The sequence below is a fragment of the Serratia montpellierensis genome (genome assembly GCF_020858655.1).
GTDB lineage: Bacteria > Pseudomonadota > Gammaproteobacteria > Enterobacterales > Enterobacteriaceae > Serratia > Serratia montpellierensis.
The window spans coordinates 409,046-461,391 of the sequence record NZ_VOSN01000013.1 but is presented as its reverse complement, the minus strand read 5'-3'; the positions used below and the strand labels follow the sequence as shown (position 1 = coordinate 461,391).

The 52,346-nt window shown below is 57.3% G+C and carries 54 protein-coding genes and 1 other RNA gene; 29 read left to right on the top strand and 26 right to left on the bottom strand.

Features of this window, described 5'->3' with window-relative positions:
- The 3 genes from eda to mdtI all read left to right on the top strand — a co-directional run.
- Positions 1-430: bifunctional 4-hydroxy-2-oxoglutarate aldolase/2-dehydro-3-deoxy-phosphogluconate aldolase (eda, locus tag FUU19_RS13950; protein WP_230507145.1), on the top strand; the 430-nt coding region annotated here is incomplete at its 5' end.
- A 551-nt stretch (positions 431-981) separates the two neighbouring features.
- Entirely contained in the window at positions 982-1,350 is a 369-nt protein-coding gene (gene mdtJ / locus FUU19_RS13945) for a multidrug/spermidine efflux SMR transporter subunit MdtJ (protein ID WP_004932327.1), read from the top strand.
- Positions 1,337-1,666: a multidrug/spermidine efflux SMR transporter subunit MdtI gene (gene mdtI / locus FUU19_RS13940; protein WP_016927446.1), complete on the top strand. Its 330-nt coding sequence runs from the start codon at positions 1,337-1,339 to the stop codon at positions 1,664-1,666. Before mdtJ ends, mdtI begins: the two co-directional genes overlap by 14 nt.
- 66 nt (positions 1,667-1,732) lie before the next feature.
- On the opposite strand, the gene FUU19_RS13935 is transcribed toward mdtI, so the two are convergent.
- Positions 1,733-2,077 (bottom strand): RidA family protein, encoded by a 345-nt coding sequence (locus tag FUU19_RS13935; RefSeq protein WP_230490897.1) that lies wholly within the window; start codon positions 2,075-2,077, stop codon positions 1,733-1,735.
- A gap of 133 nt (positions 2,078-2,210) precedes the next feature.
- On the opposite strand from FUU19_RS13935, the gene yoaA reads away from it, so the two are divergent.
- The 5 genes from yoaA to rnd all read left to right on the top strand — a co-directional run bounded on the left by yoaA (position 2,211) and on the right by rnd (position 8,702).
- The gene (gene yoaA / locus FUU19_RS13930; protein WP_202669612.1) at positions 2,211-4,127 is read left to right on the top strand and encodes a DNA repair helicase YoaA; all 1,917 of its coding nucleotides are present in this window, start codon (positions 2,211-2,213) and stop codon (positions 4,125-4,127) included.
- Between the two features lie 79 nt (positions 4,128-4,206).
- Positions 4,207-4,908 carry a tRNA (adenosine(37)-N6)-threonylcarbamoyltransferase complex dimerization subunit type 1 TsaB gene (tsaB, locus tag FUU19_RS13925; RefSeq protein ID WP_141968376.1) on the top strand — a complete coding sequence of 234 codons (702 nt, stop codon included), beginning with the start codon at positions 4,207-4,209 and terminating at the stop codon, positions 4,906-4,908.
- Between the two features lie 100 nt (positions 4,909-5,008).
- A complete protein-coding gene (locus FUU19_RS13920; RefSeq protein ID WP_202669611.1) occupies positions 5,009-5,599 on the top strand; it encodes a Slp family lipoprotein in 591 nt (196 codons plus the stop codon).
- 211 nt (positions 5,600-5,810) lie between these two features.
- Complete coding sequence (gene fadD / locus FUU19_RS13915; protein WP_141968380.1) at positions 5,811-7,499, top strand: long-chain-fatty-acid--CoA ligase FadD; 1,689 nt, start codon at positions 5,811-5,813, stop codon at positions 7,497-7,499.
- Positions 7,500-7,580: 81 nt separating this feature from the next.
- Positions 7,581-8,702, top strand: a complete 1,122-nt coding sequence (rnd, locus tag FUU19_RS13910) for a ribonuclease D (RefSeq protein WP_141968382.1) — start codon at positions 7,581-7,583, stop codon at positions 8,700-8,702.
- A 237-nt stretch (positions 8,703-8,939) separates the two neighbouring features.
- Here the strand turns inward: rnd and minE are convergent, their stop codons facing one another.
- From minE to minC, 3 genes are read right to left on the bottom strand one after another with little or no spacing between them, the layout of a single operon-like run.
- Positions 8,940-9,209 carry a cell division topological specificity factor MinE gene (gene minE, locus FUU19_RS13905; RefSeq protein WP_230490898.1) on the bottom strand — a complete coding sequence of 90 codons (270 nt, stop codon included), beginning with the start codon at positions 9,207-9,209 and terminating at the stop codon, positions 8,940-8,942.
- Positions 9,210-9,212: 3 nt separating this feature from the next.
- Positions 9,213-10,025 (bottom strand): septum site-determining protein MinD, encoded by an 813-nt coding sequence (minD, locus tag FUU19_RS13900; protein WP_016927452.1) that lies wholly within the window; start codon positions 10,023-10,025, stop codon positions 9,213-9,215.
- Positions 10,026-10,050: 25 nt separating this feature from the next.
- Positions 10,051-10,746 carry a septum site-determining protein MinC gene (gene minC, locus FUU19_RS13895; protein ID WP_025303113.1) on the bottom strand — a complete coding sequence of 232 codons (696 nt, stop codon included), beginning with the start codon at positions 10,744-10,746 and terminating at the stop codon, positions 10,051-10,053.
- 136 nt (positions 10,747-10,882) lie between these two features.
- Here minC and FUU19_RS13890 point away from each other — a divergent pair, with 136 nt between their 5' ends.
- From FUU19_RS13890 to ycgN, 4 genes are all read left to right on the top strand, one after another.
- Complete coding sequence (locus FUU19_RS13890) at positions 10,883-11,155, top strand: YcgL domain-containing protein (protein WP_141968384.1); 273 nt, start codon at positions 10,883-10,885, stop codon at positions 11,153-11,155.
- A 28-nt stretch (positions 11,156-11,183) separates the two neighbouring features.
- Positions 11,184-12,206, top strand: a complete 1,023-nt coding sequence (locus FUU19_RS13885) for a lytic murein transglycosylase (RefSeq protein ID WP_430726446.1) — start codon at positions 11,184-11,186, stop codon at positions 12,204-12,206.
- 58 nt (positions 12,207-12,264) lie between these two features.
- Positions 12,265-12,921: a fumarylacetoacetate hydrolase family protein gene (locus FUU19_RS13880; protein WP_141968388.1), complete on the top strand. Its 657-nt coding sequence runs from the start codon at positions 12,265-12,267 to the stop codon at positions 12,919-12,921.
- Between the two features lie 122 nt (positions 12,922-13,043).
- Positions 13,044-13,490, top strand: a complete 447-nt coding sequence (gene ycgN / locus FUU19_RS13875; protein ID WP_025303110.1) for a cysteine cluster protein YcgN — start codon at positions 13,044-13,046, stop codon at positions 13,488-13,490.
- A 122-nt stretch (positions 13,491-13,612) separates the two neighbouring features.
- Here the strand turns inward: ycgN and FUU19_RS13870 are convergent, their stop codons facing one another.
- The 3 genes from FUU19_RS13870 to nhaB form a co-directional block, all read right to left on the bottom strand.
- Positions 13,613-14,374, bottom strand: a complete 762-nt coding sequence (locus FUU19_RS13870) for an aspartyl/asparaginyl beta-hydroxylase domain-containing protein (protein ID WP_230490899.1) — start codon at positions 14,372-14,374, stop codon at positions 13,613-13,615.
- Positions 14,375-15,050: 676 nt separating this feature from the next.
- Complete coding sequence (dsbB, locus tag FUU19_RS13865; RefSeq protein WP_141968392.1) at positions 15,051-15,581, bottom strand: disulfide bond formation protein DsbB; 531 nt, start codon at positions 15,579-15,581, stop codon at positions 15,051-15,053.
- Positions 15,582-15,701: 120 nt separating this feature from the next.
- Positions 15,702-17,267 (bottom strand): sodium/proton antiporter NhaB, encoded by a 1,566-nt coding sequence (nhaB, locus tag FUU19_RS13860; protein ID WP_141968394.1) that lies wholly within the window; start codon positions 17,265-17,267, stop codon positions 15,702-15,704.
- Between the two features lie 243 nt (positions 17,268-17,510).
- Here nhaB and fadR point away from each other — a divergent pair, with 243 nt between their 5' ends.
- Positions 17,511-18,230, top strand: a complete 720-nt coding sequence (fadR, locus tag FUU19_RS13855; RefSeq protein WP_141968396.1) for a fatty acid metabolism transcriptional regulator FadR — start codon at positions 17,511-17,513, stop codon at positions 18,228-18,230.
- A 57-nt stretch (positions 18,231-18,287) separates the two neighbouring features.
- Here the strand turns inward: fadR and FUU19_RS13850 are convergent, their stop codons facing one another.
- A complete protein-coding gene (locus FUU19_RS13850) occupies positions 18,288-19,823 on the bottom strand; it encodes a SpoVR family protein (RefSeq protein WP_141968398.1) in 1,536 nt (511 codons plus the stop codon).
- A 312-nt stretch (positions 19,824-20,135) separates the two neighbouring features.
- Between FUU19_RS13850 and zinT the strand changes: the two genes are divergently transcribed.
- Positions 20,136-20,786: a metal-binding protein ZinT gene (gene zinT, locus FUU19_RS13845; RefSeq protein WP_141968400.1), complete on the top strand. Its 651-nt coding sequence runs from the start codon at positions 20,136-20,138 to the stop codon at positions 20,784-20,786.
- Between the two features lie 45 nt (positions 20,787-20,831).
- Here zinT and FUU19_RS13840 read toward each other — a convergent pair whose 3' ends face one another.
- On the bottom strand, positions 20,832-21,149 hold the full coding sequence (locus FUU19_RS13840) for an antibiotic biosynthesis monooxygenase family protein (RefSeq protein ID WP_141968402.1): 318 nt from the start codon (positions 21,147-21,149) through the stop codon (positions 20,832-20,834).
- 542 nt (positions 21,150-21,691) lie between these two features.
- On the opposite strand from FUU19_RS13840, the gene FUU19_RS13835 reads away from it, so the two are divergent.
- Together FUU19_RS13835 and dadX are read left to right on the top strand one after the other, a co-directional pair.
- Positions 21,692-22,996: a D-amino acid dehydrogenase gene (locus FUU19_RS13835; protein ID WP_060423866.1), complete on the top strand. Its 1,305-nt coding sequence runs from the start codon at positions 21,692-21,694 to the stop codon at positions 22,994-22,996.
- Between the two features lie 76 nt (positions 22,997-23,072).
- Positions 23,073-24,146: a catabolic alanine racemase DadX gene (dadX, locus tag FUU19_RS13830; RefSeq protein WP_141968406.1), complete on the top strand. Its 1,074-nt coding sequence runs from the start codon at positions 23,073-23,075 to the stop codon at positions 24,144-24,146.
- Between the two features lie 8 nt (positions 24,147-24,154).
- On the opposite strand, the gene FUU19_RS13825 is transcribed toward dadX, so the two are convergent.
- The 3 genes from FUU19_RS13825 to FUU19_RS13815 form a co-directional block, all read right to left on the bottom strand.
- Entirely contained in the window at positions 24,155-25,348 is a 1,194-nt protein-coding gene (locus tag FUU19_RS13825) for a multidrug effflux MFS transporter (protein WP_230490900.1), read from the bottom strand.
- Between the two features lie 77 nt (positions 25,349-25,425).
- Positions 25,426-25,986: a 3'-5' exonuclease gene (locus FUU19_RS13820; RefSeq protein WP_230490901.1), complete on the bottom strand. Its 561-nt coding sequence runs from the start codon at positions 25,984-25,986 to the stop codon at positions 25,426-25,428.
- A gap of 306 nt (positions 25,987-26,292) precedes the next feature.
- Entirely contained in the window at positions 26,293-26,775 is a 483-nt protein-coding gene (locus tag FUU19_RS13815) for a hypothetical protein (protein WP_141968410.1), read from the bottom strand.
- Positions 26,776-27,000: 225 nt separating this feature from the next.
- Between FUU19_RS13815 and FUU19_RS13810 the strand changes: the two genes are divergently transcribed.
- Positions 27,001-27,294 (top strand): hypothetical protein, encoded by a 294-nt coding sequence (locus FUU19_RS13810; RefSeq protein WP_230490902.1) that lies wholly within the window; start codon positions 27,001-27,003, stop codon positions 27,292-27,294.
- Positions 27,295-27,568: 274 nt separating this feature from the next.
- On the opposite strand, the gene FUU19_RS13805 is transcribed toward FUU19_RS13810, so the two are convergent.
- The gene (locus FUU19_RS13805) at positions 27,569-27,745 is read right to left on the bottom strand and encodes a GhoT/OrtT family toxin (RefSeq protein ID WP_025159799.1); all 177 of its coding nucleotides are present in this window, start codon (positions 27,743-27,745) and stop codon (positions 27,569-27,571) included.
- A gap of 828 nt (positions 27,746-28,573) precedes the next feature.
- On the opposite strand from FUU19_RS13805, the gene FUU19_RS13800 reads away from it, so the two are divergent.
- Positions 28,574-29,263, top strand: a complete 690-nt coding sequence (locus tag FUU19_RS13800; RefSeq protein WP_197834373.1) for an alpha/beta hydrolase — start codon at positions 28,574-28,576, stop codon at positions 29,261-29,263.
- A gap of 208 nt (positions 29,264-29,471) precedes the next feature.
- Here FUU19_RS13800 and FUU19_RS13795 read toward each other — a convergent pair whose 3' ends face one another.
- The gene (locus tag FUU19_RS13795; RefSeq protein ID WP_084827704.1) at positions 29,472-29,702 is read right to left on the bottom strand and encodes a biofilm development regulator YmgB/AriR family protein; all 231 of its coding nucleotides are present in this window, start codon (positions 29,700-29,702) and stop codon (positions 29,472-29,474) included.
- 352 nt (positions 29,703-30,054) lie between these two features.
- On the opposite strand from FUU19_RS13795, the gene FUU19_RS13790 reads away from it, so the two are divergent.
- Genes FUU19_RS13790 through FUU19_RS13780 form a run of 3 tightly spaced genes read left to right on the top strand, consistent with a single transcriptional unit; the run spans position 30,055 to position 31,859 of the window.
- Entirely contained in the window at positions 30,055-30,618 is a 564-nt protein-coding gene (locus tag FUU19_RS13790; protein WP_141959428.1) for a fasciclin domain-containing protein, read from the top strand.
- 45 nt (positions 30,619-30,663) lie between these two features.
- Positions 30,664-31,212, top strand: a complete 549-nt coding sequence (locus FUU19_RS13785) for an RNA polymerase sigma factor (RefSeq protein ID WP_141968416.1) — start codon at positions 30,664-30,666, stop codon at positions 31,210-31,212.
- Positions 31,209-31,859 carry an anti-sigma factor gene (locus FUU19_RS13780; RefSeq protein ID WP_141968418.1) on the top strand — a complete coding sequence of 217 codons (651 nt, stop codon included), beginning with the start codon at positions 31,209-31,211 and terminating at the stop codon, positions 31,857-31,859. The genes FUU19_RS13785 and FUU19_RS13780 overlap by 4 nt, the downstream gene beginning before the upstream one ends.
- Before the next feature lie 94 nt (positions 31,860-31,953).
- Here the strand turns inward: FUU19_RS13780 and FUU19_RS13775 are convergent, their stop codons facing one another.
- Positions 31,954-33,222: a YeaH/YhbH family protein gene (locus tag FUU19_RS13775; RefSeq protein WP_038877203.1), complete on the bottom strand. Its 1,269-nt coding sequence runs from the start codon at positions 33,220-33,222 to the stop codon at positions 31,954-31,956.
- 131 nt (positions 33,223-33,353) lie between these two features.
- A complete protein-coding gene (gene yeaG / locus FUU19_RS13770) occupies positions 33,354-35,288 on the bottom strand; it encodes a protein kinase YeaG (RefSeq protein ID WP_141968420.1) in 1,935 nt (644 codons plus the stop codon).
- A 426-nt stretch (positions 35,289-35,714) separates the two neighbouring features.
- On the opposite strand from yeaG, the gene FUU19_RS13765 reads away from it, so the two are divergent.
- The gene (locus FUU19_RS13765) at positions 35,715-36,479 is read left to right on the top strand and encodes a MipA/OmpV family protein (RefSeq protein ID WP_025303095.1); all 765 of its coding nucleotides are present in this window, start codon (positions 35,715-35,717) and stop codon (positions 36,477-36,479) included.
- A gap of 94 nt (positions 36,480-36,573) precedes the next feature.
- Here the strand turns inward: FUU19_RS13765 and FUU19_RS13760 are convergent, their stop codons facing one another.
- Positions 36,574-37,449, bottom strand: a complete 876-nt coding sequence (locus tag FUU19_RS13760) for a D-hexose-6-phosphate mutarotase (RefSeq protein WP_197834374.1) — start codon at positions 37,447-37,449, stop codon at positions 36,574-36,576.
- An 84-nt stretch (positions 37,450-37,533) separates the two neighbouring features.
- Positions 37,534-38,529, bottom strand: coding sequence for a glyceraldehyde-3-phosphate dehydrogenase (gapA, locus tag FUU19_RS13755; RefSeq protein ID WP_004932222.1), 996 nt, complete (start codon positions 38,527-38,529; stop codon positions 37,534-37,536).
- A gap of 348 nt (positions 38,530-38,877) precedes the next feature.
- Here gapA and msrB point away from each other — a divergent pair, with 348 nt between their 5' ends.
- Positions 38,878-39,291 (top strand): peptide-methionine (R)-S-oxide reductase MsrB, encoded by a 414-nt coding sequence (gene msrB, locus FUU19_RS13750; protein WP_063990126.1) that lies wholly within the window; start codon positions 38,878-38,880, stop codon positions 39,289-39,291.
- A gap of 63 nt (positions 39,292-39,354) precedes the next feature.
- Positions 39,355-39,627 carry a YeaC family protein gene (locus FUU19_RS13745; RefSeq protein WP_033634809.1) on the top strand — a complete coding sequence of 91 codons (273 nt, stop codon included), beginning with the start codon at positions 39,355-39,357 and terminating at the stop codon, positions 39,625-39,627.
- A 42-nt stretch (positions 39,628-39,669) separates the two neighbouring features.
- On the opposite strand, the gene chiD is transcribed toward FUU19_RS13745, so the two are convergent.
- From chiD to sppA, 4 genes are all read right to left on the bottom strand, one after another.
- Positions 39,670-40,947 (bottom strand): chitinase ChiD, encoded by a 1,278-nt coding sequence (chiD, locus tag FUU19_RS13740; protein WP_230490903.1) that lies wholly within the window; start codon positions 40,945-40,947, stop codon positions 39,670-39,672.
- A 232-nt stretch (positions 40,948-41,179) separates the two neighbouring features.
- Positions 41,180-41,812, bottom strand: a complete 633-nt coding sequence (gene pncA, locus FUU19_RS13735; protein WP_141968428.1) for a bifunctional nicotinamidase/pyrazinamidase — start codon at positions 41,810-41,812, stop codon at positions 41,180-41,182.
- Between the two features lie 22 nt (positions 41,813-41,834).
- Positions 41,835-42,851, bottom strand: coding sequence for an asparaginase (gene ansA, locus FUU19_RS13730; RefSeq protein WP_099817283.1), 1,017 nt, complete (start codon positions 42,849-42,851; stop codon positions 41,835-41,837).
- Positions 42,852-42,944: 93 nt separating this feature from the next.
- The gene (gene sppA / locus FUU19_RS13725; protein ID WP_230490904.1) at positions 42,945-44,801 is read right to left on the bottom strand and encodes a signal peptide peptidase SppA; all 1,857 of its coding nucleotides are present in this window, start codon (positions 44,799-44,801) and stop codon (positions 42,945-42,947) included.
- A 160-nt stretch (positions 44,802-44,961) separates the two neighbouring features.
- On the opposite strand from sppA, the gene FUU19_RS13720 reads away from it, so the two are divergent.
- The 5 genes from FUU19_RS13720 to FUU19_RS13700 all read left to right on the top strand — a co-directional run bounded on the left by FUU19_RS13720 (position 44,962) and on the right by FUU19_RS13700 (position 50,050).
- On the top strand, positions 44,962-45,513 hold the full coding sequence (locus tag FUU19_RS13720) for an NAD(P)H nitroreductase (RefSeq protein ID WP_103686627.1): 552 nt from the start codon (positions 44,962-44,964) through the stop codon (positions 45,511-45,513).
- Between the two features lie 157 nt (positions 45,514-45,670).
- Positions 45,671-46,714 carry a selenide, water dikinase SelD gene (gene selD, locus FUU19_RS13715; RefSeq protein ID WP_141968430.1) on the top strand — a complete coding sequence of 348 codons (1,044 nt, stop codon included), beginning with the start codon at positions 45,671-45,673 and terminating at the stop codon, positions 46,712-46,714.
- An 8-nt stretch (positions 46,715-46,722) separates the two neighbouring features.
- Positions 46,723-47,832, top strand: a complete 1,110-nt coding sequence (gene mnmH / locus FUU19_RS13710; RefSeq protein WP_202669601.1) for a tRNA 2-selenouridine(34) synthase MnmH — start codon at positions 46,723-46,725, stop codon at positions 47,830-47,832.
- Positions 47,832-49,757, top strand: coding sequence for a DNA topoisomerase III (locus FUU19_RS13705; protein ID WP_043142985.1), 1,926 nt, complete (start codon positions 47,832-47,834; stop codon positions 49,755-49,757). The genes mnmH and FUU19_RS13705 overlap by 1 nt, the downstream gene beginning before the upstream one ends.
- Positions 49,754-50,050: a YnjH family protein gene (locus FUU19_RS13700; protein WP_230490905.1), complete on the top strand. Its 297-nt coding sequence runs from the start codon at positions 49,754-49,756 to the stop codon at positions 50,048-50,050. Before FUU19_RS13705 ends, FUU19_RS13700 begins: the two co-directional genes overlap by 4 nt.
- Positions 50,051-50,071: 21 nt before the next feature.
- On the opposite strand, the gene FUU19_RS13695 is transcribed toward FUU19_RS13700, so the two are convergent.
- From FUU19_RS13695 to FUU19_RS13680, 4 genes are all read right to left on the bottom strand, one after another.
- The gene (locus tag FUU19_RS13695; protein ID WP_230490906.1) at positions 50,072-50,473 is read right to left on the bottom strand and encodes a pyrimidine (deoxy)nucleoside triphosphate diphosphatase; all 402 of its coding nucleotides are present in this window, start codon (positions 50,471-50,473) and stop codon (positions 50,072-50,074) included.
- 44 nt (positions 50,474-50,517) lie between these two features.
- Positions 50,518-51,324 carry an exodeoxyribonuclease III gene (gene xthA / locus FUU19_RS13690; RefSeq protein WP_033634797.1) on the bottom strand — a complete coding sequence of 269 codons (807 nt, stop codon included), beginning with the start codon at positions 51,322-51,324 and terminating at the stop codon, positions 50,518-50,520.
- A 101-nt stretch (positions 51,325-51,425) separates the two neighbouring features.
- Entirely contained in the window at positions 51,426-51,998 is a 573-nt protein-coding gene (locus FUU19_RS13685; protein ID WP_004932190.1) for an LOG family protein, read from the bottom strand.
- Positions 51,999-52,192: 194 nt separating this feature from the next.
- Positions 52,193-52,301, bottom strand: a non-coding RNA gene (locus FUU19_RS13680) — RtT sRNA.
- Positions 52,302-52,346 lie beyond the last annotated feature (45 nt).

Here is a 52,346-nt window from a genome sequence, read left to right as displayed (position 1 = left end):
CGGTACGGTGATCAATCCGCAGCAGCTGCGGGAGGTGACCGAGGCGGGGGCGCAGTTCGCCATCAGCCCGGGGCTGACCGAAGCCTTGCTGCAGGCGGCGACGGCGGGGCCTATCCCGCTGATCCCGGGTATCAGCACCGTTTCCGAGCTGATGCAGGGTATGGATCACGGCCTGCGCGAATTCAAATTCTTCCCGGCGGAAGCCAACGGCGGCGTGAAGGCGCTGCAGGCGATCGGCGGCCCGTTCCCGCAGGTGCGTTTTTGCCCGACCGGCGGCATTACGCCGAGTAACTACCGCGATTATCTGGCGCTGAAAAGCGTGCTTTGCATCGGCGGTTCCTGGCTGGTGCCGGCGGATGCGCTCGAAAGCGGCGACTACGCGCGCATCACTGAACTGGCGCGCAGCGCCGTCAGCGGCGCCGCGTTGTAACCCGTGCCGCGCCTGGGGTTGGCGCTTATTTGCGCACCCGCGATTATCGCAAGGCTCAACGTTCCGTTGGGCCTTTTTTAATTTTTATCGTGATTAACTTTCTTATTTTTAACCCGTTTTTTTCCGCTTTTTATGAAAACGGCAGTTTGCTTTCTTATTTTGGCTGTGGTAAAAATATCTCAGTTGAAAATTTTACTTTTATGAGGATATTGGGCAAATCGCACGGTGTGCGGCTGATAATAGAGAACTATTATGATGACTATTAACGGAACTACCCTCAGAACCTCTACTTGCCAACTCTTCCTGTCTGCGATCCTTGCCAGTGAGCATCACTGGTGCAGCGAGCTATAGCGTCTTTCTCCCTTAACCGGCGCGGGTGGCGGGCTTAGGCCTTCACGCTACCGTTCAGCCGGGCAAACATTCTTTTTGCGTTCGGGTCAGTTTATCCCCAGGGATCTCTGCGTCTTGCGCGCCGCAATACGGCCGTTCGACGAGATAAATCGGGATAAATATGCCTTGGCGCGCGTTATTCGCCGTTTGGGAGAAAAATTATGATTTATTGGATCTTTTTAGGTTTGGCCATCATGACCGAAATCATCGGCACTTTGTCGATGAAATACGCCAGCGTCAATGGCGGTATGATCGGGCACATCGTGATGTACGTGATGATCACCGCGTCTTATGTGTTGCTGTCGGTGGCGGTAAAACGCGTGGCGCTGGGCGTGGCCTATGCGCTGTGGGAAGGCATCGGCATTCTGTTCATTACCCTGTTCAGCGTGCTGTGGTTCGACGAGCCGATCTCGGCGCTGAAGGTGCTGGGCCTGGCTACGCTGATCGCCGGCATCATGCTGGTGAAATCCGGCACCCGCAAAGAGCGAAAACAGGTCAGCCCGCGAGGTGACAACCATGCAACAGTTTGAGTTGTACCACATTGGGTTCCTGGGGCTGGCGATCGTGCTGGAAATCATCGCCAACATCTTCCTGAAGATGTCGGACGGCTTCCGTAAAATTTGGCTGGGGCTGTTGTCGCTGCTGTCGGTACTTGGCGCATTCAGCGCTCTGGCGCAGGCGGTGAAGGGCATCGATCTGTCGATCGCTTATGCGCTGTGGGGCGGTTTCGGTATCGCCGCCACCATCGCCGCAGGCTGGATCATGTTCGGCCAGCGGTTGAACGCCAAAGGCTGGATTGGCCTGGCGCTGCTGCTGACGGGGATGGTGATCCTCAAACTGTCCTGATAGCGGGCAATAAAAAACCGCAGGCGTCGCCGTCTGCGGTTTTTTTTCGTCTGCGCTCAGGCAGGCTTACAGTGCGGCGATGATTTTGATTTCCACCTTGTACTTCGGATTCATCAGCTGCGCCTGCACGGTGCAGCGCACCGGTGCGCTGCCGGCGACCACCCAGGCGTCCCAGGCGGCGTTCATCGCGGCGAAGTCGGCGGTGTTCGCCAGGAAAATGGTGGCATCCAGAATACGGCTTTTATCCGAACCGACGCGCGCCAGCAGCACGTCGATGGCGGCGAGGGCGTTGGCGGTCTGCGCGGTCGCGTCGTCATCCAGGTTTTCCGGCACGCTGGTGTAGTAAATAGTCTCGTTGTGCACTACGGCTTCGGACCAGCGCTGATCGGGATCAATTCTTTCGATATTCATTTGCTTATCTCCATATCATAGTCCCGCTAAGGGTAGCACAGCCGGTCATGAAAATGCGCGGCGATAAAGTGGGTGGTAGCCGGGCGGCAGGCTTGGCATAATCACCGCTGAATGACACCGGCAGAGAGACAGCGTGACAGACGATTTTGCAACAGACGGCGCATTGGCGCAGGCTATCAAGGGATTCAAACCGCGTGAACCGCAGCGGCAGATGGCGCAAGCCGTTACCGAGGCGATCAATTTCAAGCAGGAGCTGGTGGTGGAAGCCGGCACCGGCACCGGCAAGACCTTCGCTTATCTGGCGCCGGCGCTGCGCGCCGACCGCAAAGTGATCATTTCGACCGGTTCGAAAGCGTTGCAGGATCAGCTGTATGCGCGAGATCTGCCTACCGTCGCCAAGGCGTTGAAGTACAAAGGCAAGCTGGCGCTGCTCAAGGGGCGCTCCAATTACCTGTGTCTGGAACGGCTGGAACAGCAGTCGATGGCCGGGGGCGAACTGGCGGGGCAGACGCTGATCGATCTGGTGCAGCTGCGCAAGTGGTCGTCACAGACCAAAGAGGGCGACATCAGCACCTGCAGCGAAGTGGCGGAAGACAGTTTCGTCTGGCCATTGGTGACCAGCACCAATGACAACTGTTTGGGCAGCGACTGCCCGCTGTATCAGGATTGCTTCGTGGTCAAGGCGCGCCGCCGCGCGATGGATGCGGATGTGGTGGTGGTGAACCATCACCTGTTCCTGGCAGATATGGTGGTGAAAGAGGGCGGTTTCGCCGAGCTGATCCCGGAAGCCGAGGTGATGATTTTCGACGAGGCGCACCAAATCCCCGACATCGCCAGCCAGTATTTCGGCCAGCAGCTCACCAGCCGTCAGCTGTTGGATCTGGCGAAGGACATCACCATCGCCTACCGCACCGAAGTGCGCGACGCCGCTCAACTGCAAAAAAGCGCCGACCGTCTCAGCCTGAGCACGCAAGATTTTCGCCTGAACCTGGGCGAGCCGGGGTTCCGCGGCAATCTGCGCGATGTGCTCGGCGAACCCAACGTGCAGCGCGCTCTGTTGCTGCTCGATGATGCGCTGGAGCTGTGTTATGACGTGATGAAGCTGTCGCTGGGGCGTTCGGCGCTGCTGGACGCCGCCTTTGAGCGCGCCACGCTGTACCGCGCACGGCTCAAACGGCTGAAGGCGGTGACGGAGCCGGGCTACAGCTATTGGTATGAGTGCAATTCGCGCCACTTCGTGCTGGCGCTGACGCCGCTGACGGTGGCCGATCGGTTCCGCGAAATGCTGGACGACAAGCCGGGCAGCTGGATCTTTACCTCGGCCACGCTGTCGGTCAATGACCAGTTGGGTCATTTCACCGAACGGCTGGGGCTGACCAAGGCCAAAACGCTGCTGTTGCCGAGCCCGTTCGACTATGCCAAACAGGCGTTGCTGTGCGTGCCGCGCTTTTTGCCTTCGCCGAACCAGCGCGGCGGGGCGCGCCAGCTGGCGCGTATGCTGCGGCCACTCATCGAAGCCAACAACGGCCGCTGCTTCTTTTTATGCACCTCACACCAGATGATGCGCGAGTTGGCGGAAGAGTTCCGCGCCACGATGACGCTGCCGGTGCTGTTGCAAGGGGAAACCAGTAAAGGGCAACTGCTGGCGCAGTTCGTCGCCGCCGGTAACGCGCTGCTGGTGGCGACCAGCAGCTTCTGGGAAGGGGTGGACGTGCGCGGCGACGCGCTGTCCTGCGTCATCATCGATAAGCTGCCGTTCACTTCACCGGACGATCCGCTGCTGAAGGCGCGCATTGAAGATTGTCGCCTGCGCGGCGGTGACCCGTTCAATGACGTGCAGTTGCCGGACGCGGTCATCACCCTGAAACAGGGCGTCGGCCGCTTGATCCGCGATACCGACGACCGTGGCGTGCTGGTGATTTGCGATAACCGTCTGGTGATGCGGCCTTATGGTGAGGTGTTCCTCAATAGCCTGCCGCCCACGCCGCGTACCCGCGATCTGAAACAGGCCATCGCCTTCTTGCAGGCCGCTGATACGTCGGCCACGTGAAAGATGAAGGGCTTACGGGGCTGTGCTACAATGCGCGCCCTGTATGAAAAACCCAGTTTTATTCCCGCCAGAGGTTGGCATGTCCACGCGAATTTTAGCGATCGATACCGCGACGGAAGCCTGTTCCGTCGCCGTCTGGAATCAAGGCGAAATCCACGCCCTGTTTGAGCTGTGCCCACGCGAGCATACGCAACGAATTTTACCTATGGTGCAGCAGGTGCTGGCGGAATCCGGCCTGGCGCTCAACCAGCTCGATGCGCTGGCCTTTGGTCGCGGCCCCGGCAGCTTTACCGGGGTGCGCATCGGCATCGGCATCGCTCAGGGCCTGGCGCTGGGCGCCGATCTGCCGATGATTGGCGTTTCCACGCTGCAAACCATGGCGCAGGGCGCCTGGCGTGTCAGCGGCGCGGAGCGCGTGCTGGCGGCGATCGATGCGCGCATGGGTGAAGTCTACTGGGGGCAGTTCGAACGTCAGGCTGACGGCAGCTGGTTGGAAAGCGAAGGCGAGGCCGTGCTGTCGCCGGCGCAGGCGCTGGAGCGTGCACAGCGCCTGCAGGGCGAATGGGCCCACGTCGGCACCGGTTGGCAAACCTATCCCGACCTGGTCAACGGTTCAACCCTGAGCGTACGCGATGGCCAGATGCTGTTGCCGCAGGCGCAAGACATGCTGCCGCTGGCGCTGCACGCCTGGCAACAGGGGTTGGCGGTGGCGGTGGAAAACGCCGAGCCGACCTATCTGCGCAATGAAGTCACCTGGAAAAAACTGCCGGGTCGCGAGTAATCGCGGCGTATTGTGCTGTTGTTGATGCCGGGCGATGAAGGCCTGCAACTTGAACGACGAAACGCGGTCAAAGTTACAGGCATTTCAGGAGATTGCGACTATGTTAATCCGCACTGCAAGTAAAAAGCTGTCGCTGCTGGCCATTGCCTGCGGCGCGCTGGCGCTGACCGGGTGCGTCACCGTACCGGATGCGATCAAAGGCTCCAGCCCCTCGCCGGTGACTCAGCTTTCCTCGGTACAAAATGCACCGAACCTGTTTACCGGCGCGGAAGCCCGCTTCGGCGGCACCGTGGTGAACGTCGCCAACGAACAAGGGCGTACGGTGCTGGAGATTGCGGCGGTGCCGCTCGACAGCGGTGCACGGCCGATTCTGGGTGAGCCGTCGCGCGGCCGCTTGCTGGCCACGGTGAATGGCTTCCTCGAACCGGTTGATTTCAAAGGCCAACTGGTGACCGTCGTCGGTCCCATTACCGGCCTGAAAGCAGGGCGGATTGGCATGACGCCCTATCGCTTCGTGACGATGAACGTGACCGGCTTCAAACGCTGGCATCTGGTGCAACAGGTGGTGATGCCGCCGGCGCCGATGGGCCCCTGGGGCTGGCGCGGTGGCCCGTGGGGGCCAGGTTGGGGCGCAGGCTATGGTTGGTACAACCCCGGCCCGGCCCAGGTGCAAACCATCGTAACCGAGTAGCATACGCTTGATGTGAACAAATTTGACAGGGCGGCTCAGGCCGCCCTTTTGCTTTTTTGGGATAAGGAATATCCGACAAGTTAGTGACGTACATCGCAACCTGAATAATGTTTAAAACCCAAACTGGTCTGCTGAGTTAAAATATTGTTATGGTTGGGCTGCGAGTTTGAGGGCTGCGATGATAATTAGTAATGATTTCAGGAGTAATACCTTGGATAAGGTCTGGTTAAAACGGTATCCGGCAGATGTGCCCGCAGAGATTGATGCCGATCGCTATTCGTCGTTGATCGAAATGTTTGAGCATGCCGTGCAGCGCTATGCCGATCAGCCCGCCTTTATCAACATGGGCGAGGTGATGACCTTCCGCAAGCTGGAAGAACGCAGCCGGGCTTTCGCGGCTTATCTGCAAAATGAACTGGGCCTGAAGAAGGGTGACCGCGTCGCGCTGATGATGCCTAACCTGTTGCAATACCCCATCGCTCTGTTCGGCATTCTGCGCGCCGGTATGGTGGTGGTCAACGTCAACCCGTTGTATACCCCGCGCGAACTGGAGCACCAGTTGAACGACAGCGGGGCCAGTGCCATTGTCATCGTTTCCAACTTTGCCCACACGCTGGAAAAAGTGGTGTTCAACACCCAGGTCAAACACGTGATCCTGACGCGCATGGGCGATCAGCTTTCGGCCGCCAAAGGTACGCTGGTCAACTTCGTGGTTAAATACGTCAAGCGCCTGGTGCCGAAATATAACCTGCCTGATGCCATATCATTCCGCAGCGCGCTGCAGCGCGGCCGCCGCCTGCAGTATGTAAAACCGGACATCATTAATGCCGATTTGGCCTTCCTGCAGTATACCGGCGGCACCACCGGGGTGGCGAAGGGCGCAATGCTGACGCACCGCAACATGCAGGCCAACCTTGAGCAGGCCAAAGCCGCCTATTCGCCGCTGTTCCGCGAAGGGCAGGAGCTGGTAGTGACGGCATTGCCGCTGTATCACATTTTCGCGCTGACGGTGAACTGCCTGCTGTTTATCGATCTGGGCGGGCGCAATTTGCTGATCACCAATCCGCGCGATATTCCGGGGCTGGTGAAAGAGCTGGGCAAATATCCTTTCACCGCCATGAGCGGCGTCAATACCTTGTTCAATGCGTTGCTGAACAACGAAGAGTTCCACAAGCTCGATTTCTCTACGCTGCGTTTCTCGGTCGGCGGCGGTATGTCGGTGCAAAAAGCGGTGGCCGAGAAATGGGAAAAAACCACCGGTAAGCACCTGCTGGAAGGCTATGGTCTGACCGAGTGCGCGCCGCTGGTGGCCGGTAACCCTTACGATCTGAAACACTACAGCGGTAGCATTGGCCTGCCGGTGCCGTCGACGGACATTCGTCTGGTGGATGACAACGGCCACGATGTGCCGCCGGGCGAACCGGGCGAACTGTGGGTCAAAGGGCCGCAAGTTATGTTAGGCTATTGGCAGCGCCCGGAAGCCACCGACGAAGTGCTTAAAGATGGCTGGCTGGCGACCGGTGACGTGGTGACCGTCGACGAGCTGGGGTTTGTGCGCATCGTCGACCGTAAGAAAGACATGATCCTGGTCTCCGGTTTCAACGTTTACCCGAACGAGATCGAGGACGTGGTCAGCCAGCATCCGAAAGTGCTGGAATGTGCAGCGATCGGCGTGCCCAGCGAGGCCTCCGGCGAAACGGTGAAGATCTGCGTGGTGAAGAAAGACGCCTCGCTGACCAAGGAAGAGCTGTTGACCCATTGCCGCCGCCACCTGACCGGGTATAAAGTGCCTAAAATTGTTGAGTTCCGCGATGAACTGCCGAAGTCGAACGTCGGCAAGATTTTGCGGCGAGAACTGCGCGATGAGCTAAAAACGCCGAAGCCGGCCGATGCCGCCTAGGTGTCGCTTTCGCGTCTGACTATCAACAACGCCGGTGAATGCCGGCGTTGTTGTGTTTGAATCCTACAAGAGAATGATGTTTTGAATTATCAGTTGATCACTACCGATGCCGGATTGCAGCAGGTCTGCGAGCAGGCGAGAAAGCATGCCCAGATTGCGCTGGACACCGAGTTTGTCAGAACGCGCACCTACTATCCTCAGCTGGGCCTGATCCAGCTCTACGACGGTGAACAACTCTCCCTCATCGATCCTCTGCCGATCAAGCAATGGCAGCCGTTTGTCGACCTGCTGGCCGACACCGCCGTGGTGAAGTTCCTGCATGCCGGCAGTGAAGATCTCGAAGTGTTTCTCAACGCCTTTAAAACGCTGCCGACGCCAATGGTCGATACTCAGATCCTGGCGGCCTTTACCGGCCGGCCGCTCTCCTGTGGCTTCGCGACGCTGGTGGCGGAGTATATGAAGGTTGAGCTGGACAAGAGCGAGTCGCGCACCGACTGGCTGGCGCGTCCGCTGACCGAAAGGCAGTGCGTGTACGCGGCCGCCGACGTGTTCTATTTGCTGCCGATGGCCAAACAGCTGGTGCAGGAGACCGAAGAGGCCGGTTGGACTGCGGCGGCCCATAACGAGTGCCTGCTGCTGTGCCAACGTCGTAGCGAGGCGCTGGCGCCGGAATTGGCCTACCGCGAAATCAGCAACGCCTGGCAGCTGCGCCCGCGTCAGCTCGGTTGTCTGCAGAAGTTGGCGGAATGGCGGCTGCGCCAGGCACGCGAGCGCGATCTGGCGGTGAACTTCGTGGTACGTGAGGAAAACCTGTGGCAGGTGGCGCGTTATATGCCGTCTTCGCTGGGAGAATTGGATTCGCTGGGCCTGAGCGGGCCGGAGATCCGTTATCACGGAAAAACGCTGTTGGCGCTGGTGGCGGAGGCCGAAGCGCTGGAAGAGTCCGCGTTGCCGGCGCCGTTGGCCAACCTTATCGATCAGCCGGGCTACAAGAAGGTGTTCAAAGACATCAAGGCGGCGATCGCTACCGTCAGCGAGCAAAGCGGGTTGAGCAGCGAGCTGTTGGCATCCCGTCGCCAAATTAACCAATTGCTGAACTGGCATTGGAAACTGAAGGATGGCGAAAGTCGCCCTGAATTAATCAGCGGCTGGCGCGGCGATCTATTAATGGCACCGCTGCAGGACATCCTGAAAGATTATTAATCGCTGATTATCACCAGGGCAGGGTAGGGAAACTCTGCTCGGGTGAATATAGGCAGGAAATAATGCGTTGAAGGTAAATCTGGCCAGAATTTACTTTAAACGAGGCGGCGGCAAAGTTAATTGGGAATAGTCCCAAAGGAAAGCATCGCTTTTTTGCTGCCGATAAAGCTTAATAACTGGATGCGCATACAGTTACCCCCTGCATAAAATATACAGGGGGTAATTAATGCGTCGCAATCATTTAGCTACTTCTTCCGATTCCGGTAATGTCACGTTAAGTTCAAGTACCGAAATGTCGTCCCCTTTCTGCTCGAACTGCACGTGCAGCATTTCAGGATCGATCTGAATGTATTTGCAAATAACCGCCAGAATATCGCGTTTCAGATCAGGCAGATACGGGGGCTCACTGTCCCCGCGACGACGCTCTGCGACGATAATCTGCAGCCGTTCCTTGGCTATATTGGCTGTCTGTTTTTTGCGGGACAGAAAGAAGTCTAATAAGGCCATGGTTTATCCCCCAAAAAGGCGTTTCAGGAAACCCTTCTTCTCTTCTTCAATGAAGCGGAATGGGCGTTCTTCCCCCAACAAGCGGCAAACGGTATCGTCGTACGCCTTACCGGCGTCTGACTCGGCATCCAGAATGACAGGCTCACCCTGGTTGGAAGCGCGCAGCACGGATTGGTCTTCCGGAATCACACCCACCAGCGGAATGCGCAGGATTTCCAGCACGTCTTCCATGCTCAGCATGTCGCCACGGCTGACGCGGCCCGGATTGTAACGGGTCAGCAGCAGGTGTTCCTTGATTGGCGATTCGCCTTTCTCGGCGCGGCGTGACTTGGAAGAGAGGATACCCAGGATACGGTCAGAGTCGCGTACCGAAGACACTTCCGGGTTGGTGGTGATGATAGCTTCGTCGGCGAAATACAGCGCCATCAGCGCACCGGTTTCGATACCGGCCGGTGAATCGCACACCACGAAGTCAAAATCCATCTCGCCGAGATCGTTGAGAATTTTTTCAACGCCTTCGCGGGTCAACGCGTCTTTGTCGCGCGTCTGCGAAGCCGGCAGGATATAGAGGTTTTCAGTGCGTTTGTCTTTGATCAACGCCTGATTCAGCGTGGCATCGCCCTGAATCACGTTCACGAAATCATACACTACCCGACGTTCGCAGCCCATAATCAGGTCAAGATTACGCAGACCGATATCGAAATCGATCACGACGGTTTTCTTGCCTTTCTGGGCCAGGCCGGTAGCGATGGCCGCGCTCGAAGTGGTCTTGCCAACGCCCCCTTTACCCGATGTAACAACAATAATGCGTGCCATGAAATGGATTCCTTGTCAAAAGGGCTTAGTTTAAAGGTTGTATGGTTAAAGCGTTATCCAACAGGCTGAGTCGTACGGCCTGCCCGACGTAATCGGACGGGATTTGGTCGCTCAACCAGTACTGCCCTGCGATAGAGACTAGCTCAGCCGCCAGGTGGGTGCAAAAAATCTGACATTGCGTGTCGCCTGACGCGCCTGCCAGTGCGCGACCGCGCATCATGCCGTAGACATGAATGTTGCCGTCGGCAATCAATTCGGCGCCGGCGCTGACGCTGCTGGTCACGATAAGATCGCAGTTGCGGGCGTAAATCTGTTGGCCGGAACGGACAGGCGTGCTGATGATGCGTGTTTTGGCGGGGGCGTTATCCGCCACCACGGGCGCAGGTGCAGGCTCCGGCGCTGCCATCTTCTGGCCTTTGCCTTCGCTCAGCAGCGGCAGCCCAGCGCGGGCTATCGCGCGCTTTTGACGCTCATCTCTGCAACCGCTGATACCCACAACGCGCAGACCTGCTGCCGCGACAGCCTGTTGAAGTTCTTTCCAGTTCGCATCGCCTTCCAGCGTTGCGACGTTGATAACAACAGGGGCGTTTTTCAGAAAAGCGGGCGCTTGCTCAACTTTTTCCTGTAACGCCTGACGTATTACCTCGGGCTGCGAATTATGCAAATGAACAACCGATAGGGTAAAACTGCTGCCTTTTAGCTCAATTGGCGATTGTGACATCTATCCTGACTCAGTCTCAGCAACTTTAAATCCCCGGAATACCACTCGGGGTGCGATATTCCGATGTACTATAAGCATGTTATAGTCAGAGTTATATCCAGGCAAGACGCTCCCTCAATTAAATAGAGTTAAAAAAATGCTTTGTGTGATCTATAGAAGCCCGAAACGCGATCAAACTTATCTTTATGTCGAAAAAAAAGACGATTTCTCTCGTGTGCCGGAAGAGCTGATGAAAAGTTTCGGCGTGCCGCAATTCGCCATGATGCTTTCGCTCGATGAGCGCAAGAAATTGGCCTCGGCGGATATCGACAAGGTGAAGCAGGCGTTGAAAGACGAAGGCTATTACCTGCAGTTCCCGCCGCCGGTAGAAAACCTGCTTAACCAGCATCTGGCGGGCGACAAGGCCTGAGACAGCGGCCACGGCCAGGGGAGGCGCGATGACACGTTCGGCAAGAAGAACCGTATTGGCCGCCTGGCTGACGTTGGGCGGGGTGCTAATGCCGGGCGCAGCGCAGGCGGCGCAGGAGACGACGCTGGCGACGAGCGGCCGCGATCCGGCGCAGTTCCCGGCGTATGTCGAGCAACTCAAGCGCCGGGCGCGGGAACAGGGCATCAGTCAGACCACCCTCGACCGCGCCTTTGCGCAAATTCATTTCGTCGATCGGGTGATCAAGGCCGATCGCAATCAGCCTGAGCAGAAGGTAACCCTGGACGACTATCTGCGGCGAGTGATGACGCCCGCCAAGGTGCGCCAGGGGCGCGAACTGTACCGGCAGCGCCAGGCGCAATGGACGCGCGCCAGCGAGCGCTACCGGGTACCGGGGCGCTATATCATCGCGCTGTGGGGCATGGAGAGCGCCTACGGCAAGATTCAGGGACGGGAAGACGTGGTGTCTGCGCTGGCGACGCTGGCGTTTGAAGGGCGCCGCGAAGCCCTTTTCAGCCAGGAGTTGATGGCAGCGTTGCAGATAGTCGAGCAGGGGCACGTCGGCGATGCGCCGCTGAAAGGGTCCTGGGCCGGCGCGATGGGGCAATGCCAGTTTATGCCGAGCTCCTTCTTGCGCTATGCGGCGGACGGCGACGGTGACGGGCGCATCGATATCTGGAACAACATTGATGATGTCTTCGCGTCTACGGCCAGTTATTTGTCCAAAGAGGGCTGGCAGCCCGGCATCGGCTGGGGGCGCGAGGTCAAATTGCCCACCGGTTTCAATCGGGCCGAGCTGGGGTTGAAAGACGCGCAGGCGCGCAGCGTCAACGCTTGGCAACAACGCGGGGTGCGTCGTGCGGATGGCAGCGCGTTGCCGCAGGCCGCTCAGCGCGGTTGGATCATCGCGCCGGATGATCTGCAGGGGCGGACGTTCCTGGTCTATGATAATTTTCGCACCCTCATGCACTGGAATCGCTCTTACTATTTCGCCCTCACCGTGGGTATGATGGCGGACGCGATCGGGCATTGATCCGGCACACCAATAATCGGCTTGGCGCGCCAAGCCTCTACAGTTTGGGAGAAGCGGTATGTATCAACATAGAGACTGGCAGGGTTCGCTGCTCGATTTCCCGGTGAACAAGGTGGTTTGCGTCGGCAGCAACTACGCCGATCACATCAAGGAAATGGGCAGCGCGGTTTCCGTCGAGCCGGTGGTGTTTATCAAACCGGAAACGGCGCTGTGCGATATCCGCCAGCCGGTGGCCATCCCTAAAGAATTCGGTTCAGTGCACCATGAGGTAGAGCTGGCGGTGCTGATCGGTACGCCGTTGAAGCAGGCCAACGAAGACCGCGTTGCGCGGGCTATCGCCGGCTACGGTGTGGCGCTCGACCTGACGTTGCGCGATCTGCAGGCGGGCTTTAAAAAAGCCGGTCAGCCGTGGGAAAAGGCCAAGGCCTTCGACGGTTCCTGCCCGATGTCGGGGTTTATCCCGGTGGCGGAATTCGGCGATCCGCAAAATGCCGAGCTGTCGTTGACCGTCAACGAACAACTGCGCCAGCAGGGCAATACGCGTGACATGATCACGCCGATCCTGCCGCTTATCAGCTACATGAGCCGTTTCTTCACGCTGCGCGCTGGCGATATCATCCTGACCGGCACGCCGCAGGGCGTGGGCCCGATGGCCTCCGGCGACATGCTGAAAATCAGCCTGAACGGCAAAATGCTCAGCACCCGTGTGATCTGATTTCTCCTTGCCGCCGGCGCCGTCGGCGGCAAAGCTTGCATCTTGTGGCTAAAATGTCTATATAGTCCCCCCTCGAACCTGTGCGCAGGTGACTTATCCATTTACCGAAACCGGACGCTAACATGTCACAACTCGCTTTTTGGCAACAGAAAACGCTGGCGGAAATGTCAGAACAAGAGTGGGAATCGCTGTGCGACGGGTGCGGGCAATGCTGTTTGAATAAGCTGATCGACGAAGATACCGACGAGATTTATTTTACCAACGTAGCCTGCAACCAGCTCAACATCAAATCCTGCCAATGCCGTAACTATGAGCGGCGCTTCGAGCTGGAAGAAGACTGCATCAAACTGACGCGCGAGAACCTCACTACCTTTGAGTGGTTGCCACCGACCTGCGCCTATCGCCTGATCGGTGAAGGCAAGCCGCTGTTCCCCTGGCACCCGCTGCTGAGCGGCTCCAAGGCGGCGATGCACGGCGAGCGCATCACGGTGCGGCACATTGCGGTGCGCGAGAGCGAGGTGGTGGACTGGCAGGACCATATCCTCAACAAGCCGGACTGGGCCAGATAAAGGCAGGCGCTTGCAGGGTAAGACGGGCTTCATGCAAGAGGGCGGCGTGTTCAGACACGCCGCCCTCTGTGCTATCCAGAGCGTTACCCACGGGCGCTGGGTTTATGGCATAAGCCGGCTCTTCACGCTTTTTTATCGCAGCGATGCCAGTTAGCCAGGTTTTTCAGCGGCTGCTTCACATACGGGCTGGCTTTGATCAGGCTGAACAGCAGTTTATTCACCGCCGTACCCACCTTGTCCATCGGCCGGTCGATATCGAGAAACAGCACCGCACGCAGCTCGTCGGTGTCGTTGCGGACCTCGTGCTCGTAAGAGTCATCAAACAGAATCACCTTGCCTTCATCCCAGTGGAGGATCTGATCGTCCACGCGGATCCAAAGCTTTTCTCGATCTTTTGGCACGATCAATCCCAGGTGCGCACGCACCACTGCACGGGTCGGGCCCTTGTGGGGCACGATGTGGTAGTGCGGTTTAAGGATTGAAAACATGGCGGTGCGCATGCCGGGGATCTCGCTGACCGCTTGTGCGGTGCGCGGGCAAATGGCGCAGTTTTCATCAACCCGCTGCCCGTAGACAAACAGCCCGAAGGTTTTCCAGTTATCCCCTTTAGAGATGCGTTTCTGATCCGGAGATATTTGGTGGAAAGCGGGGATATCTTCCGGATGCTCCAGCAGCCGATCCAATTCCTCTCGAATTGTCGGCCAATGGGCTTCCAGCGTCGCCACCCAGTTAAATTCATGATTACCGATCTGCGGCGTAGTCGAGATTAGCGAATGGCGGGTCTGAAACTCACCGTTCCAGCGCAGGAATCTTTTCCCGGTTTTAAGCAGCAGGCGACGCAGAAAGGGGGGCTGAGATGCAGGGGGCAAGGTGGTATCCGGCATAGAATCGTGTCCTTGATAGCATTGACGTGCTGTAGTCAGCCAGAGACAGGGCCTGACTCACTGAAAGAAAGGGTGAAAATCACAACGTCATTTAGCATAAGGAAAGCATCGCGAATGATTTTAATCATTAGTGCGCGAACGGTGAGTGGAGGCTTGGGCTAAAGGGAATATGCGTAAATCAGATGGGGGGAGGAAAAAAGCCCCTGCAAAGATGAGGGGCAAGACACACAACAACACCAGGGAAATCGGTAATACTCACTTTGCCGATACTATAAGGATTTTATGGGCAAACTTCACCAAAATATTGTGCTCTGAATGTGACAAAAACGCAGTCGTTCATAAGTAACGGTAATTTATTGCTGCCCGAAGGCCGAACGCCAGGCGTTGGCTCAGCCCGTTTTTGCCTGCCGTCATCGCAGAAGTTTAATGTTATGTAAATTACGCGCTTAACCGAGCCGGAATGCTTCTTTTTAAACGATAAGTTGGGTAATTTGGCCGCTCTCCCGCATGTTCGAGAGTATAACAATGAAAATGATCCGTCTGTTTGCCGTGGCTGGAGTGCTGATTGTGCTCGTTTATTTCCTTACACATACCTGAAATGGGGTTATCTCTGAATTTGACCGCAATCCCCTAAAAAAATGGCGCCTTTCGGCGCCATTTTTTGTTTGTCTGCCGATCAGCGGCCGAACAGATCGCGCCGACGTGGGCGAACAAACTGTGCGAGCAGCACAATCAGTGCCACCAGCAGATAGGCACCGAAGATGCCGACCAGCCACTGTGGCATTTCCAGCGTCAGGAACTGCCATTGGCGCACGGAGCAGTCGCCGGAAGCGTGGAACACCGCCGGTAGCCATTTGTCCAGCGGCAGCCACGAAGGGAAGCTCACGAAGAAATCGCAGGTATTGAACGGCGAAGGGTGCAACTGGATCATGGTGTGCTTCCACGCCAGCTGTAGGCCTTCCCAGGCGCTGTAGATCCACAGCAAGATCGCCACATAGCGCAGCGGGGTTTTCGGCGCGATGGCCCCCACCAGCGAAGCGCCGAGGATGCCGAACAGCGCGCAACGCTCGTAAATGCACATGACGCACGGCTGCAGCAGCATAACGTGCTGGAAATAGAGTGCGACCAGTTCCAACACCAACGCTGTCAGGGCCATCAGCAGCCAGGCGCCGCGTCCTTGTGAACAGCGGTTAAAGAATTGCAACATATCTAGATTCTTCCATGCAGTAAGCAATTGAACCGGCAGTGTAAACCAATTCCTCCTCGCTGCCAGCCACCTGGGCCGGATTCAGCGTAAAAATAGTCGGTTCACCCTGCCGGCGCCGCCTTAGTGGCCGACGGCGTCAATGGGCGGCAGCGCCAGCCAATGCCACTGTGTCAACAGCTCGGTCGCCGGCTCCAGCGTGAACTGGACGCACAGCAGACCGACCACCGTCAGTACTACCGTATAAGGCAGGGCCATCCAGACCATGCGGCCATACGACAGACGCACCAACGGCGCCAATGCCGACGTCAACAGGAACAGGAACGCGGCCTGGCCGTTAGGGGTGGCGACCGAAGGCAGGTTGGTGCCGGTATTGATGGCGACCGCCAGCAGCTCAAACTGCTTCAGCGCGATGGTGCCGTTCTCCAGCGCGGTGCGGGCCTCGTTGATGTATACCGTGCCGACGAACACGTTGTCGGAAACCGAAGACAGCAGGCCGTTGAACAGGTAGAACAGCGAAAGCTGAGAGGCGGGATCGGCGCGCAGCACAAACTGGATCACCGGGCTGAACAGGTGCTGCTCGATGATCACCGCGACCACGGTGAAAAACACCGTCAGCAGGGCGGTGAACGGCAGCGCTTCCTGGAACGCTTTGCCGATGGCGTGTTCGTCGTTCACGCCGCACAGGGAAGTGGCGAGGATGATCACCGACAGGCCGATCAACCCCACTTCCGCCAGATGAAAGGCCAGCGCCAGCACCAGCCAAACGCCGATCAGCGCCTGCGTCACCAGCTTGAGGCGTTCTTGCTTGCTGCGGCCGGCGGTGGCCTTGCGATCATATTCTTTCAGCACGTCACGCACGGCCTCCGGCAACTGCGCGCCGTAGCCAAACAGGCGAAAACGCTCTACCAGCCAACAAACCAGCAGGCCGCACACCAACACCGGCAGCGTGACCGGCGCCATACGCAGGAAAAAATCGATAAAGCCCCAGCCCGCGCTTTTGGCGATGATCAGGTTCTGCGGCTCGCCCACCATGGTCATGACCCCGCCGAGCGCGGTGCCGACGCCGGCGTGCATCAGCAGGCTGCGCAGAAAGGCGCGGAATTGCTCCAGCGTCTGCTTGCGCTCTTCACCGGTGAAATCGCTGTCATCGCCGATGTCGCCATCGGGGCGATTCGACGTCACGTTGTGATAGATGGAATAAAAGCCGGTGGCCACGCTAATCACTACCGCCACGACCGTCAGCGCGTCGAGGAAGGCGGAAAGGAAAGCGGCGGCCAGGCAGAACGCCAGTGACAGCAGCGTTTTCGAACGGATGTTGAGCAACAGCTTGGTGAATACGAACAGCAGCAGCTGCTTCATAAAGTAGATGCCGGCCACCATAAAGACCAGCAGCAACAAGACTTCCAGGTTATGTTCGATTTCCTGCGAGACCTGCGCCGGGCTGGTCATGCCGATGGCCACCGCCTCCAGCGCCAGCAGGCCACCCGGCAGCAGCGGGTAGCATTTCAACGCCATTGCCAGGGTAAAGATGAACTCGACCACCAGCAGCCAACCCGCGATAAACGGGCTGGCGAAAAAGAACACTAAAGGGTTGATCGCCAGGAAAATGAGAATAGTCAGTTTGTACCAGTCGGGAGATTGCCCCAGAAAATTTTTGAGCAGGGCGCTGCGCAGGGTTGTTTCCATTGTCCTTTATGCATCCTTAAATCAGTCGTAGCACGTACCCTAACAATGCGGCAGGGGCGGGCGCAACCGGAGCTTGTTTTACGGCGGCAAATTTCTTCCAACCGGTGTTTTTGCGCGTTTTTTGCCACTTTATGCACACTTTCGTTTATTGTTTTTCGCTCACGCTATGTCATGTCTATGTGATCTGGTATGATGAGCTGATTACTTTTACTGATTTTATCGTCGCAACGGAACGTCAAACACATGGTCATAAAGGCGCAGAGTCCTGCCGGTTTCGCGGAAGAGTACATTATTGAGAGTATTTGGAATAATCGCTTCCCCCCTGGCTCTATTTTGCCCGCGGAGCGTGAGCTTTCGGAGTTGATTGGCGTCACGCGCACCACGTTACGTGAAGTGTTGCAACGTCTTGCCCGCGATGGCTGGTTGACCATTCAGCATGGCAAACCGACCAAAGTGAACAATTTCTGGGAAACGTCCGGCCTCAATATTCTTGAGACCTTGGCTCGTCTCGATCACAAAAGCGTCCCGCAACTGATCGATAACCTGCTGTCTGTGCGTACCAATATCGCGTCGATCTTTATTCGCGCTGCGGTGCGCAATCATCCTGAGCAGGCGCAGGAAGTGCTGGCGAAAGCCGCCGAGGTGGAAGATCAGGCGGATGCCTTCAATGTCCTGGACTATGAGATCTTCCGTGGTCTGGCGTTCGCTTCCGGCAACCCGATCTACGGCCTGATTTTCAACGGCCTGAAAGGGCTGTACACCCGCGTGGGCCGTTACTACTTCTCCAACCCGGAAGCGCGCAAGCTGGCGCTGACCTTCTACAGCAAGCTGTCCACGCTGTGCCATGAGAAGCTGTACGACCAGGTGATGGATACCGTGCGCAACTACGGTAAAGACAGCGGCGCGATTTGGCAGAGCATGCAGGGCACCATGCCAAGCGATCTGACTGAAGCGCGTCGCTAATCGCGTATTCATGAAATAAGAAAGGGCGCCCTGCGGCGCCCTTTGTCGTTGTGGCGGTTACAGCGGCGTCGGCCGCGGCGGGCAACGGTCGAGCAACTCTACGCTGCCATCTTCGTTTTGCTGCTCGAGAATCACGTCGAAGCCCCACAGGCGATGCAGGTGCTTCAACACGTCGCGGCGGCTCTTATCCAGCGGTGCGCGCTCCTGTGGGATGTAGCGCAACGTCAGCGAGCGGTCGCCGCGCAGGTCCACGTTCCAGATCTGAATGTTCGGCTCATGGTTGCTCAGGTTGTATTGCGCCGACAGCTCCTGGCGGATCGCCCGGTAACCGGCTTCGTTATGGATCGCGGCAATCTCCAGGTAGTTGTTGCGATCGTCGTCCAGCACGGTGAACAACCGGAAATCGCGCATCACTTTGGGCGACAGGAACTGGCTGATAAAGCTTTCGTCCTTGAAGTCGCGCATGGCGAAGTGCAATGTGTCCAGCCAGTCTTTGCCGGCGATGTCCGGGAACCAGTAGCGATCTTCTTCGGTCGGCGATTGGCAGATGCGCTTGATGTCCTGGAACATGGCGAAGCCCAGCGCATAAGGGTTGATGCCGTTATAGTACGGGCTGTTATACGGCGGCTGATAGACCACATTCGTGTGGCTGTGCAAAAACTCCAGCATAAACCGCTCGGTCACCCGACCCTCGTCGTACAGATGGTTGAGGATGGTGTAGTGCCAGAAGGTGGCCCACCCCTCGTTCATCACCTGAGTCTGCTTTTGCGGGTAGAAATACTGGCTGACTTTGCGCACGATGCGCAGCACCTCACGCTGCCACGGTTCCAGCAACGGCGCATTCTTCTCGATGAAATAGAGGATATTTTCCTGCGGTTCGCTCGGATAGCGGCGCGCCTGCTCCGGAGACTCTTCGCGCTCGACGCGCGGCAGGGTTTTCCAGAGCGTATTCACCTGGCTTTGCAGATACTCTTCGCGGCTTTTCTGACGCGCCTTCTCTTCGACCAACGAGATTTTCTGCGGACGTTTGTACCTGTCGACGCCGTAGTTCATCAGCGCGTGGCAGGAATCCAGCAGCCGCTCCACTTCTTCGACGCCGTAGCGTTCTTCACACTGGCTGATGTAGTGGCGAGCAAACAGCAGATAATCGACGATGGAGCTGGCGTCGGTCCAGCTGCGGAACAGATAGTTATTCTTGAAGAACGAGTTGTGGCCATAACAGGCGTGCGCCATCACCAGCGCCTGCATGGTGATGGTGTTCTCCTCCATCAGGTAGGCGATGCAGGGATTGGAGTTGATGACGATTTCATACGCCAGCCCTTGCTGGCCTTGTTTGTAGCGCTGCTCGGTTTCGATGAATTTCTTGCCGAAGGACCAATGGGTATAGTTGATCGGCATACCGACGCTCGAATAGGCGTCCATCATCTGTTCGGAGGTGATTACCTCGATCTGATGGGGGTAGGTGTCGAGCCGGTAATGTTTGGCGACGCGGTCGACCTGCTCCAAATACACCTGCAGCAGTTCGAACGTCCAGTCCGGTCCATCGCTCAGACGTTTATCATCCTTAACCTTTTCACGTGTTGAAGTAGTCATCAGCGCACCCTCATTATTCACGGGCCTCGCTCAAACGGCAGGCCCTGTAACAAGCATAGTTCAAGTCATAATTAACCGTTGCAAATCAGTGAAATAAAAATGTCGGTACGCAGGGGTGCGAACGGCAGTCAATCCAGCGCCCGCCGGTGCCGCGTCCGTCCCGGCAGAAGGCGGCACAGCACCACGCTTCCTTTTCGAGTATAACCCTGCGGCAGAGGGGCGCAATAGCAACTCTGCAGCGCGGCAGGGATTGAAATTTGTTATGTTATATTATAACTTTTCATTTTCTCAATGATGGACAAGGAGCATCTTTTGGCGAGGCATTTTGGCAAACTGGCGGTGGCGCTGGCAGCGCTGTTTATCAGCGGGCAGGCGCTTGCCCACGGGCATCATTCACATGGCAAACCGCTGACGGAAGTGGAAAAAAAGGCGGAAGCGGGCGTGTTCGACGATAAAGACGTCAAAGATCGCGACCTGGCGGATTGGGAGGGCGTGTGGCAATCCGTGTATCCTTATCTGCTCAATGGGGATCTCGATCCGGTGTTCAAGAAGAAGGCGGCGCAGGACAAGAGCAAGACCTTCGCAGAAGTGAAGGCGTATTACCGCAAAGGGTATGCCACCGATGTGGATACTATCGGCATTGAGAACGGCGTCATGGAGTTTCATCGTGGCGACCAATCCAGCGCCTGTCAGTATAAGTACGCCGGGCATAAGATCCTGACGTATGTCTCCGGTAAAAAGGGCGTGCGTTATCTGTTCGAATGCCAGGATGCCGGCAGCCTGGCGCCGAAATTCGTGCAGTTCAGCGATCACATTATCGGTCCGCGCAAATCAGCGCATTTCCATATCTTTATGGGCAACACGTCGCAGGAGGCGTTGCTGAAAGAGATGGACAACTGGCCGACCTATTATCCCTTCCAGCTGCAGACCAAAGAAGTCGTGGACGAGATGCTGCATCATTGATGCCGCTTTCCCCGCAACCACAAGCCCGCTTGCGTGGGCTTGTGCTCAATCAAACGGTCTGATTTGCAGGTAATCGTCCGTCACTGCCATTTCAAATAACGTTTCATCCGCCAATAACGTCGCGCGCATTCGTTCCCGGGCTTGCCGATAGCGTTCATCCAGCTGAATATCACCGGCGCTTTCCCATGCGGCGCGGCTTGGCCACTGCGCATAGCCAATAAACTGCCCGCCTACATCACGATGCAGGCGGGAGCCGAGGCTGCCGCGTTGCAGATAGATGCCTTGGGTCAACTCAAGCCAAGCCTGGCGAAAGGCTTGTTCGTGTCCGGTTTTGACTGAGAACCGGTAGATGGCGATGAACATAAGGGATTCTCCGGAAGAGCGACAGTGTGAATTTTAGGGCTTGCTTGCGGCTTTAACGTTCATATCGTGCTGCAGTACTCAACACATACGAGCGGGGCCAAGATAATCGGCCGTTTTATTCCATCATTAAAAGAAGGGTTAATGTTGCGCTGAAATTTTACGCGATTTTTCTGCTGTGGGGAGAGACACCTCGCTTTGTTTGTTATGTTGATGTTTTTTATTTTATTGGTTTTTTATTCTGTTTATATATTGGGTGGTATTTTTATATTCTGTTAAATCATTGTTGCTTATCACGCCTTTTTTCCTTGCTATCATTGATAGCATTGATGTCGATTCAGCGGCGACACGACGCCATATTCCCCCATAAACCGCATCTTATCGCTATTTTCAGGTGGCTATTGCAAATGCTGAGCCCATCGACGATAAATTAATTGTGAATATTGTCACGTTTGATGACGAAGTTGTTGGACGGATTTTTTCACTGAGTTAATTTCCTGTGAGCAGAAGATTATGCTTTGTGAAGCCTTGGGCTGGAGTCAGCGATGCGAGTGGTAATTTTAGGTAGTGGAGTGGTGGGCGTAGCCAGTGCCTGGTATTTGGCGAAGGCGGGGCATGAGGTGACGGTGATCGATCGCCAGCCTGGCCCGGCATTGGAAACCAGCGCGGCGAACGCCGGACAGATTTCACCGGGCTATGCCGCTCCCTGGGCGGCGCCGGGCGTGCCGCTGAAGGCCATTAAGTGGATGTTCCAACGCCATGCGCCGTTGGCGATCCGCCTCGACGGCAGCAGCTTCCAGCTCAACTGGATGTGGCAGATGCTGAAAAACTGCAACACCGAACACTACATGACTAACAAAGGCCGCATGGTGCGCCTGGCGGAATACAGCCGCGACTGCATCAAGGCGCTGCGGCAGGAAACCGGGATCCAATACGAAGGCCGCCAGGGCGGCACGCTGCAGCTGTTCCGCACCCAGCAACAGTTCGAAAACGCAGCGAAAGACATTGCGGTATTGGAAGATGCCGGGGTGCCTTACAAACTGCTGGAGGCCAGCCAGCTCGCCAGCGTTGAGCCGGCGCTGGCCCAGGTGGCGCACAAGCTGACCGGCGGCCTGCAGTTGCCGAACGACGAGACCGGCGATTGCCAGCTGTTTACGCAACAGCTGGCGAAGATGGCAGAGCAGGCGGGCGTGACTTTTCTGTTCAACCGCAGCGTCGATCGCCTGCTGGTGGAGGGCGACAAGATTGCCGGCGTGCAGTGTGGTGAGGAAGTGTTCAAGGCCGATAGCTACGTGGTGGCGTTCGGTTCGTACTCCACGGCGCTGTTGCGCGGCCTGGTGTCGATACCGGTTTACCCGCTGAAGGGCTATTCGTTGACCATTCCTATCACCGACGAAGCGGCGGCGCCGTTCTCTACGGTATTGGATGAGACGTATAAAATCGCCATCACGCGCTTCGACCAGCGTATTCGCGTTGGCGGCATGGCGGAGATCGTCGGTTTCAACACGCAGCTGGAGCAAAAACGGCGCGAAACGCTGGAGATGGTGGTACGCGATCTCTACCCCAACGGCGGCAGAGTGGAAGACGCGACGTTCTGGACCGGCCTGCGGCCGATGACGCCGGACGGCACGCCAATTGTCGGCCGCACTTCGCTGAAGAACCTGTATCTCAATACCGGGCATGGCACGTTGGGCTGGACGATGGCCTGCGGTTCCGGGCAGTTGTTGTCCGACCTGATGTCCGGCATTACGCCGGCGATCCCTTCCGACGATTTGGCGGTGGCGCGTTACAGCGCCGGGTTTCGCCAGCAACACGCGGTTCCGCTGAACGACGTGCATCCCGCACGTTAGTCGTCGACGCTGTCATAGACTTTCCCGGCCACGCGCAGGCGCGCGTGGCCGCTGTATGCTGCCCCAAGGAGAACTGATGCCCCGTCCCATAACCGCCACGATGCATCTCGGCGCGATTGAAAATAACCTGCAGGTGGTACGCCGTTTCGCCCCCGGCGCCAAAGTGTGGGCGGTGGTCAAAGCCAACGCCTATGGCCACGGCATCAAACACGTTTGGCGCAGCATGGCGCAAACCGACGGCTTCGCCATGCTGGATCTGGCCGAAGCGGTGCTGCTGCGCGAATCGGGTTGGCAAGGGCCTATCCTGCTGCTGGAAGGTTTCTTCCAGCAGCAGGATCTGGCGTTGCTCGATCGTTATCGTCTGACGACGGCGGTGCACAGTGACTGGCAGCTGGCGGCGATCGCCGACGCCACGCTGAGCGCGCCGCTCAATGTCTATCTGAAAGTGAACAGCGGCATGAATCGGTTGGGGTTCGCACCCGAGCGGCTGCGTGAGGTGTGGCAAAGGGCGCAGGCGGTTGCCAACATCGCCGAGCTGACGCTGATGAGCCATTTCGCTACCGCCGACGGCCCGGAAGGCGTAACCCAGCAGATGGCCACTATCGAGGCGGCGGCTACCGATATACCGCTGCCGCGCTGCCTCGCCAATTCGGCCGCCACGCTGTGGCATCCTTCGACCCATGGCAGCTGGATTCGCCCTGGGATCGTTCTGTATGGCGCTTCGCCGAGCGGTAGCTGGAATGATGTTGCGTCGACGGGACTGCAGCCGGCGATGACGCTGAGCAGCGAGATTATCGGCATTCAGCAGCTGAAGTCTGGCGATCGCGTGGGGTACGGCGGCCGTTATAGCGCCGCCGGCGCACAGCGTATCGGCGTGGTGGCCTGCGGCTATGCCGACGGCTATCCGCGCCATGCGCCGACCGGTACGCCGGTATGGGTTGATGGTGTGCTGACGCGCACACTGGGAACGGTATCGATGGACATGCTGGCGGTGGATCTGACGCCCTGTCCGCAAGTCGAACTGGGCGCCGAAGTGGAGCTGTGGGGGAAACGCCTGCCGGTGGACGAGGTGGCCACGGCGGCAGGGACGTTAGGCTATGAGCTGCTGTCGGCGTTAGCGGCGCGGGTGCCGGTCGTCACCGAAGCCTGAGCCGCGGCTCAGGCGACTTTTCTAATCTGCCCTTTAATCTGCTTGCTGAGCGGCCGTGCGTGCAGCGCCAGCAGGCAGCCCGCCAGCATGACCAACGCCAGCGAGAGCTTAGGTTGCAGCGGCAACGCCATCGCCACCAAACCCAGCGCGGCACCGCCCGCCATCTGCACGAAACCGACCAGCGCGGACGCGACGCCGGCCTCATTGGAATACGGCTCCAGCGCGTAGCTGGTGGCCGGACCCATCACGAACGCCAACCCGGCGCAGGCGCTGGCGACCGGCAGCATATACGCCAGCCAGTGTGCTTGCGCCATCGCAGGCAACAGCAGGACGCCCAGCAGCAGACTCAGACAGCCCAGCCCCATCAAAATGCCGCCGGTCGCCAGGCAAACCGGGCGGCCAACCTTGTGGATGATGCGGTTGGCGAAGAAGCTGACCAGCATGATCCAGAAACCGTTGGCGCCGAACACCAGCGAGAATTGCAGCGGGGTCAGGCCGGCGGTACCCATCAGCACGTTCGGTGCCAGGGAAACGTAAGTCAGCGCCATGCCCATCGCCCCGGAGTTCACCACCGCAAAGGCGAGGAAGCGGCGTTCGCTGAGGATGCGCGCATATTGGCGTACCGGCAGCCCTTTGACCGGCACGGTGTCGGCGGGGCGGGTTTCCGGCAGGCGCAGCGCGATGAGCACCAACACCAGCAGCGCATAGCCGACCAGGAACCAAAAAGGGGCACGCCAGCCGAAGGCTTCGGCGAGCAGGCCGCCGAGTAGCGGTGCCAGCGCCGGGATGATGTTCAGCGTGCCGTTGAGAAAGCCGAAAGCGCGGGCAGCATCGTCACCATTCAGGCGATCGCGCACGCCGCTGAAGGCGACGACGGCGGTGCAGCAAACTGCCACCCCTTGCAGCAGACGCGAAGCGATGAAAACCGTCGGGCTGGTGGCCAGCGCCGCCATCGCGGCGCCGATCATGTAGAGGATAATGCCGGCCAGCGCCACCGGCTTGCGTCCATAGTTATCGACCAGCGGGCCGGCGATGACCTGGCCGAGGCCGAGCACCAGTATAAACAGCGATATGGTGGATTGGATCAGCGCTTCACTGCTGCCCAGGCCGACAGCAATGGCGGGAATGGTTGGCAGGTAAAGATCGATGCCTAATGGGCCGAGCAGCACCAGGCTGAGAAGCATAAACAGAAACTTTTGCATAACAGGAAAGGCACGTCCGAGTGACAAAGAGGGCTAGAGTAGAGACTCTGGCGGCAAATGAAAAGGGGCAAAGCGGGTCAGCGCTGCGCCCCCTGGCGGTAATAGAGCGCCGAGACGGTATCGGCCACATAGCGGGCCTGGTGGCGAGCATCATCCAGCGCGCGATGCGGCATGCCTTCGAACGGGCGGGTCTTTTTCGGGTTAAAGCCGTGCAGTTCCGCCAGCGTGATCACCGTGCGCACGTCCTGAGTATCCCAGAATTTCCACGGGCAGGGCATTTCCAACTGCTGGAAGGCATGCTCGAGGATCGCGCAGTCGAACTCTTTGCCGTTGCCCCAGACTTTCACCGTATCGGTGCTGTTCATATGGATGAAGCGGCTAAGGCTGCCCAGCACGCGCTTCAGGCTCTCGGTGCCGCCGAAGGCCTGCTTGCGCGCTTCATCGGACTGCTTCGCCCACCAGGCGACCGTATCCAGGCTGATGGTACGGCCCGGTTGGTCTTTCTGGCTGCTGACGGCGGCTTCGAATTCGGCGCCCAGCTCCCCGGTTCGGGGATCAAAAAACACCGCCGCAATCACCAGAATGACGGCGCTGGGTTTTATATCTAGGGTTTCAATATCTAACATCAGATGGTGCATCGGCGTTTCCGGTGGTTGGTGGGGTAGCTTAATGTTACTACAGAACGTGCGCCGATGCGGCCGGTGCGCACATGAAATCCTTTTAAAGCGCCGCGTTCAGGTTATGATGTTTGGGATACTCTTGTCTGGTTGGTCGCTATCGGTGAGAACGCTTATCTTTATTCTGTGCATGGTTGGCTACTTGCTGCTGCTGGGCTACCTTAGCGTGTTTGTCACGGACAAGATCTGTGAGAAGGCGGGCAACTACACCAAAATATGCCGCATCGTAGATATTTCCGAACCCCATATCCCCAAATAGCGTCGGGTTTATCCCAGATAGTCAGTGGTAATCAACGGGGTCAGGATGGCCGCCAGCGCCGTGAGCGCTCCCCATTGCCGCCAGCCCAGCCGCGCCAGCCAATCATGCCGCTGCGGGGGCGTGGCCAGTTGCCCGACGGCCACGGCGCCGGTAAGCAGCAGCGTCAGAATCAGCAGTACCAGGCCACGGCTCACCAGCGTGAACTCCACATGCAGCACATTGGCGTAATACAGGCGCATCAGGATAAAATAGCTCAGCAAGATCCAGGCGAAAACGACGTTCTTCTTGAGCACCTGCTGCAGCATCAACGCGAGGAACAGGCTGTGAAACAGCGACAGCAGGGGCGCTTCAAGCGGGTGCCGAACGCAGACGTTGTAGACCGCCATGTAAATGTTGAAAACCAGCAGGATATAGATCACGTATATATACCAGCCGTAGATCACTTTGAGTTTTTTCGGGCTCGGCGGCAGGGAGAGTGCGTCCGGTTTCATTAATGCCTCCTGATGACGCCAGGCAAACGCGACGGTTGAAGACGGCGCGGCGGCATCGTAATTTAAAATTCACAGGGTATATATCACCCGGGCGCTAAATGACGATTAAACACAGGATCGGCTTTATTTCCGCGCTGGCCTGGAACTCTTTTTCTCTCTCGGGGTCGGCTGGTGTGTGAGTGTTTGGCAGTTTTCGCATCCTGATGAAAGACGTAATATATTGATATGAAAGATTATAAAAACACTTCGGGTACTAAGATTCTGCTGCTGTTCAGCCTGGCTTTTTACACGCTGTTGCCGCCGCTGCTGACGGCGGCCGTGTTCAACCGTTTTAATCTTAACCCCTTCGCGATCGTCAAATTTTTGCACTTTAACCCGTTTTTGGCCGATCGGGGCATACCCGGTTATCAAACTTTCTTCTACTTGCTGATGCTATGGTTGGGGGTGAATATTTTGCTGTGGCTGCTGGTGTGGGGCGCCGGGCGGTTGTATCGGTGCTGGCGAGCGGCGCGCGGCTGATATTTTACCAAAGGGAAAAAGTCGCGCAGGGAAATGACTTTACAATCAATAATGAGACGTATTATCATCTTTTGGCCGGTGAGGGGAAAGGGTTGTCTCCTTCTGTGCCCCCCGAACCGGCACGACATTGCTCACATTGCTTCCAGTTTTCATGCCAGCCTTGCGCTGGCGTTTTTTTTATCCCACGTCAAAAAACCGCGACGCCGGCGGCCTTCCCTTTTTCATTAGCATGGCTGTTTAAAAACCCAAGCCCGCCGCGAGGTCTATTGGGGGATTAGAACAGCGAAAACAGCAACACGACCGGCAGACTCAACGGCCAGGTTAACCCGATGGTCAGCGCGCTGATACAGCGAATTTTGACGGTGTCCCGGCTAACCAGGTAGGTGAAAACCATAGAAACTAACAGACCAATAAAATAACAGTATTGCGTTGCAACCCACAGCGACGACATGAAACCCGATCCCAGTTGTATTTTTACGCGCGAATTCTAGGAGCTTGGCGGGCGATAATCAATGACCCACGGCCGTTAATTCCAACCTTTATCCATAAGATTGCATAATTTATTTCTATAAAGAACACAGGGTTATTAACAGCTTTACGTTTATTACGAAAAGAAATCAACAACATAGTTACCGGTAACATTTTGCGTCGGCAAGCCCTCACTTTGGCGGGGCTGCGCCAGGTAAGAAAAAAGTTGGCGCGGGATGCCGAAAGGGGATAGGACTGTTATCTGTAAATATTATTGATGTATCTGTGGGCGGAAAGGTTAAGGCAAGATAGCGTCAGGTTTTGCTTTCGTGGGCGCTTTGGGGGCGGTTTTAGCGCATCGTCCCGATGCGCTTGTTTGCCAGTTGGGGAGGGGTATTTATTGCCGCCGCAGGTTTAATGAATGTTAAGACCGTAGACGAACAGCCACGAAAACAGCAGCGCCAGCAGGCACGTCATCAAAACGATGGAGATCATTTCCTTCACAACTACATTCCTTTTCCCGGCAGATAGGATTTACTTGTCTTTGTTTTTGCGTGAGATTTTAGATCGACATGGGTAAAAATCCTAGTTTTAATCCTATTTTTCGCGCTGTCACCACGGCTTATGCCGCCTCGCAAGGTCATGACGGCGTCTGAAAATCGGCCCCTTAACCCGTCGTAGCTATTGCCGAATGCCGCGAGGCTAACTATATAAAATGGGGATCGCGCGACGTCGCCGGCAGTAAGGCGCGTCCCGAAGGGCGGCTGTTGACCTGTCTACAGCGCCTCTATATGAGATGAAGGAGTCGTCAATGAGCACAAAACCAACCATCGTGCTGGTACACGGATTCTGGGGCGGCGCCGCGCACTGGAGTAAGGTCATCCTCGAGTTGTCGCGTAAGGGATATTCGGCGATGCATGCGGTGGAAATGCCGCTGACCTCGTTGGCCGAGGATGCGGAACGCACGCGCAAGATGGTCGCGCAGCAAGCGGGACCGGTATTGCTGGTGGGGCACTCTTACGGTGGTGCCGTGATCACGGCAATGGGCAACCAGCCTAACGTGGTCGGCCTGGTCTACATTGCCGCCTTTGCGCCGGACGCTGGAGAAAGCCCCGGCGGTATTACGCAAGCGCATCCCCCTGCGGCGGTCGCGAATCTGGCCCCGGACAGCGACGGCTATCTGTGGATCAAAGCCGACAAGTTTCATGAGAGCTTTTGCCAAGATCTGACCGCTGATGAGGCGCTGGTGATGGCGGTGGCGCAGAAGGCTCCGCTGGCCGATACCTTCGGTAACACTATCAATGAACCCGCCTGGAAACATAAACCGTCATGGTATCAACTCTCCAGTGACGATCGCATGATAGCGCCGGAGAATCAGCGGCATATGGCGCAGCGGCTGCAGGCAAAGAAAGTCATGGTGCTGAATGCCAGCCATGCTTCGCTGGTTTCCCATGCCGCAGAGGTGGCGGGATTGATTGACGAAGCGGCCGGTTCTGTATAAAGCAAGGCAGGAAGGTCATCTGGCTAAAAGGTGACAGCCTGTAACCGAGTATGCCTTCGCTGCCTATTACGCCGGGCTAAAGAGCCGGCATAATAGGCGCTTATTAGGGATAAGGGTTGATATCGCTATCGAGGTTAATGATGAACATCATCATTAACACCACGAGGGTGGCAATAATGGCGTAGATTTCCGCCTTGCGCATATCGCCTTAACGTCCGTTGACGCCGATCATTTCTATTGCTGCACGATGCAGTCTCTGAAAATAATCATCGGGCTGTTTTTCCACCTCCTGGATAAGGCAGGCGAGCAGGTTCTGTTTGGTTATCGGCTTGTTGGCGGTCAGCACCAGTAGCACGCTTTTGCCGAGCAGGCAGCAAATTTGCTTATGGTATTCATCAACATCTTGTTTGTTGAGGCCAAAGAGAGTGTAGTCGATCATGATGTCTAACCTGCTGACAGGTAAATGCCCACCGTGGCGGGCTGAGAAGCCATGGAAAAATAAAATGAGGCAAATTTCGCTTAGGAAAGGACTTAAGCGATAAAGTAACGATAACTGAATGGGAATATTCCTATCAAGCCGCGCAGGCGTGGAGGCGAATGTTTAGGAATAACCTCAGAAGAAAGAATGGAAAGTGGCTGTCAGCACCGGAGCATGTATTTGTTAGGGATCTTTGTAAAGGTGCTCGTTCCTTTTGCGTTATTTTTTGCCATCCGTGCATCCACTTGGCGCCCCTCATGCGTATATCAGTAATGAGCGACACTTCCGCTCCGCTTACGTTGAGGACTTAATCATGAAAACGCTTATCTCCACTATCTTCACCGGCTCATTATTGTTCAGCGCCGCAACCCTGGCCGTTGCCGCTGATTCGGCATCCGTGATGGTTGGGGGGGCTGCGATGTACCCCTCAAAAAACATTGTGCAAAATGCGCTGAATTCAAAAGATCATACGACGCTGGTTGCGGCGGTTAAAGCTGCCGGCTTGGTCGATACCTTGCAAGGCAAAGGACCTTATACGGTCTTTGCGCCAACGAATGCCGCATTCGCCAAATTGCCTGCCGGTACGGTGGATAATCTACTAAAACCTGAGAACAAAACTCTGTTGACCAGCGTGTTGACCTATCACGTCGTGGCGGGGAACTATGACATGAAAGCTCTGGAGAGAAAAATTGAGCAAGGCGGAGGACGGGCGGAACTCAAAACCGTCAATGGCCAGTCGCTATGGTTTATGAATAACGGTCCGCATAATATTCAGATCAAAGATGCCAAAGGCGACGTCGCCAACATCAGCACCTATGATGTGCGACAGCAAAACGGTGTAATTGAGGTTATTGATACCGTGCTAATGCCAAAGTAATGCCTATACTCGAAATGGGCAAAGCTTAACCGCTTTAGGAATGGCATGGATCACTCGTTGAAAGAAAACCAGATAATGTGCTTAAAGGCGATCGCTAATGGCGATCGCCGAGCATTTGAACGCCTGTACAGTTCGACATCCGCATGTTTATTCGCCGTTGCGCTACGCATGTTGCGTAATCGTCAGTGGGCAGAAGAGGTTCTGATCGACGGCTTTCTTACCATATGGCAACGTGCTGGAGATTATGACCCTACCATGAGTTCGCCTATGACATGGCTTACTCATATTATAAGGAATCGATGTATTGATGGATTGCGTAGCCGGCACGGGCGCCATGTGGAACTGGAAGAAGAATATAGCGATCAAATCCCTCAGTCGGAAAATGAAAGCCAGGGTGATGAGGAGGAGCTGGCTAAAAAGTTAAATGACTGTTTGAAGCATCTGACTTCTGAACAACGGCAAAGTATTGCTTTGGCATATTATCAAGGGATGTCGCACGCGGATATCGCTGATTGGTTGCAGCAACCGCTGGGTACGGTAAAAAGCTGGGTCCGCAGGGCGCTAGCACATCTAAAGGATTGCCTGGGCCTATGAACAGACGCGAAAGTGATGACATGTTGGCTGCAGAATATGCTCTTGGCACGCTCAGAGGGAATGCTCGGCTGCATTTTGAGCGCCGTCTGAAAACGGATAGCGTTTTAGCTAACCAGGTTGGAAAATGGCAAAGTATTTGGTCAGGGCTGGATATCGATATCACGCCAATATCGCCCCCTGAAAGCGTTTGGAAAAGAATCGAATTAAATCTGCCTCGATACGCTTCGCCCCGACGGCGCGTGCGAAACTATATTGCATGGGGGCTTGCTGCGGGATTGGGCGCATTGAGCCTGAGTTCGTGGTTTTATTGGCGTACGCCAGAGCTGAAACCGCTAGTTGTGCTGAATGGAACGAATCAAGGGACGTGGGTCGTTAGTTCAGACGGTCAAAGAAAAATTGTTCGTATAACCCCCTTAGGCCTCGCCGCTATTCCGGACGGGAAAAGTCTTGAACTATGGCTGATTCCTGTAGGACATAAACCCGTTTCAATTGGACTCGTGAACGTGAAAGGCGTGAGTCAGTTTTATTTGGCAGATGCTGATTTAGTTAAAGGAGCAACGATTGCCATCAGCCTGGAGCCGTTAGGTGGCTCACCGAGCCAGCAACCGACCGGCCCCGTGTTGTATTCAGGTGAGTTGACTCTATGATTGACGCCGGATGCGGATGCACCCCGCAGAAATAGCATTTGAATTCGTTGATAAATAAAACGGCCGGGCATACATTCTCCGGCCGTTTTTATGATTACACGGTCTGCTTGCGAAACAGTTCGCGGAATACCGGATAAATATCGTCCGGCTCGCGGATATGCTGCATGGCGAAGTTGTCGAATTTCGCCTGCAGATCCTCATATTCGCGCCACAGCGTCTGGTGAGCGCGACGAGTGATTTCTATATAGCTGTAGTAACGCACCATCGGCAGGATCTTCTTCGCCAACAGCTCATGGCACAGCGGTGAGTCATCGGCCCAGTTGTCACCGTCCGACGCTTGCGCGGCGTAGATATTCCATTGCGCCGGGTCGTAGCGCTCTTCGACGACGTCGTTCATCAATTTCAGCGCGCTGGAGACGATGGTGCCGCCGGTTTCTTGCGAATAGAAGAACTCCTGTTCGTCCACCTCTTTCGCCTGGGTGTGGTGGCGAATATAGACCACCTCGACGTTTTTATAGGTACGGCTCAGGAACAGATAAAGCAGGATGTAAAAACGTTTGGCCATGTCTTTGGTCGCCTGATCCATCGAGCCGGACACGTCCATCAGGCAGAACATCACCGCTTGGCTGGAGGGTTCCGGCCGGCGCTCATAGTTTTTGTAGCGTAGGTCGAAGGTGTCGATAAACGGCACGCTTTCGATTTTCTTGCGCAGTTCGGCAATCTCCTTGCGTAACCGCTCCTCTTCCAGCAACTGCACCGGTTCGGTGTTTTCCAGCTGGTTCAACTCGTCTTCCAGTTCGTGCAACGCGCGCCTTTTCCCAGCGGTCATGGCGGTACGCCGCGCCAACGAGTTTTGCAGCGATCGTACGACGCTGATGTTGGCCGGCACACCGTTGGCGGTATAGCCGGCGCGGTGGGTTTTGAACTCGGTCAACTGCTTGTACTGGTTCTTTTTCAGGTTGGGCAGGGCAAGATCTTCGAACAACAGATCGAGATATTCGTCTTTAGAAATCTGGAAGACGAATTCATCCTGGCCTTCACCATCCTGGCTGGCGTTGCCCTGGCCGCCGCCACCGCCTGAACCGCCCTGAGGCCGCTCAACGCGATCGTTCTGCACGAAGTGGTCGTTGCCCGGATGCACCCGATGGCGCGTGCCGCCGCGCCCCTGATGAAACATCGGTTCGTTGATATCGTCAGTGGGGATGGAGACCGACTCCCCGCTGTCTACGTCGGTGACCGAACGCTTGTTGATGGCTTCGGCAATCGACTGTTTGATTTGCGACTTGTAACGACGCAAGAAGCGCTGGCGGTTCACCATGCTCTTGTTTTTGCCGTTCAGCCGTCGGTCAATGAAATAGGCCATACTTCCCCCAAACGACGTTGCCAACTCTTCATGTCCCGGCCGCTACAGCGCAATGTGCAGCCCCTCCGTGGGCTGCGCTGCAACGTCCATGACTGTGGACATGGCCCTGATAATGCCGCTTACCTGAGGCGTTATGAGGATTTTCTGACCCGCAGATACCATTCACAAAGCAGGCGCACCTGCTTACGGGTATAGCCTTTCTCCATCATGCGGTCGACGAAGTCGTCGTGTTTTTTCTGCTCGTCCGTCGAGGTTTTGGCGTTGAACGAAATCACCGGCAATAGCTCTTCGGTATTGGAGAACATTTTCTTCTCGATCACGGTACGCAGCTTCTCGTAGCTGGTCCAGTTCGGGTTGCGGCCGTTGTTGTTGGCGCGGGCGCGCAGCACGAAGTTCACGATTTCGTTGCGGAAATCTTTCGGGTTGCTGATGCCGGCCGGTTTTTCAATTTTTTCCAGTTCGGCGTTCAAGGACTCGCGGTCGAACAGCTGACCGGTATCGGGATCGCGATACTCCTGATCCTGGATCCAGAAGTCCGCGTAGGTCACGTAGCGATCAAAAATGTTCTGTCCGTATTCCGAGTAGGATTCCAGATAGGCGGTCTGAATCTCTTTGCCAATAAACTCGGCGTATTTTGGGATCAGGTAGCCTTTCAGGTGTTCCAGGTATTTCTCGGACAAATCCTGCGGGAACTGTTCGCGCTCGATCTGCTGTTCCAGCACATAGAACAGGTGCACCGGGTTAGCCGCCACCTCGGCGTGATCGAAGTTAAATACCCGCGAAAGGATTTTAAAGGCGAAACGGGTGGAGAGGCCGTTCATGCCTTCGTCAACCCCGGCGTAGTCGCGGTACTCTTGATAGGACTTGGCTTTCGGATCGGTATCCTTGAGGCTTTCGCCGTCATACACGCGCATTTTCGAGTAAATGCTCGAGTTTTCCGGCTCTTTCAGCCGCGACAGCACGCTAAACCGCGCCAGCGTCTCCAGGGTGCCCGGCGCGCAGGGCGCGTGGGTCAGCTCGCTGTGGTCCAGCAGTTTGTCGTAAATCTTGATCTCTTCCGACACGCGCAGGCAGTAAGGCACCTTGACGATGTACACGCGGTCGAGGAACGCTTCGTTGTTCTTGTTGTTACGGAAGGTCACCCATTCGGATTCGTTGGAGTGCGCCAGAATAATGCCGCTGAACGGCAGGGCGGAGATGCCTTCGGTGCCGTTGTAGTTGCCTTCCTGGGTCGCGGTCAGCAGCGGATGCAGCACCTTGATCGGCGCTTTGAACATCTCGACGAATTCCATTATCCCCTGGTTGGCGCGGCACAGGGCGCCAGAGTAGCCGTAGGCGTCCGGATCGTTCTGCGCGTGGTTCTCCAGTTTACGGATATCCACTTTACCGACCAGCGCAGAGATGTCCTGGTTGTTCTCGTCGCCCGGTTCGGTTTTGGCGATGGCGATCTGTTCCAGAATGGAAGGGCGCACTTTCACGACTTTAAACTTGGTGATATCACCGCCGAACTCATGCAGGCGCTTGGCCGCCCACGGCGACATGATGGTGCCGAGATAGCGACTGGGGATATTGAACTCTTTTTCCAGGATCGAGGCATCTTCCTGCGGATTGAACAGGCACAGAGGATGATCGTTGACCGGGCTGCGCTCGCCGTTGGCGCTGAGGGTGTAGATGGGCACGCGCTGCATCAGCGCCTTCAGGCGTTCCGCCAGCGAGGACTTACCGCCGCCCACCGGGCCCAGCAGATACAGGATCTGTTTCTTCTCTTCCAGGCCCTGCGCGGCGTGTTTCAGGTAAGAGACGATCTGTTCGATGGCCTCTTCCATGCCGTAGAACTCTTCGAAGGCCGGATAACGTGCGATCACGCGGTTGGAGAACAGGCGTGACAGGCGTGATTCTAGCGCAGTGTCGACCATCACAGGTTCACCGATAGCCATCAGCAGACGTTCGGCCGCGTTGGCATAGGCACTGCGATCTTGCCGGCAAATGGTAAGAAATTCCTGCAGTGTGAACTCTTCGTCCTTGGCAGCTTCGTAGCGCTGGCGATAGTGGTCAAATATGTTCATGATGCCCGTCCTTTCGTTATTAGCACAGGTTAAAGAGAGCGTGTGATAGTGTTCTGGCTCCCGAAAGATGAGAATACGCCTGAGTACAGCAACCCGTATGCCAACTTGGTGCGCTTATTATCGCGAGTTGCGCTGTATGCCACTGGGCCCAGGATAAATTCACCTTCTGATTTAAGCTTAGTTTGCTTGCCGGAAAATTTCCTGCCGCAGAAAAAGCTTTTTTTAAGTCATATCAATGACTCAGTTATTACCGTGTGAGCCAAATGCCTTGTCTGGCGCGGCCTGCGGGATGAAACGTCATCGTTCCGCCATGATTAATTCATAATTCCGCTATAAGTTATTCGATCTTGGTCGTTTTCTATTGTAAAGATTAGGCGCGTAACTAAATTTTCACATAAACTGTTGCAGCTATTAACCCTGTAATTTATGGAAAAAGAACCAGTGAAGATTTCAAAACTCAAAACGCTAGCAATTATCGCTTCCGCAATGGTTTGTGCGCAAAGTGCTCAGGCGGGAACCTGGTCACTCGGCGCTGCCGCGCTGGTTAGCCCGGACGCGTATCGTGGTTATCAGGACCGCGTGTATCCGGTGCCCGTTATCGACTACGAAGGTGACGACTTCTACTTCCGTACTCTGACCGCCGGTTACTACCTGTGGAAGGATCAAGAAAACCAGCTGAGCATCATGGGTTACTACACGCCATGGGGCTACCGTCCGGGCGACAGCGACGACGATCGCATGAAGCGTCTCGACAAGCGCCGCGGCACGCTGATGGCCGGCCTGGCCTATTCGCACAACGCCGAGTGGGGCACTATCCGTACCACTTTCACCGGCGACACGCTGAACAACAGCAACGGGCTGGTGGGCGATGTGGCTTACCTGTACAAGTTTGATCTGGACGCGCTGACGCTGGTCCCGGGCGTGGGCGTAATGTGGAACAGCAAGAACCAGAACAAATACTACTATGGCGTCAGCGCCAATGAGTCGCGCCGCAGCGGCCTGGACAGCTACACCCCAGGCGATAGCTGGGCGCCGTATCTCGAACTGAGCGCCAATTACCAGATCAACAAAAGCTGGAATGCCTTCTTCGTCGGCCGCTATGTGAAGTTGTCTGATGAAGTGAAAGACAGCCCGATGGTGGATAAATCCTACACCGGTTTGTTGATGACGGGTGTGAGCTACACCTTCTAATCACGCATTGCACGATAATCGTGCATGACGTGCATCAAAAAGGGGCGCCAGCGCCCCTTTTGCACATCGGTAGTGCGCTGCCGCGCACGGCTTTTCAGGCCTTCTTACGGCTGCGGAAGGTCACACCCAAACGGGCCGGTTGTTCGCCGGCGGCGACCAGCGGTTTACTGACGCGCCCGGTCTCTACGCAGACCATGGTCTTGTAACCGTCGTTCGGCATATCCCCCATGCTGCAGGAGAGCTCTACGCCCGGGTTCCAGGCGATAACGTCACTCATATGGTGGTGGTGAACCTCGATGGTGCGTGCGAGCGCCGGATCGCGGATCTGGCTGAAGGCCTCCGGGCGAGTGTAGACGCGGTCGGTTTGGCCGACAAAGGTCACTTCGCCCGCCTGGCGCGCCTCTGCGCCGCCCGCCACCTTGTCGATATAAGGCTCGCCCAGGCCCGCTACGCTGACCCGATCGATGTCGCCGACCTGGAAGTAGCTGTGCAGCGCCGCCGTGGCCTGATAGTCGCCGTGCGATTCCAGTTCGATCTCGCACTCCGCTCCCAGCTTGAAGCGGGCAATCAGCGTGAAGGCATGCGGCCACAGTTTTCGGGTCTGCTCATTGTCTTTCAACGTGAAGGTCAGGATGACGCCGTTGTCATCTTCATCGTGCGCCGTCAGACTCCAGGGTTGATTGCGGGCAAAACCGTGGGAGGGTTGCGCCACCGGGCCGAACCACGGCCAGCAGATCGGCACGCCGCCGCGGATGGCCTTGCCTTTGGCAAAAGGCGTATTGTTGCTGAGCCAAATGACCGGCTGTTCACCGCTGGGCTGCCAGGCCAGCAAATGGGCGCCCTGCAGTGCGACGGCCGCGCGCACTTTAGGGTGCGAGACCACCACTACGCCCAACTCATCGAGTTGACGCTGGCTGATGTAAGGCGAAATCTGTTCGGAAACGGGCAGGGTGAAAATTTTCTCGTTCATTCCATAACCTTCTTGTTTGCCGGAGAGACAAATAAAAAAGGGCGACAAAAATGTCGCCCTCATTATCAGCTTAACATCATGCCATTACTTGGAGATGTGAGCGATCAGGTCCAGAACCTTGTTGGAATAACCGGTTTCGTTGTCGTACCAGGAAACCAGTTTCACGAAGTTGTCGTTCAGTGCGATACCGGCTTTGGCATCGAACACGGAAGTCAGTACTTCGCCGTTGAAATCGGTGGAAACCACGTCGTCTTCAACATAGCCCAGAACGCCTTTCATAGAACCTTCAGCGGCGTCTTTGATGGCTTTCTTGATTTCTTCGTAGGTAGCTGCTTTTTCCAGACGCACGGTCAGGTCAACAACGGATACGTTAGGCGTCGGTACGCGGAACGCCATACCGGTCAGTTTGCCTTTCAGCTCTGGCAGAACAACGCCAACCGCTTTCGCTGCGCCGGTAGAAGAAGGGATGATGTTCTGGGATGCGCCGCGGCCGCCGCGCCAGTCTTTGTGAGACGGGCCATCAACAGTTTTCTGAGTGGCGGTGGTCGCGTGAACGGTGGTCATCAGGCCTTCAACGATACCGAAGTTGTCGTTGATGACTTTAGCCAGCGGCGCCAGGCAGTTGGTGGTGCAAGAGGCGTTGGACACGATGTCCTGGCCGGCATATTTGTCAAAGTTGGCGCCACGCACGAACATTGGGGTCGCATCTTTGGATGGGCCAGTCAGAACGACTTTTTTAGCGCCAGCGGTGATGTGTTTACGTGCGGTTTCGTCGGTCAGGAAGATACCGGTCGCTTCAGCAACCACGTCAACACCCACTTCGTTCCACTTCAGGTTAGCCGGGTCTTTCTCTGCGGTAACACGGATGGTTTTGCCGTTAACAACCAGGTGGCCGTCTTTAACTTCTACCGTACCGTTGAAACGGCCGTGAGTAGAGTCATACTTCAGCATGTAAGCCATGTACTCTGCGTCCAACAGGTCGTTGATTGCAACGATCTCGATGTCAGAACGCTCTTGAGCAGCACGGAAAACAATGCGACCGATACGGCCAAAACCGTTGATACCTACTTTGATAGTCATATATTCCACCAGCTATTTGTTAGTGAATAAAAGGTTGGTTGTAAAATTACAAAAACCTTACCCAGCGTCAAGCGGAATCGTGTCAATTCTTGCGGCAAGTCAAACCGGAAGGGTGGTTTTGCACGCTTATTGCACAGTCCATTTGCGCTCGGCCTTATCCGTTATATGGGGACAAGCCGCCAAGTATAAAGTCAGCATACGCAAGATGTGTGATCGCTATCACATATCATCGTGACGTGGCCTTTATGGGCTACAGTTTAGGCCAAAAATCTCTGCAGCGGTGTTAATTTTTTGTTATTATTAATCATTGTTTTCGTTGACATTATCCATATTCAGAGATAAGCACAAATGGCTAAAGAGACAACCCCCGGTCATCCGGTCACGGAACTGAATGAAATCCAACGTTATGTGACGCAACAGCGCGGCACCGAAGCGCCGTTCAGTGGCAAATTGCTGCACAACAAGCGCGAGGGCGTGTACCATTGTCTGTGCTGTAACCAGCCGCTGTTCTATTCCGAAACCAAATACGATTCCGGCTGCGGCTGGCCGAGCTTTTATGAGCCGGTTTCCGCCGATGCAATCCGTTATCTTGATGATAATTCACATAATATGCATCGTATTGAAATCCGCTGCGGCCACTGTGACGCGCACCTGGGGCACGTTTTCCCCGATGGCCCGCAGCCGACCGGCGACCGCTACTGCGTCAACTCCGCCTCGCTGAGTTTCACCGATGGCGAAAATGGCGACCAAACGGCCGGCTAAGTGGTAATTTAACCAACAAAATCGATTCAGCTAATTATTCATCTGTAAGCGAGAAGGGCTCTGATGGACGTGAAAGATCTGATTGCGGCGATGACGCCCGAGATATACCAGCGCCTGGTACAGGCGGTTGAGCTGGGCAAATGGCCGGACGGCGTGGCGCTGACGCCGGAGCAAAAAGAAAACAGCCTGCAGGCGGTGATGCTGTGGCAGTCGATGAACAACGTCGATCCGCAGCACATGAGCATCGGTACCGACGGGCAGATCGTGATGAAGAGCAAGCAAGAGCTGAAACAGCAGTTCGTTGCCGAGCCGCTGGCCAAACTCAAGCCGCAGTAAGGCTGCCCTAAAGCGGGGCGATGCCGCCATCGCCCCGTCGATTCACCGTTTTTCGCCCTTTATGCCCAGCGATTCCGCCAGCTGCTGCGCCAGCCGGTTGTTGTCGTCCGCGCCGTACTCCCAGAACATCGCTCCTCCCAATCCCTGGCTTTTGATGTACTCGGCCTTGATGGCCACCGAACGCGGGTTCTCGTAGGAGATGGCGAACAAGGGTTTGCCTGCGGCGGATTGCAGCGTCAGGTAAGGTACCTTGGCGTCGTCATCCCAGTGTTCGCGAAAACGATGCTGCGGATCGTTGAGCAATTTGCTGACGATATCGAGGTATTTAAAGTAAGTATCTTTGCTGAGATCCAGCCCCAGCGCGTTGAACAGGGTGGTTTCGCGCGTGCTGAAGTATGGCTGCGTCACCGGATGCTTGGCGGCCTCCGGCTTGTCCCAGTCGATGCCGGCCTCGGTCGCCCGTTTCGGCACCCGGCCGTAGAAACCGATGCCCAGGTTCATCTGTGCCGGTTTCAGCCCGGCAGCCAGATAATTCTTTACCACGAAATCGGCGCTGTAGCGGTCGGCGGCCGCTACGGTTGGCCAACGCTTTGAATCGTACAGGTTGGCATTGAAGTACTGCGTGCCGTAAGCCATGTCGTAGGTCATCAGATTGATGTAGTCGAGGTAAGGGGCAATACTTTTCACATCGACCCATTCCAGCGGGCTTTTGACGTTGGCCCCGACGGCGATGGTTAACAGCTTGCCTTTCCCCAGCGCCTGATGAAGCTCTTTCAGCAGCTGGGTGAAGTTGTCGCGGTCTGCCGGTTGGCTTTCCACCAGTCCCCAGGCGCCGTTCACCGGATATTCCCAGTCCAGATCGATACCATCCAGCTGATACTGTGCGATCACCTGCAGCGCGGAGCGGATGAATATCGCCCGGTTTTCCGCAGTAGCGGCGGCGCCGGAGAAACCCCGTGCGCCCCAGCCGCCGACCGACAACAGCACTTTCAGCTCGGGGTTCTGTTTACGCAGCACCGGCAGCCGTTGCAGATCGGCCGTTACCTTCGGCGACAGGTAGATCTGGTGGCGGCGAGCGGGGTCTTTCAGCGCCGCATTGGCTTCGTCTTTCTCACCGTTGTAGATCAGGCCGAACGAATAGTTGAGGTGAGTGATTTGCGTGACGTCCAGCTTGTCGATGTCGCCACCGGGGCCGGCGGTGACGTCGCCGCCGCCGTTGAAGTAGCCGACGGAAAGATAAGCCGCCTGGGCCGTGCTTACGCCGGCCATAGCCAACTGCACCGCTGCCAGCAAAGGCAGCAGTTTTCGGGTTATTTTCATGTCTGTCTCCTTGGATCGGCAAGGCCGACCGTACCGCCAGAGGCGGTCACAATAAAGCCGGGCTCAGCGGGCCCCGGATGCGTATAACCGATTGACGCCAAAAGTGTCGCAGCCATAACAGCAAAAGCACCTGCCGGTCACAAGCCGTTGGGGAAGAAGAAGGGCGGTATTGTGAGCGGCGTCGATATTTTCGCCGCCGCTCAGAGTGGGCACCGGTGGCGCCCGAGAGGATTTAGTGGGCGAGAAACTGTGACAGGGTAACCAGTTGTGCGCCGGCGCGCGCCATGTCCTGCAGCGCCCGTTCGCTGTCGTCCGGCTGCAGATTCACGCCGCGGCAGCCGTCGACGATCACCTGCGTTGGATAACCGGCAGCCAGCGCATCCAGCACGCTGAACTTCACGCAGTAATCGGTCGCCAGGCCCATGACAGCCAGTCGCCGGACGCCCTGCGATTGCAGCCAGCCGTGCAGTTCGGTCTGCGCTCGGTGGCCGTTATCGAAAAACGCGCTGTAGCTGTCGATATCCGTATCCTGGCCCTTGCGAAAAACGGCATTGATGTGCTGCCGCTGCAACTGAGGGTGAAAATCGGCACCGTGGCTCCCTTGCACGCAGTGCACTGGCCACCACACCTGCGGCAGGCCTTCCAGCTCGCCGAGGGTACCGACCTGCGCATGGGAGTTCACCGCAAAGCTGCGGTGATTGGCCGGGTGCCAGTCCTGGCTGGCTACCACCGGCTCGCCACGCGCCAGACAGGCGGCGATCGCCTGATTGGCAACCGGGATGACGGCGTCGCCCTCCGTGACCGCCAGCGCGCCGCCGGGGCAGAAATCGTTTTGCAGATCGATCAACAATAGGGCCGTTTTCATCGCCGCTCCAAAGATCAGTAGGTTAACCGTTGATGCTCAGTTCGCCGCGCAGGTCTTGCTGCATCAGGGCGCGGATTTGTTCCGGCGTCAGCGGCTGGCTCAGCAGGTAGTGCAGCTTGGTCAGGGCGGCTTCCACCGTCATGTCGAAACCGCTGATCACCCCGGCGTGCGCCAGCGCGTTACCGGTAGCGTAGCCTTCCATATTGACGCGCCCGGAGATGCACTGCGTCAGGTTGACCACCACGATGCCGCGTTCGGAGGCCGCACGCAACTCGTCGATCAGCTCGGCCTTCTGCGGCGCATTACCGACGCCGTAGGAGCGCAGGATCAGTGCCTTGACCGGCTGCAGCAGGAAATTGCGCACCACCGCGCCGGAAATGCCCGGATAGATAGTGACCACGCCGATCGGCTGCGGCGTGATGTCGTGCACCCGCAGCGCGCCGTTGCAAGCCGGGCTGTCGATGCCGTGCTGGCGACGAATGTGAATGCCGGCTTCCAGCAGCGGCGGCAGATTCGGGGAGGCGAAGGCGTCGAAGCCGTCGGCGTGCGCTTTGGTGGTGCGGTTGCCGCGGAACAGCTTGTTGTTGAAGAACAGGCTGACTTCGTTCACCGGATGGTTGGCCGCCAGATACAGCGCGTTGAGCAGGTTGGTCTGGCCATCGGAACGCAGCTCCGCCAGCGGAATCTGCGAACCGGTGACGATCACCGGTTTATCCAGGTTTTCCAGCATGAAGGAGAGCGCCGATGCGGTGAACGCCATGGTATCGGTGCCGTGCAGGATCACGAAGCCGTCGTAGCGATCGTAGTTCTGCTTGATGTCGTCGGCGATGTGCTGCCAGTCTTCCGGCGTCATGTCCGAAGAGTCAATCAATGGCGCATATTCATGAATGGTGAAATCCGGCATTTCCGGGCGATGGAATTCGGGCATCAGCGCCAGCTGGCGCTGCAGGTGGCCGGAAACCGGGATATAGCCGTGATCGGAGCGCTGCATGCCGATGGTGCCGCCGGTGTAGGCGACGTAAATGGATTTCTTTTGCATGGTCATGATTTTAACAAAGATAAGATGGGCTGAATTATAGGGGCATGGCGGCAGAAAAAAAGCCCGGCGATGGCCGGGCTGCAGAATTATTTGTTAGCGGACTTCTCCGCAGGTTAGACAGATCGCATAACGGTTTTGCGGATCGTTCAGGTTATTGAACAAGCCCGGCTGCTCTTTCACCGCGTTGGCGACCGAGGCCAGCGGGGCAGGCAACATGGCCTGAATCGCCGCAGGCAGCATGGCGTGAATGGAAACGCCGAACTGGCTGAGCACCATATCGCTGAGGCTCGGGGTGTCGACGAACCAGTCGAGCTGCCACTGCTGCAGCTTCGCCAGCTCGGCGGCTTTCTTCACCGCGTCGTCGAAATCGCCCAACTGATCGACCAGGCCGTTGGCCTTGGCGTCGCTGCCGAGCCAGACGTGGCCCTGGGCGATTTGATCGACCTGCTGCGGGGTCATTTTGCGCGATTTGGCAACCAGATCGAGGAAGTTCTTGTAACCGTTTTCGATATTCAGCTGCATCATCTGCGAGAACTCCTGCGGCAGCGCCTTGGTGATCGCGATGTCGGCCAGCGGTGAGGTCGCCACGCCGTCGGTGTGCACGCCCAGCGTATCCAGGGTTTTCTCGTAGGTGTTGATGATGCCGAAAATGCCGATGGAGCCGGTCAGGGTGCTCGGGCTGGCGATGATGTAGTCGGCTGGCGTCGAGACCCAGTAGCCGCCCGACGCAGCCATGCCGCCCATCGACACCACCACGGGTTTGCCGGCGGCGCGCACGGCGGCCAGCTCGGAACGGATCACTTCGGACGCGCTGACGCTGCCGCCCGGGCTGTTGACGCGGAACACCACGGCTTTAATGGCCGGATCCAGACGCGCCTGACGCAGTTCGGCGGCGGTGGTATCACCCCCGACATTGCCCGGCGTTTGCGGGCCATCCATGATGGCGCCGTTGGCGAATACCACGGCGATCTTGCCGCCCTGGTTCGCGTCCGGTTTCGGCTGATAGTCGTAGATGCTGATGGCGTTGAAATCGTTCGCCTGTTTGTCCCAGCCGAAGGTTTTGACCAGCTGATTTTCGATCGCGGTGCGCGACGCCAGCTCGTCCACCAGCTTATTGTCCAGCGCATAGCGGGCGGTGTCGCCACCGGCCGCCTGCAGGCCGCTCAGTACGCCGGCGGCGCCCGGGAACAGCTGCTGCGGCGTCAGCTGGCGGTTGGCCGCGACGGTCTCGAGATAGTTTTGCCACAGACCGCCAATCCAGCGGCTGTCCGCTTCGCGCGCCGCCGGGGACATGTCGTCGCGGATCAGCGGTTCGACCGCCGATTTATAGGTGCCGACGCGGAAGATATTGGTGGTGACCTTGAGCATGTCCAGCAACGACTTGTAATACAGGTTGTTGGTGGCGAAACCGTGCAGATCGACCGCGCCCTGCGGCGACAGGTAGACCTTGTTGGCGTAGCTGGCCAGATAGTATTGCGTCTGGTTGTAGCTGTCGCCGATGGCGAAGATCGGTTTGCCGCTGTCGCGGAACTCGCGCAGCGCTTTGCCGATATAGCGCAGCGACGGCTGATCGGCGCCGGCGAAGTCATTCAGCTGCAACACCATGCCGGTAATGTTTTTGTCGTCTTTGGCCTTGCGGATGCTGTCTACCACGTCGAACAGCGAGTTTTCCTGTAGGCGGCTGCTGGAGGCGCCCAACAGCTCGCGGCCCCACTGCCGTACCCGGTTGTTTACCGAAGGTTGATCGACCACCACGCCGCTTAAGTCGACCAGCAGTGCGCCGCGCGCCGGAGCCGTCGAGGTGGAGGAGCTTTGGAAGGACAGATAGATACCGACCCCAACCAGGATCAGCAAGACCAGGAACAGGTTAAGGATCAGTTCCCTGATAAAATTCAGCAGACGCCATGTCCACCGGAAAATGCCGGCAATAATTTGCCACAATGTGCGCATGTGCTCTCCAACAAGAGTCGAGAATGTTCCGCTATCCTAATGAGCGGCCGGGTAAATGTCAGCTTTAAATCGTGGCACACAGACGCTATCGCCGAGGCTGTAACTCGTCGTTTAGCTATGTTAACGTGGCCGGAATGAAAATTGTTATCAGGAGTTTACGATGGATGCTCTGGATCTTTTATTGAATCGTCGCTCGGCTTCGCGCCTGGCGGAACCGGCGCCGGCGGGGGAAGTGCGCCAAAATATCATCAACGCGGGCCTGCGTGCGCCCGATCACGGCGCGCTGCAGCCGTGGCGTTTCGTGATGATCGAAAATCAGGGTCTGGAGCGTTTCAGCCAGCTGCTGCAGGCGGCGGCGAAACAGGATCGGCTGGATGAGGCGGCGATCGAAAAGGCCACCAAGGCGCCGTTCCGCGCACCGCTGATCATCACCGTCATTGCACATTGTACTGAAGAGACCAAGGTGCCTCGCTGGGAGCAGGTGGTTTCCGCCGGTTGCGCGGTGCAGGCGATGCAGATGGCGGCGCTGGCGCAGGGCTTTAACGGCATCTGGCGCACCGGCGCCTGGACCGAGCATGCGCTGGTGCGCGAAGCCTTCGGCTGCCGCGAGCAGGATGAGATTGTCGGCTTCCTCTATCTGGGTACGCCACAGCTGAAGGCCGCCACCAAGGTGACGCCGCCGGACAGCACGCCTTTCGTCAGCTATTTCTGAGTTTTCTCCAGCGGGGCGCGGCTAAAATGCGCCAAACCCCGCAAAATCGCATGGTTTCTGAGCAGGCCGTTCGCTTATCGGCGGCACGCTCTTATCAATCCCCTCGGCAAGCGCTACCCTATGTTATCTTGAGTGCCGTTACCGAAGGGAGTGGACTATGACATCGCCAGCGATCCGTTTAACCCAGTACAGCCATGGTGCTGGCTGCGGCTGCAAAATCTCACCGAAAGTTCTCGAAACCATCCTGCACAGCGAGCGGGAAAAATTTGTCGATCCGCGTCTGCTGGTCGGCAATGAAACCCGCGACGATGCGGCGGTGTACGACATTGGCAACGGCGTCGGCATCATCAGCACCACCGACTTCTTCATGCCGATCGTCGACGATCCGTTTGATTTCGGCCGTATCGCCGCCGCCAACGCCATCAGCGACGTGTACGCCATGGGCGGCAAACCGATCATGGCGATCGCCATTCTCGGCTGGCCGATCGCCAAGCTGCCGCCGGAGGTGGCGCAGCAGGTGATCGACGGCGGCCGTTTCGCCTGCCAGCAGGCGGGGATCGCGCTGGCCGGCGGCCACTCCATCGATGCTCCGGAACCTATTTTCGGCCTGGCGGTGACCGGCGTGGTCAATACCGAGCGGGTGAAGAAAAACAGCGCGGCACAGGCTGGATCAAAACTTTATCTGACCAAGCCGCTGGGCATCGGTGTGCTGACGACCGCCGAGAAGCAAAGCAAGCTGCGCCCTGAGCATCAGGGCCTGGCGACCGAAGTGATGTGCCGCCTGAACAAGCCGGGCGCCGACTTTGCCGAGGTCGCGGGCGTCACGGCGATGACCGATATCACCGGCTTTGGCCTGCTGGGCCACCTGAGCGAGGTATGCCAGGGCTCCGGTCTGCAGGCGACGGTCTGGTTTGATCGGGTGCCGAAACTGCCGGACGTCGAGGCGTATATCGCCGAGGGCTGCGTACCGGGCGGCACCGGGCGCAACTTCGACAGCTATGGCCATCTGGTGGGCGAGATGAGCGATTTGCAGCGCCAGCTGCTGTGCGATCCGCAAACCTCCGGTGGCTTGCTGTTGGCGGTATTGCCTGAGTCGGAGGCGCAGGTGCTGGCGATTGCCGAGCAGCACGGTATCACGCTCAACGCTATCGGTGAATTGCATGCCGCACAGACCGGGCAGCCGCTGATCGAGGTCGCGTAGTGTCCAACATGCAAGGAAGGCCGGACAGCGACGATTACCCACGCATTTTCCTGCAGGACGTGCCGCTGATTGACGTGCGCGCGCCGATCGAGTTTCAGCAGGGCGCTTTCGCCCAAGCGGTGAATTTACCGCTGATGATCGACAGCGAACGCCAGGCGGTCGGTACCTGCTATAAGCAGCAGGGGCAACAAGCGGCGATCGCGCTCGGCCACAGCCTGGTGAACGGCAAACTGCGCGAACAGCGCACCGCCGCCTGGCTGGCGGCCTGCGCAGAGCGGCCGGAAGGCTATATTTACTGCTTCCGCGGCGGGCTGCGCTCGCAGCTGGTGCAGCAATGGCTGCATGAGGCCGGCGTGAATTATCCGCGTATCACTGGCGGTTATAAGGCATTGCGCAATTATCTGCTCGGTGTACTGACGCAAAGTGCGGCATTGCCGATGGCCCTGGTGGGCGGCAATACCGGCAGCGGCAAGACGCTGCTGGTCAACGAACTGGCCGACGGCGTCGATCTGGAAGGCGCGGCGCGCCATCGCGGTTCATCTTTTGGCCGAACGCTGGCGGGACAGAGCTCGCAGATAGATTTTGAGAATCGTCTGGCTGTGTTATTGCTGAAAAAACAGCATGGTGGCAGCCGCCGTTGGGTGCTGGAAGACGAAGGGCGGATCATCGGCAGCAACAATCTGCCGTTGCCGTTGTTCAACGGCATGCAGCAGGCGCCGGTGGCGGTGATCGACGATCCGTTCGACATTCGCCTGGCGCGCCTGCAGGCGGAATATATCGACGGCATGCGCGAACAGTTCGAACAGGCTTATGGCGTGGAAGAAGGCTGGCGACAGTACGACGACTATTTGCACCACGGCCTGTTCGCCATCCGCCGCCGTTTGGGCCTGGAGCGCTTCCAGCAGCTGACGCAGCGGTTGGAGGCGGCGCTGCGGGCGCAGCGCCTCAGCGGCCAGGGCGACGCGCACCGTGAATGGTTGGCGCCCCTGTTGCAGCAGTACTACGATCCGATGTATTGCTATCAGTTGGAAAAGAAAGCCCAGCGGATTGTCTTCCGTGGGGACTATGCAGAAGTAAGAGAATTCTTGATGACGTTCAGCCAGAAAAACGGTGATTAATGCGACTGTTCATAGCCGAGAAACCGAGTTTGGCGCGCGCCATTGCCGACGTCTTGCCCAAGCCGCATCGCCGCGGCGACGGCTATATCGCCTGTGGCAACAACGACGTGGTGACCTGGTGCGTCGGCCACCTGTTGGAGCAGGCTCAGCCTGACGCCTATGACAGCCGCTATGCGCGCTGGTCGTTGGCGGATCTGCCGATCATCCCCGAAAAATGGCGCTTGCAGCCGCGGCCGTCGGTCAGTAAACAGCTCAACGCCATCAAAAAGTTGCTGCTCGAAGCCGATGAGGTGGTTCACGCCGGTGACCCGGATCGCGAAGGGCAACTGTTGGTGGATGAGGTGCTGGACTACCTGGATTTGACGGCGGAAAAGCGCCAGAACGTGCGCCGCTGTCTGATCAACGATCTCAACCCGCAGGCGGTGGAGCGCGCGGTCGAGCGGCTGCGCGACAACCGAGACTTTATCCCGCTGTGCGTGTCTGCGCTGGCGCGCTCGCGCGCCGACTGGCTGTACGGCATCAATATGACCCGCGCTTATACGCTGCTGGGCCGCAACGCCGGCTACGACGGCGTGCTGTCGGTGGGCAGGGTGCAGACGCCGGTGCTGGGATTGGTGGTGCGGCGCGATGAAGAGATCGAAAACTTCGTGCCGAAAGACTTCTTTGAGGTCAAAGCGCACATCGTTACGCCGAAAGAAGAACGCTTTGTGGCGCTGTGGCAACCCAGCGACTCCTGCGAGCCTTATCAGGATGAAGAGGGGCGTTTGCTGCACCGGCCGTTGGCGGAGCACGTGGTCAAGCGCATCGAAGGCCAGCCGGCCCTGGTCACGTCTTATAACGATAAACGGGAATCAGATACCGCGCCGCTGCCGTTTTCGCTCTCCACGCTGCAAATCGAAGCCGCCCGGCGTTATAACCTCAGCGCGCAACAGGTGCTGGACGTTTGCCAGCGGCTGTACGAAACCCACAAATTGATCACCTATCCGCGTTCCGACTGTCGCTATCTGCCGGAAGAGCATTTCGCCGGCCGCCACGCGGTGCTGAACGCCATCAGCGTGCACCAGCCTGAACTGTACCCGCAGCCGGTGATCGACAGCGATCGCCGCAACCGCTGCTGGGACGATAAAAAGGTCGATGCGCACCATGCCATCATTCCCACCGCCCGCGCCGGCAAGATTAATCTGACGCAGGATGAACGGAACGTGTATGGGCTGGTGGCGCGTCAGTATCTGATGCAGTTTTGTCCGGATGCGGTGTTCCGCAAATGCGTGATCGAGCTGGATATCGCCGGCGGCAAATTCATCGCCAAGGCGCGTTTTCTGGCGGAGGCCGGCTGGCGCACGCTGCTGGGCAGCAAGGAGCGCGACGAGGAAAACGAAGGTGCACCGCTGCCGGTGGTGGCCAAGGACGATGAGCTGCTGTGCGAGCGCGGTGAAGTGGTGGAGCGCCAGACGCAGCCGCCGCGGCCGTTTACCGACGCCAGTCTGCTGTCGGCTATGACCGGCATCGCGCGATTCGTACAAGATAAAGCGTTAAAGAAAATCCTGCGGGCGACCGATGGTTTAGGAACGGAAGCGACGCGAGCGGGGATCATCGAATTGCTGTTCAAGCGGGCGTTTCTGTACAAGAAGGGACGCTATATTCACTCCAGCGAAACCGGGCGCGCGTTGATTCACTCGCTGCCGGATCTTGCTGCACGCCCTGATATGACGGCCAACTGGGAAGCCACGCTGACGCAAATCAGCGAGAAATCCTGCCGCTATCAGGATTTTATGCAGCCGTTGGTCGGCACGCTGCAAGAGCTGATTTATCAGGCTAAGCAGAGCCGGGCGAGCATGGCGTTTCGTGGATTGCCGCCGCCGCCCTCCAGCGGGGGCAAAAAACGCAGGAAAAGCGCCGGCAAGGCGCAGGAGAAGAGTGAATGAAGCGTGGACTCAGTGGGGTATTGGCTGCCGCTGCCCTGATGTTTTCCGGCCTGGCGGCCGCCAATCGCGGCGATGTGGACGTGGTATTGCCGGTTTCGCCGGAGATCTGGGGCACGGCCAAAAGCGGCGTCAACCCGCCGCCGGCGCAGCCCTGCAACCGCTGTTGCGTCTACCAGAATCAGAACTATTCCGAGGGCGCGGTGCTTAAAGTGGAAGGGGAAGTGCTGCAGTGCGTGCGTGAGCCTAACACCATTGGCACCAACCCCTTGATTTGGGTGCGATTGAAGAAGTGACGATGTAACCTGTCGCCGCGTTCAGCGTGAATCGGCTTGCGCGGCGATATAGTCTGCCAGCAGTGGAACGTCAGCGGGCGCCAGAGCGTATTCCTGCGCCTGTTGCGGCGTGACCCAGACCAGCGCCGAGTGGCAGCGCTGCTGCAGTTCACCGGAGAACTCCGCGACTCGCCAGGCGTGCAGCCGGATGGTGCGTTCGCCTTGCCGCCACTGATTGCTGCCCACATAGTTGCCGATACGGGCGCAAATCCCCAACTCCTCATCCAGCTCGCGCGCCAGCGCTTCTGGCTGGCTTTCGCCAGCTTCAACCTTGCCGCCGGGAAACTCCCATAGACCGGCCTGATCGCTGCCTGTGCCGCGCTGGGCCAGCAAAATGCGGCCGTTCTGTTCCAGAATGGCGGCTACCACATCGATAATTTTCATTGGCTTCACAGAGTAAAACCCCGGCGAGCGCCGGGGTGATGGGGTTACAGCGTAAATTCCGCCCACACCGGTGCATGGTCGGAAGGTTTCTCCATACCACGGGTTTGGTAATCGATGCCGGTGGCGATGCAGCGCGAAGCCAGCGGGGTGCTGGCCAGCAGCAGATCGATGCGCAGGCCGCGGTTGTCGTCGAACCCTTTGGAGCGGTAGTCGAACCACGAGAATTCGTCGTTGCGCCCCGGGTTGGCGTGGCGGTAGGTATCCACCAGGCCCCAGTTCAGCAGGCGGTCCATCCATTCGCGCTCTTCCGGCAGGAAGGAACACTTGCCGGTGCGCAGCCAGCGTTTACGGCTGTCTTCGCCGATGCCGATGTCATAATCGCTGGGGCTGATGTTCATGTCCCCCATGATCAACACCGGGGATTCCGCCGACAGCTGCTGCTCCAGGTAGTTTTGCAGATCCTGATAAAAGCGTGTTTTAGCCGGGAATTTGATCGGATGGTCGCGGCTTTCACCTTGCGGGAAGTAGCCGTTGATCACTGTCAGCGTGCCCTGTGGCGTAGCCAGATCGGCCATGATGATGCGACGTTGCGCGTCTTCTTCATCGGTCGGGAAACCGCGGCGCACGGCCAGAGGCTCCGCTTTGGTCAGCAGCGCAACGCCGTAATGGCCTTTTTGCCCGTGATAGAACACGTGATAGCCGTGCTGGCTGACTTCTTCCAGCGGGAACATGTCGTCGTGAACTTTAGTTTCCTGCAGACCGATCACGTCGGGCTGGTGCTGTTCGATAATTGCCGCCAGCTGATGCGGACGCGCGCGCAGTCCATTGATATTAAAAGAGACAAACTTCATGTGCGGTGCCGTTTTCACGAGAAAAATGTGCTGTGATAGTAGCAGAGTTTGGCGGGAAATGTAACGCAGACAGCAGCGGGACCGCTGACTGCGCAGCGGGTTTATTTCGCCCAGCGGTCGTAATTTTTAGGCTGATAGTCGTCAAACTGTTGCAGCAGCGTTTGTGCCGATTCACTGATGTGCAGGGTGCCGAGATAGTCGTGGCGCATAAAGCCCTGATCGGCGACGTGCTCGAGGAACTGGCTCAGCGGGCGGTAGAATCCGTTGACGTTCAGCAGGCCGACCGGTTTGTTGTGATAGCCGATTTGCCCCCAGGTCCAGATTTCAAACAGCTCTTCCAGCGTGCCGATGCCGCCGGGCAGGGCGATAAAACTGTCCGCCAGCGCCGCCATACGGGCTTTGCGCGTATGCATATCGGGCACCACTTCCAGTTCGGTCAGGCCGCGATGCGCCGTTTCCGCTTCAACCAGGCGTTCGGGGATAATGCCGACAGCTTCACCGCCCGCGGCCAACACGGCGTCCGCCACGATCCCCATCAATCCTTTTTTGCCGCCGCCGTAGATTAAACGGCGCCCCTGTGCGGCCAGCAGTTGCCCCAGTTGACGAGCCTGCTCGGCATAAGCGGGATTGACGCCTTCGCTGGCGCCACAAAAAACGCAAATATTGTTTCGCATCCACCTGTTCCTTACTGCACTAAAGAAGCCAGTGGTATAGCGAATTGTCGGCCGGAGTTCAAGTTACTGCTGGGAGTGAGGAAATAAAACATCGAGGTGAAAGCGGGGAATAAGGGGAGATAAATTGAGTTTATTGATACGAGGGCATTGGGTGCGATGTGCTTTAAGTCGATTTGGGAATGTTCTTCAAAGGAGGGGGGTGAGGGAAGGATGATTCGTCGCTGTGCGACTCACCCTGCGGGCCGCGCTGAAGCGCGTTGTCTCACTGCGTGAGATTCTCATCCTTCCCCAATACGGAGCGTTATGGAGGCGATGAACTTTTAATTCGGTTTGGGGATTTCTGCAAGG

Bases quoted from the DNA above. Each gene is read 5' to 3' on its own strand.
- ycgN (WP_025303110.1), top strand. From the start codon at position 13,044: ATGTCACAACTCGCTTTTTGGCAACAGAAAACGCTGGCGGAAATGTCA.
- FUU19_RS13780 (WP_141968418.1), top strand. From the start codon at position 31,209: ATGAACAGACGCGAAAGTGATGACATGTTGGCTGCAGAATATGCTCTT.
- FUU19_RS13890 (WP_141968384.1), top strand. From the start codon at position 10,883: ATGCTTTGTGTGATCTATAGAAGCCCGAAACGCGATCAAACTTATCTT.
- msrB (WP_063990126.1), top strand. From the start codon at position 38,878: ATGGCTAAAGAGACAACCCCCGGTCATCCGGTCACGGAACTGAATGAA.
- FUU19_RS13880 (WP_141968388.1), top strand. From the start codon at position 12,265: ATGTATCAACATAGAGACTGGCAGGGTTCGCTGCTCGATTTCCCGGTG.
- mnmH (WP_202669601.1), top strand. From the start codon at position 46,723: ATGCAAGGAAGGCCGGACAGCGACGATTACCCACGCATTTTCCTGCAG.
- FUU19_RS13760 (WP_197834374.1), bottom strand. From the start codon at position 37,449: ATGAACGAGAAAATTTTCACCCTGCCCGTTTCCGAACAGATTTCGCCT.
- FUU19_RS13870 (WP_230490899.1), bottom strand. From the start codon at position 14,374: ATGCCGGATACCACCTTGCCCCCTGCATCTCAGCCCCCCTTTCTGCGT.
- FUU19_RS13720 (WP_103686627.1), top strand. From the start codon at position 44,962: ATGGATGCTCTGGATCTTTTATTGAATCGTCGCTCGGCTTCGCGCCTG.
- FUU19_RS13685 (WP_004932190.1), bottom strand. From the start codon at position 51,998: ATGCGAAACAATATTTGCGTTTTTTGTGGCGCCAGCGAAGGCGTCAAT.
- dadX (WP_141968406.1), top strand. From the start codon at position 23,073: ATGCCCCGTCCCATAACCGCCACGATGCATCTCGGCGCGATTGAAAAT.
- minC (WP_025303113.1), bottom strand. From the start codon at position 10,746: ATGTCACAATCGCCAATTGAGCTAAAAGGCAGCAGTTTTACCCTATCG.
- dsbB (WP_141968392.1), bottom strand. From the start codon at position 15,581: ATGTTGCAATTCTTTAACCGCTGTTCACAAGGACGCGGCGCCTGGCTG.
- FUU19_RS13705 (WP_043142985.1), top strand. From the start codon at position 47,832: ATGCGACTGTTCATAGCCGAGAAACCGAGTTTGGCGCGCGCCATTGCC.
- yeaG (WP_141968420.1), bottom strand. From the start codon at position 35,288: ATGAACATATTTGACCACTATCGCCAGCGCTACGAAGCTGCCAAGGAC.
- nhaB (WP_141968394.1), bottom strand. From the start codon at position 17,267: ATGGAAACAACCCTGCGCAGCGCCCTGCTCAAAAATTTTCTGGGGCAA.
- FUU19_RS13850 (WP_141968398.1), bottom strand. From the start codon at position 19,823: ATGACTACTTCAACACGTGAAAAGGTTAAGGATGATAAACGTCTGAGC.
- FUU19_RS13790 (WP_141959428.1), top strand. From the start codon at position 30,055: ATGAAAACGCTTATCTCCACTATCTTCACCGGCTCATTATTGTTCAGC.
- ansA (WP_099817283.1), bottom strand. From the start codon at position 42,851: ATGCAAAAGAAATCCATTTACGTCGCCTACACCGGCGGCACCATCGGC.
- FUU19_RS13935 (WP_230490897.1), bottom strand. From the start codon at position 2,077: ATGAATATCGAAAGAATTGATCCCGATCAGCGCTGGTCCGAAGCCGTA.
- FUU19_RS13920 (WP_202669611.1), top strand. From the start codon at position 5,009: ATGTTAATCCGCACTGCAAGTAAAAAGCTGTCGCTGCTGGCCATTGCC.
- mdtI (WP_016927446.1), top strand. From the start codon at position 1,337: ATGCAACAGTTTGAGTTGTACCACATTGGGTTCCTGGGGCTGGCGATC.
- pncA (WP_141968428.1), bottom strand. From the start codon at position 41,812: ATGAAAACGGCCCTATTGTTGATCGATCTGCAAAACGATTTCTGCCCC.
- FUU19_RS13795 (WP_084827704.1), bottom strand. From the start codon at position 29,702: ATGATCGACTACACTCTCTTTGGCCTCAACAAACAAGATGTTGATGAA.
- gapA (WP_004932222.1), bottom strand. From the start codon at position 38,529: ATGACTATCAAAGTAGGTATCAACGGTTTTGGCCGTATCGGTCGCATT.
- minE (WP_230490898.1), bottom strand. From the start codon at position 9,209: ATGGCCTTATTAGACTTCTTTCTGTCCCGCAAAAAACAGACAGCCAAT.
- tsaB (WP_141968376.1), top strand. From the start codon at position 4,207: ATGTCCACGCGAATTTTAGCGATCGATACCGCGACGGAAGCCTGTTCC.
- FUU19_RS13745 (WP_033634809.1), top strand. From the start codon at position 39,355: ATGGACGTGAAAGATCTGATTGCGGCGATGACGCCCGAGATATACCAG.
- FUU19_RS13810 (WP_230490902.1), top strand. From the start codon at position 27,001: ATGAAAGATTATAAAAACACTTCGGGTACTAAGATTCTGCTGCTGTTC.
- sppA (WP_230490904.1), bottom strand. From the start codon at position 44,801: ATGCGCACATTGTGGCAAATTATTGCCGGCATTTTCCGGTGGACATGG.
- FUU19_RS13815 (WP_141968410.1), bottom strand. From the start codon at position 26,775: ATGAAACCGGACGCACTCTCCCTGCCGCCGAGCCCGAAAAAACTCAAA.
- FUU19_RS13800 (WP_197834373.1), top strand. From the start codon at position 28,574: ATGAGCACAAAACCAACCATCGTGCTGGTACACGGATTCTGGGGCGGC.
- FUU19_RS13825 (WP_230490900.1), bottom strand. From the start codon at position 25,348: ATGCAAAAGTTTCTGTTTATGCTTCTCAGCCTGGTGCTGCTCGGCCCA.
- selD (WP_141968430.1), top strand. From the start codon at position 45,671: ATGACATCGCCAGCGATCCGTTTAACCCAGTACAGCCATGGTGCTGGC.
- FUU19_RS13775 (WP_038877203.1), bottom strand. From the start codon at position 33,222: ATGGCCTATTTCATTGACCGACGGCTGAACGGCAAAAACAAGAGCATG.
- FUU19_RS13700 (WP_230490905.1), top strand. From the start codon at position 49,754: ATGAAGCGTGGACTCAGTGGGGTATTGGCTGCCGCTGCCCTGATGTTT.
- FUU19_RS13765 (WP_025303095.1), top strand. From the start codon at position 35,715: ATGGAAAAAGAACCAGTGAAGATTTCAAAACTCAAAACGCTAGCAATT.
- FUU19_RS13885 (WP_430726446.1), top strand. From the start codon at position 11,184: ATGACACGTTCGGCAAGAAGAACCGTATTGGCCGCCTGGCTGACGTTG.
- FUU19_RS13695 (WP_230490906.1), bottom strand. From the start codon at position 50,473: ATGAAAATTATCGATGTGGTAGCCGCCATTCTGGAACAGAACGGCCGC.
- chiD (WP_230490903.1), bottom strand. From the start codon at position 40,947: ATGAAAATAACCCGAAAACTGCTGCCTTTGCTGGCAGCGGTGCAGTTG.
- FUU19_RS13835 (WP_060423866.1), top strand. From the start codon at position 21,692: ATGCGAGTGGTAATTTTAGGTAGTGGAGTGGTGGGCGTAGCCAGTGCC.
- fadR (WP_141968396.1), top strand. From the start codon at position 17,511: ATGGTCATAAAGGCGCAGAGTCCTGCCGGTTTCGCGGAAGAGTACATT.
- minD (WP_016927452.1), bottom strand. From the start codon at position 10,025: ATGGCACGCATTATTGTTGTTACATCGGGTAAAGGGGGCGTTGGCAAG.
- FUU19_RS13785 (WP_141968416.1), top strand. From the start codon at position 30,664: ATGGATCACTCGTTGAAAGAAAACCAGATAATGTGCTTAAAGGCGATC.
- xthA (WP_033634797.1), bottom strand. From the start codon at position 51,324: ATGAAGTTTGTCTCTTTTAATATCAATGGACTGCGCGCGCGTCCGCAT.
- FUU19_RS13820 (WP_230490901.1), bottom strand. From the start codon at position 25,986: ATGCACCATCTGATGTTAGATATTGAAACCCTAGATATAAAACCCAGC.
- mdtJ (WP_004932327.1), top strand. From the start codon at position 982: ATGATTTATTGGATCTTTTTAGGTTTGGCCATCATGACCGAAATCATC.
- FUU19_RS13805 (WP_025159799.1), bottom strand. From the start codon at position 27,745: ATGTCGTCGCTGTGGGTTGCAACGCAATACTGTTATTTTATTGGTCTG.
- FUU19_RS13840 (WP_141968402.1), bottom strand. From the start codon at position 21,149: ATGTTCATCGCCATCTACCGGTTCTCAGTCAAAACCGGACACGAACAA.